Raw genomic sequence first — 55,999 nt, 5'->3', positions numbered from 1 at the left:
GGCCCTGAAAAATGTGCCGAAAAATTCGGCGAGGAAGCGGTCGAAGCGATCATCGCATCCGTCAAAGGGGACACAACAAATCTCACGGCAGAAGCCGCTGACGTTTTGTATCACTTGCTGGTTATGCTGCAGGCATCCGGTGTGAAATTCGAAAGCGTCCTGGCGGAACTTGATCGCCGTGAAGGCGTATCCGGCATCGCCGAAAAAGCCGCACGCACGAAATCTTAATCGCCCAGATTAAGCTGGTTGATCAACGGTCGACATTGGTCGGCTTTCCCGCCACAACAGTCTTCCAACAGATAACCTAACATCCCGGCAACACCGTCAAAATCCGCGAAATAACGTACGTTGCGGCCATCACGGGCATTGCGGATCAATCCCGCACGCAGCAAAATCGACAGGTTCACCGAGGCGGTGTTTTGTTTTTGATCCAATGCGGTCGCGATCTCGCCCGACAACATGCCTTCCTTGCCAGCTTGCACGAGGCGGCGGAATACATCAAGACGACTTTCTTGACTGAGGGCCCCAAAGGCCGTGATAGCGAGTTTCTTGTCCATGTCTTATACTTAGTGTGCTCGCCCGGCCTTGTCATCGACCTCGCGGTGTTTTCACAAGAAAATCATCTACTGTAACTTTCATGGACAATCGCCCACGCCCTGCCCATATTCCCTTCAACATCGAAAGGAACGCTATGACACGTTACCACAAAGACCCCGACGCCATCGCACGCCTCAGCGCAGAGGAATTCCGCGTAACGCAACAAAGCGGCACCGAACGCCCCCACACCGGTGTGTTGAACAACAATAAGGCCGCGGGTCTTTATGTTGATATCGTTTCGGGGGAACCCTTGTTCACATCAATGGACAAATTTGATTCCGGTTGCGGCTGGCCCAGCTTTACCAAGCCAGTGGATGACGCCCATGTTTCTGAGCTTCACGACGCGACCCACGGCATGGTGCGCACTGAGGTGCGGTCGACCCATGGCGACAGCCACCTTGGCCACGTCTTTCCCGATGGCCCCGCCGCAGAAGGTGGTTTGAGGTATTGCATCAACTCCGCGTCTCTGCGATTTATTCCAGTGGCGGATTTGGACGCTGAAGGCTATGGCAAATACGCAGCTTTGTTTGAGGGAGAAAACACATGAGCTTCGAGCGCGCAGTCCTTGCTGGGGGATGTTTTTGGGGTATGGAAGACCTGATCCGTAAGATGGATGGCGTGATCTCCACGCGTGTTGGATACACCGGTGGTGATGTGCCGAACGCGACCTATAAAAACCACGGAACCCATGCTGAGGGGATTGAGATCACATTCGATCCCAACCGCACCACCTATCGTAAGTTGTTGGAATTCTTCTTTCAAATCCATGACCCAACCACAGTGAACAGGCAGGGCAATGATTTGGGCATGTCCTATCGTTCCGCGATTTATTATGTGGATGACGCCCAGAAAGCCTGTGCAATTGACACGATTGCCGATGTTGACGCCTCAGGCCTTTGGCCAGGCAAAGTGGTCACGCAGGTAGAAGCTGTAAGTGAATTTTGGCAAGCTGAACCCGAGCACCAAGATTACATTGAACGCAACCCAAGTGGCTATACCTGCCATTTTGTGCGCCCAGACTGGGAACTCCCCAAACGCAATGACGCCTAAGCTAAAATTTGGGGCTGACCCTGCATATGGGTCAAACATGGGGGCACCCCCCCCATTGCCCTTGCGATAGTTAGGAACCAAATCGAGATGTTCAGCCTGTGCTGAAATCCCCAAAGCCGCCGTTGCAGAAAATCAATGGCGCCTTATCAGATGTCATTGCGCGCAGCACTTTTCCCACTTGAATAAGATGATCGCCTGCTTCGTGGATCTGGCGCGTTTCACACTCAAAGCGCGCTGCACAATTGGCGATCAAAGGCACGTCCCCTTCGCCATCTGTGATCTCGATCCCAGAAAAAGCGCGACCATCCTTGGCAAAATCTTTGGCGATTTGCGCTTGTTCATCGCAAAGAACATGGATTGCAAAATGGCTGGCCGCCGTGAAGTGAGGCGTGCGTGCTGATGTTTTACCCGGGCACCACAGAACCAGCGGAGGATCAAGAGACACCGAGGTAAAACTGTTTGCAGTCATACCAATCGGCCCAGATGGCGTGTGGGTTGTGACGATGCAAACCCCCGTCGCAAAGCGCCCATAGGCGTCACGCAACTGACGGGTCGTCTCGGGTGTTGGGGTAAATGCAGTCATCTCGGCCATCCGTTTCCTACGCCCCCAATACGCGGCCTGCCCCCTAAGACGCAAGCCGCATTTTATGCGCTAGCCAACAGCTTGCATTGGCAACCACAGCACGATCATCGGGAAGGCCACCAAAAGCGCGATAGTGATTGCATCGGCGATAAAGAACGGCGTCACACCTTTGAACACGTCTTGGACTGTCAAATCGTCACGAACCCCGGCAACGACAAAACAGTTCAACCCAATTGGCGGAGTGATCAGGCAGAACTCGGCCATTTTGACGACCAAGATCCCGAACCAAATCGCACACATCGGACCAGACATGCCGAATGCGCTGTCGGCGGCGGATACAAATTCGCCCCCGTTCAACGCCATGACAGCGGGATAAACCACCGGCAATGTCAACAATAGCATCCCGATTGCATCCATGAACATGCCCAACACCGCATAGGCCAGCAGGATGAAGACCAAAGTCAACATGGGGGATTGTTCCAGCCCTGTGATCCAATCTGAAAACGCGCCAGGCAGATCGGCAAATCCAAGGAAACGCACGTAAATCAGCACACCCCAGATGATGGTAAAGATCATCACCGACAGCTTTGCCGTTTCCAACAGCGCGTCTTTCAACTGCGGCCAGCGCATCCCACGCCACAGCGCAATAAGGAACACAACAAAAGCCCCAATCGCACCACCTTCCGTCGGCGTACCCCAAGCATCGCCTCCGAATGGGTTGTAAACAAACAAAATAATCGTTGCGACCACGAATAAGATTGGCAAGGCCGCAGGCAGGCATTCAAAGCGTTGCTTCCAGGTGAACCCTTTCACCGGTGGGCCAAACCCTTTGATCGTCACGGCCATGCCAATGATCAATGCAGCGTAAACCAATGCAGAGAACACCCCAGGCAAAAAGCCCGCAAGAAGCAGTTTTCCCACATCCTGTTCAACAATAATCGCGTAGATCACAAGAATGGCAGAAGGCGGTATTAAGCTGGCCAAAGTACCGCCCGCCGCAACAACACCCGCCGCGAACTTCTTGTCATAGCCAATTTTCAACATCTCAGGGATGGCAATGCGTGCAAACACAGCAGCTGTCGCAACAGATGCACCAGACACGGCCGCAAAGCCTGCGGTCGCAAAAATCGTGGACACAGCCAAACCGCCAGGCACCCAAGCGATCCAACGTTTTGCAGCCTCAAATAAGGCCTGCGTCAGCCCCGCGTAATAGGCAAGATAGCCAATTAGAATGAAGGTCGGGATCAGGGAAAGCGCCTGGGTCGTGACCTTGGAATGCGGCACCTGACCTGCGGTTTTTGTCGCCACAGTCAAGGCCCAACCAAAATCGTCAATGCCGTAATTTTTCTTTGCCCAGAAGATCCAGATCAACCCGATCATCCCCGCAAGCCCTGCCGCAAACGCAACCCGCATTCCGAGGACAACCATCACAAGCATGATGCCCGATACAATCAGGCCAATGGTAATTGGTTCCATGTTATTCTTTGCCTCCGCCGCTGACATGCAGGGCTTCTTCTTGGGCCTGTTCAGCGGCGCTCTGGATCAGAGGCACCGCGACAGGGCTGGGGTCATTTCGTACAAAAGCGCAACCATAGCCCCACAGTTGCAAAACAAGTCGCGTACACAGCACCGAAAATGCCAGCGGTGCCATCAGTTTCGCAGGCCAAAGTGGGATGCCAATGTCAATCGAACTGTCGCGACTCCACAAAGGGGCAGCAAAATCAAAAGCTCGGGCAAAATGCGCCCAACTGCCCCACACCAGCAGGATCGTCAGGACAAGCATGGCAAAAACAGTGATCATTTCTGCCAACCAAAGTGCACGGCCCTTCAAGGCACCAATCACAATATCCATTCGGATATGCCCGCCATTTCGTTGGGTATAACTGACCCCCATGAAGGCAATCAGCGGCAACACCTGCTCGATCCAGTCAACATATCCCGGCAAAGGTCTGTTGATCGCCGATCGCCCTGTCACTGAAACGACGGCAAAAACCATCAGGGAAAACACAGCAAAACCGCTGACCAAAGCCAGGACGGTTTCTAATTTCAATAGTTTGACATCCAAACGGCTTAGTAAGGAATCATCTTCACGCACAGCGCTACTGCCAGCCATAGCGGCCCCCTCAGAAGAAAAGCCCCCTGGAAATATCCAAGGGGCTGATTGTATGATTTAGCGTTGCGCTGCAAGCGTGGTTTGCACGAGGTCATATAGCTCTTGTGCAGGAATACCCTGTGCTGACATATCCGCGATCCATTTTTCGCGAATTGGGTCAGCTGCAATTGCGCGGAATTGGGCAAGTTCGTCTTCGGATAAAGTCACGCGTTCCACGCCTTTTTCCTCCAAGATGCCATCCCAACGAGTCAGCAATTCACCATAGTTTTCAAGGTAATGCGCAATGGCTTCATCCACTGAACTGTCCAGAGCTTCGCGTTCTCCATCAGACAGCGCATCATAGGCATCCGTGTTGACCACAACCGGGCAATTCACGGTCCCAGGGTTGAGGTTCTCAGTCCACCAATCGGCAATATCAATCGTGCGGAAGGCCAAATGCGCGTGTTGGGCGAAGGCGACCGTGTCCACAACACCACTTTCCATGGCGTTATAGGCTTCGGTTGCGGTCACCGAAGTTGGCACGCCACCGACAGCTTCAAAGGCCTTACCAATCCCACCGGTTGCACGCACACGCATGCCGTCAAACTCGCCCAGTTCGTCACGCGCCTCGCCAGTGCCAACAAGATTATATTGCGGCATGGGTGACGTCATCAAAAGCTTGGCATTCCAACGCGCGAGATCCGCTTGCACCGCAGGGTGTTGGTACACCGCATGAGAGACCGCAACCTCTTCCGCGAGGTTATTCACGCCCAAGAATGGCAGTTCAAGCACCGTGATGGTTGGGTTTTTGTCACGGTGATAGCCCGCACAAAATTGCGCCATTTCAAAGGCCCCAATTGAAATCCCATCAAGGTTTTCGCGGTTCTTCGACAAACCGCCGTAGCTGATGTTCAACGTAAATTCGCCGTTGGTTTTTTCGCTGACCAATTCGGCCAGACGCTCAACATGCTCTGTAAACGCACGACGTTTGCCCCAAACCGACACATTCCATTCCGTCGCAACAGCTTCCCCAGCAAACGCCAATGACAAAGCGGCAATTGCGGTTTTACCTAAAAATTTCTGCATTCTTCTCTCCCAAGATGTGGCAGCCACTTATGTAGCTTGCTCAATTTTCTAATTCATCTTAGCGACAGTTTTTTGCTTTGGCTACGCTTTGTGTCATCCGAATTACTTGAGGCCTTCCTCCATCCCCAATGCCTGGTTTTCAGAAAACCCAGCCCTCACCTACCGTCAAATTGCACAGCTCATATGAAGACACCGTGCCAATTGAGAGCGCCCAAGATATAACGAAAACGGACCTACCAATCTGGTGCTAAATTGGTAGGATCTCTCTCACCCCGGCTCGGGGCCATATTCCATGCACATCGCGATCCGAATAGCCCCCGCTTCACACGACCTTGTGCCCAAATGTCCGACAACCAGACGTGCATTACCTTCGTTGACCTTCGCTCAGTTCCATCATGCAAACCATAACCTCGGTAAGGGACACGATTGACTTTACATGCCGCGTTCAGCGTTAACGTGGTCATGTCTCCGGCAGCACGTTGATCGAAAAATGTATCCGCTGCCAGCGCTGGATTCTCACGGGTGAAACCATCGGTAACTGTCGACATGTGGAAACGGTGCCTGTCGGTCAACACATCAAAGGCTAAGCCCAACAGCCAGATCCCATCGAAATCATAACAATTGATCGTGTTCATCATCCTTATCCTCGGGAACTGACAAACACACCTTCTTCGTCACGCGCAAACGCGTCCTGTGCCTCTCCATGCTCCTCCCCGACTTCAAACCAACCATCACCTAAATCTTCAATATGTGTATTTGGCCGTTCCGAAAAATCCTTCACGTCGTCATTGGATGGAACAGGGGCGTTCGAAACTTGTTCAATATGAGTTTCATTGACCGAGGGCTCTGCTTGCGCTCCTCCGCCTTCGAACTTTGAAACGATTGTTGATAACACTTGTGCCTCTTGCTTTAATGAATGGCTGGCCGCAGTTGTTTCCTCAAACATCGCCGCATTTTGCTGCGCGAATCCTTCGAGTTTGGTCACAGCGACGTTCACTTCTCCGATCCCTTGGGCCTGCTCTTTTGTGGAAGTGGCGATGTCTGTCACGTGATGGGCAACCTCAACAACTGATTTTGAAATTCCCTCAAGCGCGCTGCCGGCCCGAGCAACCAATTGCACCCCCTTCTTCACCTGATCCCCACTTTTTGTGATCAGTTCTTCGATTTGATGGGCCGCGTCAGATGAACGCTGTGCCAACGCACGCACTTCGGATGCGACGACCGCAAATCCACGACCTGCTTCCCCAGCACGGGCTGCTTCAACACCCGCGTTCAAAGCCAGCAAATTGGTTTGAAACGCGATACCTTCAATGACCGAAATGATCTGGGAAATCGCGTCGGATGAATTTTCGATCTCGCCCATTGCAAGCGACGCTTCGCTGACAACCTCGCCACTTTTCTCCGCTTCACTGCGCGCTTCGCGCACTTTAACGTCGGCTTGTTCCGCACCGCTGGCTGCAGATTGCACCGAGATCGTCATTTGTTCGATCGCCGCAGACGTTTGCAACAGCATCTCAACAGAGTGTTCCGTTCTGGTCGACAATTCACTGGCCGCATTCGCGATTTCGGTACTATCCCCGGAAATCGTGCCAACTGAGTTGGAAATCGTTCCGATGATCTCGCCCAAAGCTTCCGCGGTGCGATTGAAATCTATGCGCAACTGTTCATAGGCTTCTGGGAATTCTTGGGTGATTTTTGCCTGCAAGTCGCCACTGGCAAGCTTCGTCAGGCCTTCCGCCAGATTTGATACAAGTAGGTTTTGTTCCTCGCGTTGGCGACGGTCTTCTTGCGCAGCAGCTTCTTTTGCAGCTTCCTCGCGAGCTTGTTCTGCATCCCGGCGGTCTTGTTCTCTCTTTTCTCGCGCGAGGATTTCTTGACGTTCTGCGTCTTCTCGGGCGCGCTTCTCTTCTTCGGCTTGTTGTTCTTCTTTAAGCCGGCGCGCCTGTTCCAGCTTTTCTTCTTCTTGAAGGCGGTTTTTTTCAATTATGTTGTCACGGAATACACGTAGTGCCCGTGTCATATCCCCCACTTCGCCTGTGCTATACTTCAACTGATCGCTGGCGTGCAAATCGCCATTGGCAAGGCCAAGCGTCGCAGCACTGACCCGGCGCATGGGGCGAATAATGGTAAGCCACGTCAAAAATTGAATCGGAACAATTGCAACCACAGCCAAGAGCGCAATCAATTGCAAGTTATTTTGAGCGTGCAGCAAGCGGCTTCCAAGTTCCTGTTTCGCTTCATCAATTCGCGAAAGCGCGCGCGTCCCGCCAGCCTGGGTCAAAGCCGAAATTTCACCGACGTCTGTTGCGACTTGGAATGCTGCATTGGCTGCATCCATACGCCAAGACAACACCCCTTGACGTAATTTCGGCAGGCCCGTTTCAGGGTTCGCAACTTCCAGTATACCTTGTAAAACCGGTTTCATCTCTGCCGGTGCTTGGTTTGACAACCTCTGTAATGTTGAAACTGCCGAAGCCAATCGGGCAGAGGCATCAGCCAATTGTTCGGGTGTGTTTGCCACGGCAACCTCAAAGGCAATTCCAACCAATCCAGTGACTTGTGCGTCCAACATCGCGAGTTCGCGTATCGCGCTGACTTGATTGGACATAAGATCTTGTACCGCAGCTCTATTCTCGACGGCCGCTTCTTCAACGCGCGCATTTAGGTTTGCCATCGATACGCCAATGATGATGCGTAATGTTCGGTCGATTTCTTCACGGCTATCATAAATTGTATCACTTAGATCCAAACCAAACCCGGCCACAGCATTCAACTGCGTACCGAAAAGCGCGGCGAGACGCTTAAGTTCGGGCAATATGTCAGCGAGGGCTTCGGACTCTTCGGCTTCCACAAGATGTTTTTGCAAATTTGAAAGTGCGGTGAGACCCATTTCCTTCAACGCCACGGTCATACCTGAGGTTTCTACATCAGGTAAAGCAAGGACAACACCCGAAATCTGATTGACTTCGCCATCGATTTCCAAGCCCAAACGAATGTCCCGAAAGTCTTTTTCAACAATACCATGAAGCGTTTCATTCACCGTGTCACTTGTGCGTCGACCACCGACGACCACTTGGAAGTACACCACATCTGACGCAGAGCTAAGCATCGAAGACACCTCAGCACTTAGGGTCCGCAAGCGAGACACGGTCGCGTCGATTGCTTCCAGATTTGCGAATTCTTGCCTCCGGATCGTTGCGAGGCTCCCCAAACGTTGCAATGTCGCATCGAAACGTTCGCCAAGCGCGTCATCAACGCTGGGCGTGGCCAGATCACCTGAGACCAACGTATTTGCCGCAGAAATTGGGCCAACCTCTGAAGGGGACTGTGGCGCAGCCGTCTCGTGTATTTCATCGCTGTGGCTGTCTTTAAGTTCTGCTTGAATGCGATCAACTTCGAGAACCGCTTGATCTAGCAGATCTCGGTTCTCGGAAACAAGGAGGGCGCCGAGTGCATGTTGTAATGCGCTGGTTGTCGCGATCAGTTCGACGGAATGTTCCAATTCGGGCAATTCGGTTTCACTGAGCTGATCCAGCCGCGTGCTGACGTTTTCAGATGCAAAATACCCGATGGAGATCGAGGCCGCGATCAATGCCGCCATGGTCAACATCGCGGCCGCAACTTTCCCGCCAATACCAGTAATAAAGGTTTTAAATCCACTGCTCATATTCGGTTACCCCAGTTATATCTAGCAATTACCCCCTAAAATGAAGGGGCCCGGCTGCCCGTATTTCGGAGGAGCCTGCAATATGCAGTTCGGCCGGGATTACTAATTACAGGGGCATTCTTCACACAGCCTATTAAGCAAGCCTTTATAAACAGCAGAAAACACCCTGCGCCCAAACAACGCAGTGTCTAAAATTTTATCCATACCTGTTAAGTGACTGTAATTTCACAATATCGCAGCCGCGTTCAAATCTTGGCCTTCATAAAAAATCGCGAACAACATGACCAAACCACCGCTAAAAACCTCGGGTCCGTGCCATGAAATGCGACGTCTACAGCAAATCCAGGTGTTTCAGCCGCACCTCAAGTGTCACTGGCCTTCCGCAGCGCGGGGACCAGATCAGGCTGGGGCGCGCAGCTGTCGCAACACATCCCCCAAGGCCCCGCCCTGTTGCAAGTCAAAAACTGAGGTTCGTATCTTGCTTGCGCGATCATGTCCTAAAACAGGGTCTGCATAGCTGTGGAATTTTTCGATCAAGCCTGCGCGTGAAATCGGTGCAGATGCCTCGCCCGGAGCCTGCGATATGCCGCTGTCAAAGCTGCGCCCATCCTTAAGGTGTAAGACAACCCGCCCCAAACGATCCGCTGGAAAATTCGCATTGCAATGATCGCATTCTGACACATCGGTCACGCCAACAAGCCGCGCGATTTCCGCGTCATCAAACAACGCCCCCGTAATTTCTGAAGGGCCAACGCGCCCCAGCTTCAAGGCGCAGGCCACGGGATAACACAGAGAATACTGTGCCTCGGCGATGCCCTTGGGCATGCTGTGGGACAAGCGCGTTGAATTATGAAAGGCGTGAATTTCAATCCGTTCGATGTCCGCGCTTTGGATCTCATGTTCAGATCGCAACTTCAGCGCGGCACCGATGGGCGCATGGACCCAACGACAAATTGGGAAAAGCTTGATGTTCTGTTCCATCACCAACCAACGCGTTCCCAGATCATTCCAATGATGGGCGACCTCGCCAGCTTCGACGGTGATGGCCGGTGCCCCGAGAAACCCGCCCATGGCCATATCCGCAGAAACAACCCCCGTCATCGCCCCCCAGCCAGATCCGTCGTGCAGCATGGTTGGGTTGTCGATCTCGCGCATCATCTGGCTGCGCGGGCCGTGATATTCCGCAATCCCAATGGCTTGGCGTAACGTTTCGGGTGATCCACCCTTTAAACGCACCGACATGGCAGCACAGGCAATCGCAACCCACGCGCCGGATGTGTGATAATCGCAAGCAGTCTCGTGTAAGGAAACCGCTGCGCGACAGGCGACTTCATATCCGATCGCAAGCGTGGTCAGGAATTCATCACCAGCAAGATCTTCCATCTCATCGACTTCGGCCAACAAAGCACCGATTAAACCACAACCAGCATGCCCTTTCGATGGGGAGTACCCATCATGTGCGTCCAATGCGTCGATCTGCGTTGCGGTCGCCAGCGCCGCCCCCGCCACGCTGACCTTGCGTGCATCAAACAACATATGCGCGTTGCCCCCCGTCCCGGGACCATACATGCGCGCCGTGCTTTCACGGATGATACGTGACGCGGGCATGTCCACGGCCCCTGCCGCCACCGCGATCAAATCCAACAGATAATCTGCCGTGCGCGCACGCACGTGATCCGGTACGTCTTGAGGTTTGGTGTTTAGAACGAAATCGGTGAAGGCTGACATGTGGTTCTCTCCCTTGATATCATCAGCTTTTACCTCTGATGCGTCCCATTCTGTCAGATTGCCGACATTTACGGGCCTCTTTGCGCCGGAACGCGGCGGCACACTGGTCATTTGCATGCATGCGTTGCTATGAAATGACATCAAGGGAGAACGCATATGACCGTTTCACAGGGCACATACGATTATATCATTGCCGGCGCTGGCACGGCCGGATGTGTGCTGGCGAACCGCCTGTCCGAAAACCCAAAGACGCGTGTGTTGCTTTTGGAAGCGGGCGGGCGTGACAACTGGCATTGGATCCACATTCCTGTTGGCTATCTCTATTGCATGGACAATCCACGTACGGATTGGATGATGAAAACCGCGCCTGAAGCTGGCCTTAATGGACGTTCACTGAACTATCCGCGTGGTAAGGTTTTGGGGGGCTGCACCTCGATCAACGGTATGATCTATATGCGCGGTCAAGCTGCGGATTATGACACCTGGGCCCAAATGGGGAACCGTGGATGGGGCTGGGATGATGTCTTGCCCTATTTCAAAAAATCAGAGGATCACCACGCGGGCGGATCAGATCAACATGGTGCGGGCGGCGAATGGAAAGTCACGACCCAACGCCTTGAATGGGAGATCCTGAAGGCGTTTCAACAAGGCGCTTCTGAATTTGGGATCCACCCACGGGCGGATTTCAACGATGGCAACAACGAGGGATCCGGTTTCTTTGAGGTGAACCAAAGCGGTGGTCAACGGTGGTCCGCCGCAAAAGCATTTCTACGCCCTGCGGAAGCCCGCCCCAACCTTCGGGTGATCACCGCCGCCCACACGGAAACCATCACACTTGAGGGGCGACGGGCCACCGGCGTGACATGGCGCGAGAACGGGGTGGTGAAATCCGCGCGCGCAACAGGTGAAGTTCTGCTGGCCGCTGGTGCAATCAATTCGCCCAAGATATTGGAACTGTCTGGCATTGGCCGCCCTGATGTATTGCAAGATTTGGGCATTGACGTGAAGCACGAAAGCGCCGGTGTTGGCGAAAACCTTCAAGATCACCTGCAAATTCGCACCGTGTTCAAAGTGCATAACACCAAGACCTTAAACGAGAAATCAAACAGCATCCTTGGGAAAATCGCAATGGGCGCACAATATGCGTTGAAACGATCCGGGCCCCTTTCCATGGCACCCAGCCAATTTGGAATGTTCACAAAATCCGATGAAACCGTCGCCACGCCCGACCTTGAATATCATGTGCAGCCCCTGTCTTGTGACAAGCTCGGCGACCCGTTGCATCCCTTCCCGGCTATCACTGTCTCCGTCTGCAATCTGCGCCCAGAAAGTGTTGGGTCAACCCATGCGACCAACCAAGACCACATGAAGCACCCTTCGATCAAGCTGAACTATCTGTCAGCGCAACGTGATAAACATGTGGCTGTGAAGGCCGTTCAGCAAGCCCGGAAGATCATGGGTGCACAGGCCTTAGAAGCTTTCAACCCAGAAGAAATTCTGCCCGGGCCAAATATCGCATCTGATGCGGATCTCTTGCGGGAAGCGGGTAACCTGGCCACGACAATATTTCATCCGGTGGGTACCTGTAAGATGGGTCGCGACCCCATGGCCGTGGTGGATGAGCAACTGCGTGTTCATGGGATTGATGGCCTGCGAGTGGTGGATGCATCAGTTATGCCTAAGATCGTATCCGGAAACACGGCATCCCCGGTGATTATGATCGCAGAAAAAGCCGCTGATTTGATCAAGACGGCAGCCATTCAATAGATATCAGCTGCGGAGCATAGCGGTACATTCGAAAAATCAGTTTTCTAGTTTTCTAGTTTTCTAGTTTTCTAGTTTTCTAGTTTTCTAGTTTTCTAGTTTTCTAGTTTTCTAGTTTTCTAGTTTTCTAGTTTTCTAGTTTTCTAGTTTTCTAGTTTTCTAGTTTTCTAGTTTTCTAGTTTTCTAGTGAAGTCCGTTTCTGATCCCCTTTATTGGTCAAGCCCCTTGTTCACAGGCCCCTCACACCCTATATCTAAAGACGGCGGGTTCTGCCCTTCTCGTTAATGAGTTCTATTCCAGTGGCCTTAAGCATTTTCGAGGGAGCTGGCTCTGTGCGGACCCTGGTCCACTTACCTGGCGCCCACCTGTACATACAGGTCCTCGGGAATTAAAACACTCAAACGGCTGCGTTTGCGGGCCCGCCACTTTCTTCCTGCAAAACCTTGTTCACCTTGCGTGCGACCTCTTTGAGACGGACAGGTTCATAAAGCGACGCGCGCCAAAGGGTCTCATGTTCCCGCAACCAAAGCGCAACTTTCTTAAGGTCCTTATCCGTCAGTGGATCAAGCATAAACCCGGCCTCTCCACGTAGAAAATGCCCACACACCCAATCCGTAAGCATATCCAGCTTGTACGGATCGACAGGTGTTTCTGCGTCCAAGACATGATCCATCACGCGGCATTGAAAAACCGGACTTAAACCTTCAATCCAAAAGTCTTCATTATGAAAACAGAAACAGACATCTTCATCCCTCATCAACCAATAGGTCAGAATATCTTCGTCTATATCCCAGCTGCCATTGACGGCACTGTCGACCTTTTCCATTCCATCACAATAGGCACAGGCCGCTTGGTTTAAAGGGCGTTCAGATGAAATGCTTGCGGCGTATTTATCGTAGAATATCTCGTTATAGCGGTGGCAATCAACGCAATTCCAACTCTGACGCCACCGGTAATCCGTGCCGCTCATGGGGGGCTGAGAAATCTTTCCATCCTGATTAACACTCAGTTGACGCGCATGACGCTGCTTTGCCGCCTTTTGCGCGCTGGAATATTCCCGCTCAAACCGGAAGTTATCCAAAATCTGCGCAAACTCTTCGCGTATAATCTTTAGAATCCCCAAAACACCTTCACCCATATGGCTTTCCGCGCCCCATATTGCTCTGAACAAAACAGGGAAGGCAAGTTGCGTGGGGTCTCACTTGCTTTTGAACTTCTTGACAGTCACCCTGTCGGCAGGGAGGAATTTATCATGGCAGGCACAGGCATTCAGTATCCGGATCATTTCATCACGCGGCTGCAGGCGATTTGGGGGCGCGGGTTCCTATCCCCTGGTGGGCCAGAAGAAGTGAAGCGGATCGTGCAAGGGCTGGGCCTGACCGGAAAGGCTTTGCTGGACATTGGCTTTGGCACCGGCGGGCCCGGAGCGGTTCTGGCCGGGCTTGGGGCGCAGGTGACTGGAACAGATATCGAGGCACAGCTTCTGCCCCATGCGCAAGCAACCCGCGCTGCCTCACCACATGCGGATCAGATTACATTGATCCTGACAAAGCCAGGCCCCCTGCCCTTTGACGACAACAGCTTTGATGTCGTCTTCTCAAAAGACAGCCTGATCCATGTGCCGGACAAAGGCGCGATGTTTGACGAAATCCTACGGGTGCTGAAACCAAGCGGCATTTTCGCCGCCAGCGATTGGTTGATGGGGGCTGGGGATGGTCCCGCCCAAGTCATGGCGGACTTTAACGCGCGGGGCTATCTTGATTTTCGCATGGCGACGGCAGATCAAACAAAACATCTGCTGACCAGTTGCGGGTTTCACGACGTGACCACATTGGATCGCAACGCTTGGTACGCTGATCTGGCCGCCCGTGAGGTCAAGAAGGTCGAGGAAGATCTCTATGATGATCTTGCGGCCATTGTCGGGGAAGAAATCATGCGCGAATGGCTTTCTGTGCGGCGTCACTTGGCTGAAGCCGCACGTCTGGGCGGGCTGTGTCCAACCCATCTACGCGCCATAAAACCCGCATCGGGACTTTAAAGCGCATGCATTTTGGCCGGTGCAAAGCCTATGGCCTGCCCGGGTGATGCCGTTTCTGTATATGGTGGAATGCCGGTGATAAATGGCGGCGCCGCCCATACGGAGAATGAGACCGGGCTGGAAAGGCCCGATGAGGAAGCTTATATTCGCCCATCTGTCACATGAGCCCCGTTCCGTTGGTGTTCCCAAACCTGTCCGGCCTGGGGTGATCGATCACGGGAAATATGCCCGGCACCTGTTAAAAAATCACAAGCCTTGCGTACGCAGGCCCACTGGTCTTGCCCCCAATCATGCCCGGATGAATATAACGGTTGAGAAAAACCTGCCTCAGCCTTTAAGAAGGGCACACAGGCCTATGCCTATATTGATCATCAAAGCAAATAAGGAAATAAAGTTGAAGTTTGTTACATTGTGCACTGCCGCCTTGGCAACAGTTGCTCTGACCGCATGTCAAAGCTCCTACGGAACGACCAGCATTCAGGACAACTATAATCGCGGTGAAAACGTCATTCGCGCCCATGTTGGTGTGGGGGCATGTTTGAACTGCTTCAATGCCTACCGTGGTTGGGCCGATGAAAAGGCCTTTGCATTGTCGCCCTCAGGAAGTTTTTCATATGCAAGAGGCATGAGCTCTCAACGCGAAGCAAACCAAACGGCACTGAAAAACTGCCAAAGCCGCAACGGGGCAGCAGAAGCAAACCAGCCTTGCAAATTACTGATGTCAGGACATCATTTCGTCTGGCGCTAACTGAAATATATCAAACGGTTGAAGCCCGCAAAGGCTTCAACCTATAGGGTTCACATAAGAACCTTATATTTAAACCCTGTCTTTTAGAACGCGTCGGGTTTTGCTTCGCGGGCCATGTGATCAAGTACAGCGTTCACGAATTTAAATTCGCGGCCGTCATCGTGGAAGGCTTTGGCCACGTCAACAAATTCGGTGATCACAACTTTTGGTGGGGCTTTGCCGAAGATCAGTTCAGCGGCGGCCGCACGGAAAAGCGCACGCAAGGTTGTGTCGATCCGCCCCAAAGGCCATTTCTCGACCAAGGCGCGATCTGTCAAACGGTCAACTTCGGACTGGTTATCAACCGCATCTGCGATCAGTTTGCGAAACAGACCAGTGTCGCCTTCCGCCATATCATATTCGCCGAAGTCTTCGCCAAAGCGATGTTCTTCGAATTCACGGCGCACAGATTCAACGTTTTGGTCAGATACTTCCATCTGATACAACGCCTGCACCGCAAAGAAGCGTGAAGCAGACCGCATCTTGCGCAGCTGGTTGCCTGACGGTTCAGGCTTTTTTTCGGGTGTCTCAGATGGCGTATCGGTCATGCTTTTGCGGGTCCGTTGTTAGTGTCACCAGACGCGATGCGAAATTCTTCCGAGGCCGGTTTGAAACCGATACCTTTGGTCTGGCTGCTCCATTTGCGCGAAAGTGCGATCAAATGCAAGGCCGCAGCCGCTGCTCCACCACCTTTATTTTGATCGGCAGGGTCTGCGCGCACCTCAGCTTGGGGGCGATTTTCAACGGTCAAGATACCATTGCCAATGCAAAGCCCTTGCAAGCCAAGCATTTGCAAGGCCCGAGATGAATCATTGCAGACGGTTTCGTAATGGGTGGTTTCACCACGCACGACACAGCCCAGCGCCACATACCCATCAAAGCTTGCCTGACGTTCAGCGATCACTATCGCCGTCGGAATTTCCAACGCGCCTGGCACTTCGATCAGATCATATGTGCCACCGGATGCTTCGATTTCAGCAATCGCGCCAGCGACCATATTGTCGGCGATGTCTTTGTAATATGGCGATACAACGATCAGGATTTTGACCGGTTTATCGAATTCTGCACGCGGCATGATATAGTGAGATGGACCAGCCATGTTTATGCCTCCTCGCGGATCGGACGGGTGCCCGTGATTTCAAGATCATAGGCCTCAAGACCCAAATACGTCGTATCCGGCGAATTGGTCAAAAGTTCCAGTTTATGCAAGCCCAACTTGGACATGATCTGGGCACCAATGCCGGTTTGTTTGATGGTGCGCGGCGTGTCATCATCGTCGCCAAACGCCAGTTTCGGGCGCGGTTCACGGAACAAGACAACAAGGCCCCGCCCCTCATCTGCGATGATCTTCATCGCTTGGCCAAGTTTATTGGATGTCCCAGCCCCAATCGCCAGCACGTCTTCCACAGGGTTGATGGCATGGGCGCGGGTCAGAACCGGCGTATCAGTGGTGATGTCACCTTTGATCAAAGCAACATGTTCCGTGCCGGTCAGTTGATCGGTGAACAGGCGCATGTCCCAATCCCCACCATGTTCAGAGGTCACCACGCGCTGCGATGTTTCATCCACCAGGTTGTCATGGCGCTGACGCCAAGCGATCAGGTCAGAAATCGTGCCGATCTTCAGGTCATGTTTCGCCGCATAGGACACAAGATCCGGCAGACGTGCCATGGTGCCATCATCATTCATAATCTCACAGATCACGCCAGATGGGTTCAACCCGGCAAGACGCGACACATCCACGGCGGCCTCGGTGTGGCCAGCACGCACCAAAACGCCACCGTTGCGCGCACGCAGCGGGAAGACATGGCCCGGGGTCGCGATATCTGCAGAAGTCATATCAGGGTTGATCGCCGCAGCCACGGTCAAGGCACGATCCCCCGCAGAGATCCCCGTGGACACGCCTTCGCGGGCTTCAATCGACACGGTAAAGGCAGTTTCATGACGGGAGGAATTGTTCACAGCCATCATCGGCAAGCCCAATGTATCAACGCGATCTTCTGTCATTGGCAGACAGATCAGACCACGACCATGGGTCGCCATGAAGTTGATCGCAGCCGCATCGGCGAATTCAGATGCGATGACCAGATCCCCTTCGTTTTCACGATCTTCATGATCCACAAGGATAAACATACGTCCCTGACGCGCATCCTCAATAATGTCTTGGATCGGGCTGATTGCGGCGGTGATTTCGTCTTGTGTTGGGACAGTCATGGTCTGGCAGCTTTCGGTGTAATGATCCCAATTGGTGGGGATATCTTCAGATATACGCTGAGCATAGAAAGGGAAAGAGGATTCCCTTTGCGCTACACGCGACGAAACGGCACCACCACACCCGTGCAAACCCGGCGGCGAATGCGATGATATCAGTCGATCAGCGCTGGCAGAACGTTGGTTTTCTTAACAACGCCATACACGAAACTGCTGTCCAGTGATGCAATCCCCCCGATCGGGTGCAACTTGCGGCGTACGAATTTCTCGTAATCCGCAAGGTCAGCCACGACCACACGCAACAGGTAATCTGAGGCACCGGTCATAACATAGCATTCCATCACCTGATCCACGCGTTCGATGTCTTTCTCGAATTGCTTCACAGTTGAATCCGTGTGATCCGCAAGGCTGACGCGCACAAAAACCGTGACCCCCAACCCATAAGCTTCCGTGTCAATATCGACGCTATAGCCCTTAATTATACCGCTTTGTTCTAACATTTTCACCCGTCTTAGACAGGGCGATGGCGACAGGTTCACCTTTGCGGCCAGATCCTGATTTGTCATGCGTCCATCACGCTGAAGCGCACGGATGATCCGTTGGTCTTTACCGTCCATTTTTAGCAATTCCTTGGCAGATTATGCCAAATTATTACACTTGAATGCCAAATTTCGCAATATTTTTGTCAAATCCCCATCCTAAAGTTCTAATAACGAACAACGGAGTCATCACATGCGCAATCACCCAGGAAGCTTTTCCACCCGAGCCATCCACCATGGATATGATCCGATGGACAATGAGGGCGCATTGACCCCGCCCCTGCATCTGACATCAACCTTTGCATTCGAAACCGCAGAGGCCGGTGGCGAAATGTTTGCAGGCGAACGCGCAGGTCACATTTACTCGCGCATTTCCAACCCGACCTGTGATCTTCTGGAAAAACGCATCGCAGTTCTCGAAGGCGCGGAAGCTGGATTGGCGCTTGCCTCTGGCATGGGGGCGATTACCGCAACGATGTGGACATTGCTGGCGCCTGGGGATGAGGTCATTCTTGACAAAACCCTATACGGTTGCACCTTCTCATTCATGCAGCATGGCTTGGCCAAATTCGGCATCACCGTGACCCATGTAGACCTGACCCGTCCCGAAAACCTAACCCAAGCGATCAACGACAAAACAAAAGTCGTCTATTTTGAAACCCCCGCAAATCCCAACATGCGCTTGGTTGATATTCAGGCGATCTCTGACATTGCACATGCAAATGACGCCTATGTCGTTGTCGATAACACATATGCCACCCCCTATCTGACCCGCCCCATCGAGCACGGTGCCGACATCGTCGTGCATTCGGCCACAAAATATCTGGGCGGCCACGGTGATGTGGTTGCTGGACTTTTGGTGGGATCCGAGGAACTGGTCACAGAAATCCGCCTATACGGTATGAAAGACATGACCGGCGCTGTCATGGCGCCGTTTAACGCGATGCTTATCCTGCGTGGTCTAAAAACATTGGAACTGCGCATGGATCGTCACTGCTCAAGTGCGGCAACCGTGGCGAAGATGTTGGAACAATCCCACGGCGTTCAAAAAGTGTTTTATCCTGGCCTGGATAGCTTTGAACAAGCTGAGGTGGCCAAGCGCCAGATGTCTCAGTTCGGTGGGATGATCGCGTTTGAACTTGACGGTGGCTATGACGCGGGTTGCGCCATGATGAACCAACTTAAACTGATCACGCGCGCTGTGTCTTTGGGTGATGCCGAAACCCTTGTGCAACATCCAGCCAGCATGACCCATTCAACCTATACGCCAGAAGAACGCGCATTGCATGGCATCAGCGAAGGGCTTGTGCGCCTTTCTATTGGGCTTGAGGGGGTGGATGACGTGATACAAGATCTTGAACAGGCCCTACCCAAGCCTTCTACGCGTAAAGCCGCATAAGGATCACACCATGCATGAAGATCTGAAGGCAATCGAGCAACGTCTGCTGTGGCTGTCCCATTGGATGATCCACAACGCCAACCACATCCGCCCCAAAGTGGACGGGATCAAGATCGGTGGGCATCAGGCCTCATCCGCGTCGATGGTGTCGATCATGACCGCATTGTATTTTCATGCATTGCGCCCGGAAGATCGCGTTGCAGTCAAACCCCATGCGTCTCCGGTCTTTCATGCGATACAATACCTTATGGGAAACCAGACCCGTGAAAAAATGGAAAACTTTCGCGGGTTTGGCGGGGTTCAAAGCTACCCCTCGCGCACCAAAGACATTGATGACGTGGATTTCTCAACCGGTTCCGTTGGCCTTGGCGTGGCCATCACATCATTTGCCTCAATCGTCCAAGATTATATTCAAGCAAAGACATGGGGCGACGGCCTGAACTTGGGCCGAATGATCGCATTGGTTGGCGACGCGGAACTGGATGAGGGCAACATCTATGAGGCCTTGCAAGAAGGCTGGAAGAACGATCTGCGCAATTGTTGGTGGATTATCGATTACAACCGTCAGTCCTTAGACGGGGTTGTGCGCGAAGGCCTGTTTCAGCGTGTCGAAAAGATCTTCGACGCCTTTGGTTGGGATGTGGTGCGGGTCAAATATGGCGCATTGCAACGCGCGGCCTTTGACGAACCAGGCGGCGAGAAACTGCGCCAATGGATCGATGACTGCCCCAATCAATTGTATTCTGCCCTGACCTTCATGGGGGGCGCTGTCTGGCGTGAACGCTTGATGGATACGCTCGGGGATCAGGGCGATGTCACCGCCCTCATCGCAAAGCGCAGCGATGACGAACTGGCGGCGCTCATGGAAAATCTTGGGGGCAATTGTGTCAACACGATGGCCGATACCTTCGCCGCGATTGATCATGATCGGCCTGTTTGCTTTCTGGCCTATACGATCAAAGGCTGGGGCACGCCAATCGCTGGGCATAAGGACAATCACGGCGGTTTGATGAACAAAACCCAGATGGCCGCCTGGCAAAAACATATGGGCGTGCCTGAGGGACAGGAGTGGGATAAATTCGCAACGATCCTTGACCCCGATGCATTTGAACAAACGCTGCAAAACGCCCCGTTCTTCGCCAAAGGCACCCGCCGCTATTCGGACGATGTCATTGATGTCCCTGCGATCACGCAATCATCTGATCGTGAAATATCGACACAAATGGCCTTTGGCAAAATTCTGGATGATCTGTCCAAAGGGGACAGCCTGTTGGCCGAACGGATCGTGACCACGTCGCCGGATGTCACGGGCACGACCAATCTTGGTCCATGGGTGAATCGCCGCAAACTGTTTGCCCGCGCACATCAAGCCGATACCTTTAAGGCCGAGAATATCCCGTCCACAGCCAAATGGGAATTTGCCCCAGAAGGTCAGCATATCGAATTGGGCATCGCCGAGATGAACCTATTCTTGCTGCTCGCCGCCGCTGGCCTGTCACATTCGGTGTTTGGAAAACGTCTCATCCCGATCGGAACTGTTTATGATCCATTTGTCGCGCGGGGCCTGGATGCCCTGAACTACGCCTGTTATCAGGACGCGCGTTTTATGATTGTCGGCACACCCTCTGGTGTCACCCTGGCCCCAGAAGGCGGCGCGCATCAATCCATTAACGCACCATTGATCGGCATGGCCCAAGATGGGCTGGCGTCTTTCGAACCTGCCTTTGTGGATGAGCTGGCGGTCATCATGGAATGGGCCTTCAAACACATGCAAAAAGACGGTGAAGGTGACCCGGATGAACGCACCTGGCTGCGCGACGAAACCGGTGGTTCCGTTTATCTGCGCCTGACCACCAATCCGATTGAACAGCCCGGAAAACGCGTTGATGATGCTTTCCGCCAAGGGGCCATTGATGGGGGCTATTGGCTGCGCAAGCCCGGCCCAAATTGCGAAGTCGTGATTGCATACCAAGGGGCTGTTGGCCCCGAGGCGATCAAGGCCGCCGGTGCAATCTCGCAAGGGCGCCGCGATGTCGGTGTCTTGGCGGTGACCTCGGCTGATCGTTTAAACGCAGGTTGGACCGCCGCGCAACGTGCCAGAGCCAACGGTATACATGACGCCACGGCCCATGTTGAAACCTTGCTGGCAGATATCCCACGCCATTGCACGCTGATCACCGTGATTGACGGCCATCCCGCAACCTTGTCATGGCTTGGATCGGTCAAAGGACATCAAACCGTGTCGCATGGCGTTGAGCATTTCGGCCAAACCGGGACAATCGCAGACCTATACCGCCACTTCCGCATTGATGCAGAAGCTTTGATCCAATCGGCAAGCGAACTGTCTCTTGGCCGTAAATTTTCCCGCGCGGCACCAATCGCCGTTTAAACAGCAACCTTTGCATAAAACCACCTCCCCTTCGCACCACAGCTTCTTGTGTGAAGGGGAGTTTCCGTGGTCCGAAACTCACGTGCCACTTGGTCCTGCGGCTCTTCGAATGAAAAACGCTGAGATTTCAAGTGAAGAAAACAGAGCTCATAAAAAAGCTTCTACAGACCTGATAGGACGCCAGTGGTGAATTTGCGAACGGATCACAGATGAAGATGCCAATCACCTGATCGCCTTGAAGGACAAAAAGAGAAGCTTCCGCGCAACATTTAGGCAAAAGAGGAGCATATGCTCCTCCTCCGAATACGACTTCACCAAGTAACTGGCGCTATCAGAAATAAATTTGCATTTTCAGGGGCCTGACGCGTTGTCAGCCTTTGTACTTCGGACAAGGGTACATCTAAAAATGTGCACCCTTTCGATCTTGCAGTTACTTGCGCCAGTTGGACACGAACTTCCAAAGGGCGTTCAATGGTGGGTGTGAAGGAGAAAAAAGTCTCTACAGCGCCTTGATACGGAACGTTAGTCTGTACCATGGTTACACTCACTCCATCAATCACAGGTGTGGTGGAAGTTCCCGAAGACACGCAAGCCGTTAGCAGTGTTACCAAACAGCCAGTGACGAACGCCGGTTTAAAATTATACATATTTTCACCTTCTAAATATTCACATAAAGAACAAACAGCCGAGTGCACTACGATCACGCAACTTCGCTGACATTTCAACATCAATTATGATCTGATACGCCCATTGCATCAAGTCATTCACGCATTTGACCGGGTGACCTAGAAAGCGCTCCAACATCCAAGCAAGCCATGCCTCCGAACTTGACCGCAGCCATCAACTTGAATGCAATCACATAGTGAGAATTGAAACTCGAACTGCATACATGCGCGAATGGGTGCTTCAAAGTAGAGATATGTGAGCTGAGCTTTGTTCCAAATCATTCTAGAGTATTTAAAGAATGGAAAACAACAAACTTAAGTATGTGATTGTTTTTAGACAATATACATAAGTGAAATGGTGCGGTCGAGAGGACTCGAACCTCCACGGGTGTTACCCCACAGCGACCTCAACGCTGCGCGTCTACCAATTCCGCCACGACCGCACGTGATCAGGTAGTCTGTGCGCGCTTCATAGCGAGGCGGATGGTAGAAGGAAAGAGGAAAAACACAGAATTTCGAAAATTTGCTCGGCCCATGCAATTGCACCTGTGGTGGCATCTCTTTGCTTTCTATGCATGGTCATTCATATCTTCAGGGGGTAAAACGCAGAAACTGCATTTGGGGCATATTCACAAAGGGCGATAACATGGTGGACTGGATTATCTCTTCGGGTTTGGTGGACTACGAAACGGCATGTCGGGAAATGGAAAATCGCGTTGCCGCAATCGCAGCTGGAACCGCCGACGAAGCAATTTGGTTGCTGGAACATCCCCCGCTTTACACCGCCGGCACCTCTGCCAATGTTAAAGACCTGACCGATCCGGATCGCTTTCCGGTCTACGACAGCCCTCGCGGTGGGCAATATACTTATCATGGGCCGGGGCAGCGTGTGGCTTATGTTATGCTTGATCTGACAAAACGTGGGCGCGATGTTCGTAAATTTGTCCAACAGCTTGAAGATTGGGTCATCGCCACCCTTGCCGAATTCAATGTCAAAGGTGAACAACGCGATGGGCGCGTTGGGGTTTGGGTGCAACGTGATGACAAGCCGCTGACAATAACCGGGCAGCCGCAGGAAGATAAGATCGCCGCGATTGGCGTGCGCCTGCGCAAATGGGTTAGCTTTCACGGGATTTCGATCAATGTAGAGCCCGATCTAGAGCATTTCAGCGGCATCGTGCCTTGTGGCATCACAGAGCACGGCGTCACCAGCTTGGTTGATCTCGGTCTGCCTGTCACGATGGATGATGTCGATGTCGCTTTGAAACGTTGCTTTATGGACCTGTTTGAGACACGCGCCGATTAAGCCGTCTGCCCCGTTGGATCAGTTGCCATATCCAGGCATGCTTCCATTGGTAGTGCGGTGATTGAAGCTGACATCAATGCCAAATTCATAGCCAACCCGCAGCCCTGCGACAATTGCTCGGTAACACTTCGGCAAAAGCTGTCATATAGTGTCGATGAACGCGCATATTGTATTACTGATGAGGCAAACATGAACCGCACTATTTTCCTAACCGCCGTCCTTGCACTGGCCCCTTTTTCTGCGATGGCGGAAGGCGATGTCGAAGCTGGCGCAAAAGCCTTTAACCGCTGCAAATCCTGCCATGCCATTGCCAATGGCGATGATGTGATTGTGCGCGGCGGTCGTACAGGGCCTAATCTATATGGTGTGATGGGCAGTCCTGCGGCATCTGTTGAAGGGTTTCGCTATTCCGCCGGAATTAAAGCCGCAGCAGAAAACGGGCTTGTTTGGGATGAAGAAAACATCCTTACCTACGCCGAGCACCCGACAAACTTCCTGCGTGAGCTCAACTCAGATGACAGCCTGCGATCCCCCATGGCGCCGCAACGCTTTGGCGATGCCGGTGCTGATCTCGCCGCATTCTTGGCCAGCCACGGCGACGCCCCTGCGGAATAATTCGCACTGAAAACAACAAACGGTCTGCAGAAGTTCACGCGTTCTGGCAGGCCGTTTTTCGTTTAATTCCCATCATATGTATTTTCCATTTCTCCCAAACCACTCTGCGTGCTTTAATCAACCTAGATTAATCGTCACATATTTTCAGGCTCCGATGTTTCGAAACCTCATTCTTGCCCTGCCCTTTCTTGCAGCGACACATGCCAGCGCTGAAATCTGCAATGGTGCCTATACAGATACAGCGGCGCTTTTGGATCACACATATCAACAATACGGCACCCTATATTCCGGGGGGTTCAACAATCGCGGCGTCGGTGGCACGTTGGAAGTTTACCGGCTTTTGTCAGGGTTGCCTGACGCTGGAATGACTGGGGAACGGCCTTGGAACAGCGGGCTTGATTACGTTGATCCCGGATATCTGCGCCGACACGACACCTCAGCGGCTGATCGTATTGGCCTTGCATTGATACGCAATTTACCACGGATCAGTGACCCGCAGTTTCAGCGCGACACAGCCACCACCACAACAGATCCCGAAGTCATCCTGAACCAGGTGCTCTCCGTTGGGCCTTGGCCAGGTTGGTGGTTAACGCCGAATTCGCGTTCCTTGCCAGAGGCGCAACATACCGTGGCGCAGTTTGCCTATGACGATGGTCTGGATTGGCTTCTGTCCGTGCAGGCCGCTTCGGCCTATTCAGAAGCCTCGTGGCAATTGGCACGCTATCGCGAACCGGCCCCTATGAAACGCAACCATATGGTCTATGTGCATGGTTTGGACAGGTTCGCTGAGACCGGTGGTCTTACATGGCTCGTTGCGGCGGTTGCCAACGATTCCAGGTCGGGGTATTGGGGATCGCCCACCAAACTATCCCCCCATCATCGCGCCATCGCTGATCGCATCAGGCAGCGCATTGATGGGCTGTCTGATCTGGTCGAGGACTGTCGTGCAAGTGACGCGCAATATGCAGCTTTCGCAATTGCGCAACTGGAACGGCTGCGCGTTTTTTCGGGGTATTCAGGAAAGGCTGAACTGCTGGCATCTTTGCAAAAACTTCCCAATGTGATGCGTGACATCGCGGCGATCAGGCTGGCCAAAAGCCACGTCGCTTATACCGATGATTACAGCTCGCCCTGGAAACGCATAAGCCTGTCCGAGATCGAAAGTTTGGCTGTCGGTACATCACTTGAACAGTATTACAATCCCGTTGAGAACGCCTTTCAAAGCTGGATGAATGTTGGCCGCAGTCTGCGCACGCATTCCCTGCAAGAATTGATAGACCTCAACACTGGCGTTATTCTGCATTCATCCACCCGCATTCTGCTGAACCTTTTGTCCGCCCAGGACTTGATCACATTCGCGAGGTCACGCGATGGATTTCCATCAGACGAACGTATGCTGTTCACACGCGGGTTCTTACGCCTCTATGCGTTAGGTCGAGACAATGAAGCCGCAGTATTGATACCGGAATTGGCCAAGATTTGGCCCCAACACGCGGATGACATCATGGAAATCTGGCAAGGTTCTGGGTCGCAGGCTTGGAGATTGACCCAGATCGCTGGCAGCCTGCCCATGGCCGAACTTGGCATGGAAATAGGGCTGGCACGCTGGTCTGGGTCAATGGGTTGGTATGTGCAAAGCGGCGCTCAAGACAGCACCACCCCATTTTCCATGCAGAACTGGGCGCAGCGACGTGAAACACCGGACCTGCCCCGCAATATTCGATCTGCTGCGGTTGCGGAACGGCTGTTGGACAATTGGCTGAAAGCCGTGCCCGCATCCCCCTATGGCCCACAAGACCGCGCCAAAAACAGAAATATTGAATTCACCTACCCCCATGATCCGGTTTTCCCACAGACCGTTGATTGGACCTATTCTGACAGTGGCGGGCTGGTTGATTATATCGCTTGGGAAGAACTGGCACAGCTTGGCCCTGAAACAGGTCTTGCCAATCGCATCGGCCGTGAGATCATTCAAAGGGTGCGCCGGGAAACCTCTAACCCGATAAAACGCCTCTGGGCGGATGAGGATGCCTTGGCAGGGCAATTGCGCGATGTGATTTTCCAAGCGAGATATATGGAGACCGGAAAAATGAATGGCGAACCATTGGGCCAGGTGGCCTTTCGCCTGCTTCACAACCGTTTTGGTGACACGGACGCCGCCCGGCAAACACCCTATTGGTTTGTCTGCCAGGACCGTTGTGTGCGCTAGCTCAGTTCAGATATCAGGCGGTCAAATTCAGCTTTCCATCCTTCTCGGTCGATCTTGATCTCGGGCCTTAAGGGGCCATGCATAAAGAACCCTCCCGCCAGAACTGCTCTCTTGCAGGAATCACTCTGCCCGGTGGCTTGGGCGAGACAGGCCTTGGCCACGGCCAGAAACTGCATCCCCAATGTCATTTCAAGGCCCACTTAGAAAAATACCCCGCTTGGACGCATATTTTTGCATTTAATTTGCCGTTGCGGCACTCTGTATCGTTGCCCCTGCTGGCGTTTATCTCTAAGAAAGTTCCAAATGCACGGGGGAACTCTGTCTGCTTTTGGGCAGGGTTTGCGTGTTGAAACGAAGAAATTGGGGAGACTCCGCATGGCAGACGCAGCCATTCACGGCGACGAGCACCATGACGAGCGTGATTTTATCACCCGTTGGTTCATGTCAACAAATCACAAAGATATCGGCATTCTATACCTGTTCGCAGCTGCGCTCGTTGGTCTGATTTCCGTTATGTTCACCGTTTATATGCGGATGGAACTGCAAGAACCTGGCGTTCAATACATGTGTCTTGAAGGCGCACGTTTCTTCGCGTCTGGCGAAGTTTGTACGCCAAATGGGCACCTCTGGAACGTGATGATCACCTATCATGGTGTTCTGATGATGTTCTTCGTGGTTATTCCGGCGCTGTTTGGCGGCTTTGGTAACTACTTTATGCCATTGCAAATCGGCGCGCCTGATATGGCGTTCCCGCGCATGAACAACCTGTCCTTCTGGCTGTATATTGCGGGTGTTTCCCTTGGTGTGGCATCTCTGCTGTCCCCTGGTGGCAACAATCAGTTGGGTTCTGGTGTGGGTTGGGTTCTGTACCCGCCACTGTCCACCAGTGAGGGTGGTTATTCCATGGACCTCGCGATTTTCGCGGTTCACGTTTCTGGTGCGTCTTCCATCCTTGGTGCGATCAACATGATCACAACCTTCCTGAACATGCGTGCCCCTGGCATGACAATGTTCAAGGTTCCACTGTTTGCATGGTCTATCTTTGTCACAGCTTGGTTGATCCTTCTGTCCCTGCCTGTTCTGGCTGGCGCGATCACCATGCTTTTGATGGACCGCAACTTCGGAACATCCTTCTTCCAGCCTGGCGGCGGTGGTGATCCGATCTTGTACCAACACATCCTGTGGTTCTTCGGTCACCCAGAAGTGTACATCATCATTCTGCCTGGCTTTGGTATCATCTCACACGTGATTGCGACGTTTGCACGTAAGCCTGTGTTTGGGTATCTGCCAATGGTTTGGGCGTTGATCGCGATTGGTGTTCTGGGCTTCGTTGTCTGGGCACACCACATGTATACTGTTGGTATGTCGCTGTCGCAGCAGTCCTACTTCATGATGGCCACCATGGTGATCGCGGTGCCCACGGGTGTTAAGATCTTCTCTTGGATCGCGACCATGTGGGGCGGCTCGATTGAGTTCAAAACACCTATGCTTTGGGCTTTTGGTTTCCTCTTCCTGTTCACCGTTGGTGGTGTAACCGGTGTGGTTCTGTCCCAAGCAGGCATCGACCGTATCTATCACGACACATACTACGTGGTTGCACACTTCCACTATGTTATGTCCTTGGGTGCGATCTTCTGTATCTTCGCAGGCATCTATTTCTACTTCGGTAAAATGTCCGGCAAGAAATACCCTGAATGGGCTGGTAAACTGCACTTCTGGATGATGTTCATCGGCGCCAACTTGACCTTCTTCCCACAGCACTTCTTGGGTCGTCAGGGCATGCCGCGTCGTTATATCGACTATCCAGAAGCCTTCGCTTACTGGAACGAGATCTCATCTTATGGTGCATATCTGTCCTTCGCTTCTTTCGTCTTTTTCATCGGCGTGATGTTCTATTCACTGATCTGGGGTAAGAAAGAAACCGAAGCGAACTATTGGAACGAATATGCGGATACGCTGGAATGGACATTGCCATCCCCGCCGCCCGAGCACACATTCGAAATCCTGCCAAAGCAGGAAGAATGGGATCGCAGTCACTCCCACTAGTTGGGACACTGATCTGAGGGAAACTTCCACAGATGCCATATGTTTGGTCTGATACAAATACAGGGGCTCCGGTTAAATCCGGGGCCCCTTTTCATGCGCATATAGATGCGGGCAAGCCGATTACGCTCACGGCCTGGCCCTATCGTTCGTTGAAAAAGAAAGACTTCGTGCGTTTCATGGGCGCGACATGTGCACTGCTGTTCCTGCCCCTGATCGCATTATTGGGCAAAGACCCGCTTTGGGTGATGTTGCCGTTTCTGCTGGGAACAATCGGTCTGATTTGGTGGTTCATTGCGCGCAGCTATCAAAGCGGCACCCTCACCGAGGTCCTGACGATCACGCCAGACATGGCCACCCTCACCCGCCGTGATCCCAAAGGCCGCGAGCAAACCTGGCAGGCCAATCCGTATTGGATCACCGTCACCCTGCACAAAACAGGCCCCGTCCCCCAATATCTCACCCTACGTGGTGATGGGGAACGAGAGGTCGAGTTGGGGGCGTTTTTAGCGGAAGCGGAACGGGTTGAGTTGGCCGAGGCATTGCGTAAGGCATTTCAATCACTCGGTCTAAACACTGTTTTCAGGTGAACCAAAAAGATTGAACCCCAAATTGGACCAATGCAATGACCACTCCGAATGCGAAAAACCCTTGCGCCCACAGTTTAAGTTTTTTGATTTTGTCACTCTGCTCCGGCGTAAGAGGCTGCGGTTTATTCTGTTTTTGAGAAGACAGCACCTTCCCTAACAGCCGAAATGGAGAGCCTAGCACCGCTTCGAAGCCGCTCTCGATGACGCGGAGTACAGACAATATGACGATTAGCCCAATCAGAGCCTTCCAACCAAACACCAAGGTAATTGTCGTAAAAAACAAACCTAGGCCAACGATGCAAATCGCACAGATCGCAAGTACTATAATACCCGCAAGATCCAATACCGCGTTAAAAACTTTCCTCAAATGTCACCCACTCAAAAATTGGCTTTTAACATAATTGTCTTACATTGGTTCAACGCAAATCTGACAATTTGCTGATCTGGCATCCAACGGTTTCACATTCCGTGATCCGATTGCCAAGGAAATCCGCACGCTCACGCGTTGTTTCCTTAGCACAACGTGCATAAACGACCTCGCCCCAACGTTCGCTGGTCCCTGTGCATTCATCATTGCGATATTCGATCCAATTGCGTTGCCCTGTCCGCAAAGCGTTGCGTCCATTCGCGGACAACAACCCACGCAAAATCCCATAATTTTCGTTAAGACGTACATCTTCGGCGATGAAAACTTTGTTTTGGCAATACACTGCGTCAAATGTGTTTAACTCAGATCGCGCTACATCACAGTCATCGGCATATGCAGATGTACTGAAAACGGCCAAAACAATCGCTAGTGAAAATTTCATTTTATTCTCCAAACAACAAACCAATTACGATCCGTTATCTACGATTTCTGCCGAATGCATACAAGTAGAGAGAGAGAAGTATATAGACGCAAAAACCCGCCAGAAAACTGGCGGGTTTGATAACATTCAAAAGAGAGCGGATGCTTAACCCAGCTTGTCTTTCACCATTGGGCCAACAGCACCGAAATCCATCTGGCCGGTGTATTTTCTTTTCAGAACGCCCATGACCTTACCCATGTCACGGATCGATTCTGCCCCGGCTTCTGCAATCGCGGCTTCAATCGCGGCGCTCGCTTCGTCAGCGTCCAATTGCTTGGGCAAGAAAACCTCAATGACTGAGATCTCCGACAGTTCTTTCTCAGCAAGCTCAAGACGCCCGCCTTCTTCAAAGGCCCGCGCGCTTTCCTGGCGCTGCTTCACCATTTTCCCCAGAATGCCAAGGATATCGCCTTCACTGACGGTTTCATCTTCACCCTTGCCACGCAAAGAGATCTCGCGATCTTTGATAGCAGCGTTAATCAAACGCAATGTCGACAAACGCAAAGCGTCTTTACTTTTCATCGCTTCTTTCAAAGCGGTATTAATTTTTGTGCGCATCTAATTCGTGTCCTCATCCCTAAGGGGCACGCGGTCGCGTGCAGATTTGCGAACCCGGACCCTAGCGAAACTCACGCAAGGTTTCAACCATGTTACATCAATCACGCCACGGGCCCAGTTCAGTGCAAAAAACATATATTAATTCCCATTCTGCGACGCAGCAGCCCTTGACCGCAAACCGCCCTCCCCCTAGGTTCCGGCAAGTTTGAGCTGGAGAGTCGCACATGTCCGCCGGAACCCCCGTTACCGCACCCGTTAAAGCCGCCACCAAAACCACCGTCAAAGCCACTGCATGTCTTGCACTGGCGGATGGCACCCTCTTTTATGGCCACGGATTTGGCGCAACCGGGGACTGCGTTGCAGAGCTTTGCTTCAACACCGCCATGACCGGTTACCAGGAAATCATGACTGACCCTTCCTATGCAGGCCAGATCGTGACCTTCACCTTCCCCCACATCGGCAATACCGGCGTGACAGCGGAAGATGACGAAACCGCCGATCCCGTCGCCGCAGGCATGGTTGTGAAATGGGATCCAACACAATCGTCCAACTGGCGCGCTGAAGCCGAGCTGACAGAATGGCTGCAGGCCCGTGGCCGTATTGGCATCGGGGGGCTTGATACACGTCGCCTGACCCGCGCCATTCGCCAGCAAGGTGCCCCACATGCGGCCCTCGCCCATGATCCAAACGGCAACTTCGACACGGATGCTTTGGTGGCGAAAGCCAAAGCTTTCTCTGGCCTCGAAGGCCTTGATCTGGCGAAAGAAGTGACCTGTGCCCAAAGTTATAGCTGGGATGAGAAACGTTGGGCTTGGCCCGAAGGTTTCACCCGTCAAGAAGCCCCCAAGCACAAAGTTGTTGCATTGGATTACGGCGCGAAACGCAACATCCTGCGCTGCCTTGCGTCTGCGGGTTGTGATGTGACCGTATTGCCTGCGACCGCAACTGCTGCTGAGGTCCTCGCACATAATCCTGACGGTGTTTTCTTGTCAAATGGCCCAGGCGACCCCGCCGCGACAGGTGAATATGCTGTGCCTATGATCCGCGAGATCTTGGACACCACCGACTTGCCTGTTTTCGGGATTTGCTTGGGACATCAGATGCTTGCCCTCGCCCTTGGCGCAAACACCATCAAGATGAACCACGGTCACCATGGCGCGAACCATCCGGTGAAGGACCTTGATACGGGTAAGGTCGAGATCACCTCAATGAACCACGGTTTTGCTGTCGACAGTCAGACATTGCCTGAGGGTGTGATCGAAACCCATGTGTCCCTGTTTGACGCCTCCAACTGCGGAATTCGCATGGCAGATCGCCCGGTTTATTCTGTGCAATATCACCCAGAAGCAAGCCCTGGTCCGATGGATTCAATGCATCTGTTTGATCGTTTCGCTGCTGCCATGGCTGCGCGCGCGTAAAACTGCGACACCCCAAAAGTTACCCACAATCGGCCTTTTGGCCTGTGGGTAACTCTGTGAATATCCGGCTGAACACCGATAAAAAGCGTCTGTTAACATTCTGTTAACCAATATCCTGCATCTGTGGATGAGGGGACGCATTTAGATGAATTCACCATTACCGAAGTTCGCCCAAAGAGGCGAAGCAAAACATCCAACTCAGAACGTCGATTTGCACCGATCAGACGGCGTCATTTCGTTGCCTGTCGTTGAGAAACGGGTAGACCACACGCCTGAGGTCCACGACCACAAGAAGCACGCGCAACGGACGCCGTTGGAACAGATATTGCGCGATCAAGAAACTGTTGATCCGAAACACTTACTTGATGCGATCACGATGCACGCGCGGCAAGATTGCAGCCTTGGCGAGATCCTTTTGGCCCAGAAGTGGATTACGCCACAGAACCTAATTGTAGCGGAAGAAACGCGATGGGCCTGCCGCCATATTGACCCGACCACCTTGCCACCAGATCCACGACTTGTGTCAGAACTTGGAGCCGATTTTTGCCTGAAACATGACATCCTTCCATGGCGAAAACTTGGTGAAAATACGGTCGTTTTGACCTGCAACCCCGAACAGTTTCAACAAATTAAGCAGGATCTTCCGGCAAAATTCGGCACTGTGACGATGGCATTGTCTTCACGTTCCATCATGATGGATGCCCTGCTGGCCATGAACCAAAACGCATTGATGATAGCCGCAGAAACATGTGTGCCCGACGCGGAAAGTTGCCGCCGTTGGGAGGGGGGATTGTTTGGATGGCGCACCGCAGTGTTGACGATATGCTTCGCGCTGGTTGGCTACGCCTTCCCAAGTTTCGTTTTCGCAGCACTGCTGTTTTGGGCCATCATCACTTTGGCCTGCTTCACCGGGCTGAAAGTTGCGGCCGCATGGGCACAGTACAGACACCACACCGCCCAAGCAGCACAGGATCCGCTGATCAGACGCAAAAACAGCCCCATTCGTTTGCCCCGCGTCTCGATATTGGTCCCGCTGTTTCGCGAGGCGCAGGTTGCAGAAAAGTTAATTCAACGCCTGTCGCGCCTTCAATATCCACGAGAGCTCCTAGAAATCTGCTTGATTGCAGAAGCCGACGACATCACGACACGAGATGCCATCGCCAAGGCCACCCTTCCCCATTGGATCCGTCCGGTTGTTGTCCCCGCTGGCGAATTGCGGACAAAACCACGCGCCTTAAACTTCGCCATGGATTTTTCCACTGGATCCATCGTTGGCGTCTATGATGCGGAAGATAAGCCTGACCCAGACCAAATTCACAAAATTGTACGCCGCTTCGATGATCGCGCGCCAGAAGTCGTGTGTTTGCAAGGTGTATTGGACTATTATAATGCGCGCACAAACTGGCTTTCGCGGTGTTTCACCATTGAATATGCCACCTGGTTTCGCGTGGTTCTGCCGGGGATCATGCGCCTTGGTTTTGCAATTCCATTGGGCGGAACGACTTTGTTTTTCCGTCGTGAGGCGCTTGAAAAGTTAGGGCGTTGGGATGCGCATAATGTAACTGAAGATGCCGACCTTGGCATACGTCTGGCCCGTCACGGGTATCGCGCTGAAATTGTAGAAACCGTCACACGCGAAGAAGCAAACTGCCGCGTGCTGCCTTGGATCAAACAACGGTCGCGTTGGCTAAAGGGGTTTGCAGCCACTTGGGCCGTACATATGCGCGATCCGGTATTGCTTTGGCGTCAGCTGGGCCCAAAAAAATTCTTGGGCTTTCAGATCATGTTCTTTTGCACGCTCAGCCAATTCGCGCTTGCGCCTCTGCTTTGGTCATTCTGGTTGGTGCCCCTAGGTGTGGGACACCCGTTGAATGCAATCCTACCCGACAGTATCTTCTTTGGCATCGCGGCCTTGTTCCTGATCACCGAAATTTTGACAATGGGCGTCGCAGTCTTTTCAGTATCTGCCAAGGAACATAGGCATTTGCGCTGGTGGGTTCCAACCCTGCCCTTGTATTTTCCGCTGGGGGCACTAGCATCCTACAAGGGCTTGTGGGAACTCGCGGTTTCGCCATTCTACTGGGACAAAACCAGCCACGGGCATTTCCCGCCTTCGGAAACCCAAACAAAATCAAAGTGATCAGTTTGAGTTGTCTTCCTCGGCGTTCAAACGCAATCTCGTTTCAAAAGCCTTGGAGATATGCGTTTTCAACGCATGTGCCGCTGTTTCCGGGTCGCGCGCTTCAATGGCGCGTACCACGGCGTCATGCTCATCCAATGCGGCGTGATCGCGCCCTTCAACAGCCAATGATGTGGTGGTTAACAGCGCCATAGACCGGTGGACAAGATCCAACTGCTGCACCAGATACCGATTGCGGGACGCTTTGTGAATTTGGTGGTGAAACCGACGGTTCGCCCGCGACAGCGCATCCGGGTCGCCCAAACGTGTGCGATCTTCTTCCAACATTTCACGTAAAACACGGATTTCCTCATCCGCGGCTTGTCGCGCGGCAAGCCCCGCCGCAAGCCCTTCCAATTCAGCCCGCACAACATAAAGTTCCGCCAGTTGATTGTGATCCAAAGACGCAACAATCAAACTGCGCCCATCTCGGGTCAACAAAGACTGCGTTTCAAGCCGTTGTAATGCTTCACGAATTGGGGTTCTCGACATATCAAAACGTTTCGCCAACTCGCTTTCAACCAAACGATCACCAGGGCGATAAATGCCGTGATTGATCGCCTCCAGCAATTGGGCGTAAGCATCACGGTTCGGGCTGAGCGCGTCGGTCATGGCATCTCTCGTTGCAATATTCACGCGACACTAACGTTGCTATCCCCAAGGGACAAGCGACCATTGCACATGAGATTAAGAACGAGATTGATGATTGCCGTTGCCCCGCGAAACACAGTAAACACATCACAGATCAGGATGGAAAAACTATGCCCCAGAATACATGCCCGCGTGACGATTTTCACCATGTAACCCAGTGGGTTTTTGACTTGGACAATACGCTTTATCCACCTGAAATGGCCCTGTTCGACCAGATTGAGGTCCGCATGACCGCATGGGTCATGGATGCGCTCAAGGTTGGCAAGGCCGAGGCCGACCATCTGCGGCAACATTATTGGGCCAAATATGGGACCACGCTGGCTGGTTTGATGCGCGAACATAACATCGATCCAGATCCGTATTTGCACGCAGTGCATGACATTTCCTTTGACCACCTTCAGGTCGACCATGATCTTATCCGTCATATAAACACCCTACCTGGGAAACGCATTGTGTACACCAACGGGTCGGAACCCTATGCGCGCAATGTGCTGGCCGCACGGGGATTGGAAGGCTGTTTTGATGCGGTTTATGGCGTTGAACATGCGGATTTCAACCCCAAACCGGAACGCCAAGCCTTTGATATGGTATTTGCTAAGGCGGGCATCGATGGAGCGAAGGCTGCGATGTTTGAAGACGATGCCCGCAACCTTGCTGCCCCGCATGATCTTGGGATGCGTTGCGTTCATGTCGCCCCTCAGCGTGAAACCGGCGATCACATTCATCACCACACCACAGATTTGACTGCTTTTCTGTCGCAGCTGACGGCTTAGGCCTTTCACGCCCCGCATTGCAGGCATAGGGTCATCCCATGGAACGGATTCAGACTGATATTCTTATTTCTGGTGGCGGGATCGCCGGAATGTGTGCCGCCGCCGCATTTGGCAGCAAGGGCTATAACGTAATTTGCGTTGATCCAATGCCTGATAATGCAGCCGCAAAGCCTGATCTGCGCACCACTGCATTTTTGCAGCCCTCAAAATTGGTGCTTGAGGCAGCTGGTTTATGGGACAGGCTTGGCCCAATCGCAGCGCCCCTTCAGGTCATGCGGATCGTCGATGCAGGTGGTGAAAATCCAGAACCGCGCGTGATCAAAGATTTTGACGCCGCAGATCTGTCAGACGCCCCATTTGGCTGGAATTTCACCAATATGGCGATCCGTGATGTGGCCTTGGCCCGGATCAAATCTTTGCCCAATGTCGATTTTCGCGCAGGCACATCCACCCAACGTATCACCACCCGTGAAAGCGAAGCCCTCGTGGCGCTGTCCGATGGCACGAAAGTTTCCGCGAAACTGCAGATTGGCGCGGACGGGCGAAATTCCCCCACCCGAAACGCCGTGGGAATCTCTGTTAAAACAACTCGTTACGGGCAGAAAGCCATTGTATTTTGCGTCAGCCATGCGGCGCCACATAACAACATCTCAACCGAGGTTCATCGCTCGGGGGGGCCTTTCACCTTGGTTCCTCTTCCAGACCGAGATGGGAAATTTATGTCTGCGATCGTGTGGATGGACCATGGCCCCGCCTGTGCAGAGCGCATGCGTTTGCCCGATGATGAATTCGCCGCGGCGGCAACCGAACGTTCAGCGCGGATCAACGGTGAATTGACAATTGAAGGCCCCCGCGCGATTTGGCCGATCATCACCCAGGTTGCAGAACACATGAGCTATGAACGCACGGCCTTGATTGCGGAAGCGGCCCATGTGGTGCCCCCAATCGGGGCCCAAGGCCTGAACATGAGCTTGGGTGACCTACGTGTTTTGTTAGAAATGGCTGAAAAGCACCCATTGGGCAGCCGCGAAATGCTCGACGCCTATGAGAAAGCCCGCCATCCAGAAGTGCGCCTTCGGGCCACCGGCATTGATATGTTGAACCGGGCCAGCATGGCCGGGGCGCAAGGCTTGCGCGATATGCGCAGTGGCCTTCTGAACACTTTCTATGCAATTGGGCCCATTCGTAAAACCTTGATGAAAGCCGGTTTGGGGATCAAATAAATCAGCTGTCATGGCAGGATATCTGAATATTTCCGCCTTGATAGGGCCCGTTTCCATGGTCTATAATCCGTTATTATGGAAACACCCAACGCAATATTGTCCCGCCTACCCGCCCGTCTAAAAGAAGCACGCAACGCAAAAGGCCTGTCCCTTGACGCGGTTGCGAAACTGTCAGGCGTGTCACGCAGCATGGTCAGTCAAATCGAACGTGCGGAATCTTCCCCAACAATTTCAACACTTTGGAATCTAACCAAGGCCCTGCAAGTTGATTTCGCGGGGCTTCTTGAGGACAGTCAAGAAAGCCGCATTGAGGTTCTCAGAAATGCCGAAGTTCCGGCGATCGACAATCACGGCAATGGCTGTACGATCCGCATTCTGTCCCCCCCCGAAGAAGCAGGCCGCCATGAGGTCTATGAGCTGCAATTCATCCAAGGCGGAACGCTTGACAGTGCCCCACATGCACAGGGTGCACGCGAACATCTGACAGTGATTGCTGGCAGCCTAAGCATCACCAGCGGCGAAGCCACCGATCAGCTGCAAGAAGGTGACACCGCCAGATATGCCGCCGATGTTCCGCATAAAATCTGCGCCAATGGCCCTGCCCGCGCCTTTCTTGTGGTGCACAATGCATAGAGGTAATCCTAAATAACGGATATAAATCCACTTTAAAGTAAATCCACTATTGCGGAAATAAATCCGTCATGCCATCATTTTGAAAATGGAGGATCCAATGACGCACGCATTTCTAACGCATTTGACCGATGCCCTTGCACAAATAGATGCTCAGCAACTGACCAAAACCGAACGCTTAATCTCATCCCCTCAAGGCGGGAATATCACCGCGAACGGCAAAGACGTTATCAACCTTTGTGCCAACAACTACCTTGGGCTGGCCGACCTTCCTGATTTGATCTCTGCCGCTCAAAAAGCGATGGATCAAAATGGGTACGGCATGGCATCTGTGCGGTTCATCTGTGGCACGCAAGACCTTCATCGCGACCTTGAAACACGTTTGGCACGCTTCCTAGGCAAGGACGATTCCATCCTATTCGCCGCCTGTTTTGATGCCAATGGAGGCCTGTTCGAGCCACTGCTTGGCCCAGAAGATGCAATCATTTCAGACGCGCTTAACCACGCATCCATCATCGATGGCATTCGCTTGTGCAAAGCCAAACGATACAGATATGCGAACTCAGACATGGCGGACCTCGAAGCCAAACTTCAAGCCGCCAAGGCCGAAGGCGCACGGTTCATCATGATCGCGACAGACGGTGTATTTAGCATGGATGGCTATCTTGCAAAACTGCCTGAAATCACCGCTTTGGCCGAGAAATATAACGCATTGGTCATGGTCGATGATTGTCACGCCACGGGGTTCATGGGCCCAAAAGGCCAAGGCACCCCCGCACATTTTGGCGTAAGCGTTGATATTATGACAGGCACATTGGGCAAGGCGCTTGGCGGTGCAATTGGCGGATATATTGCGGGGCCACAACCCGTCATCGACATGCTCCGCCAGCGCGCCCGCCCCTATCTGTTCTCCAACTCATTGCCCCCCGCAATTGTTGCCGCCGGCATTGAGGCCATTCAACTGGCCGAGGCGGGACAGGACCTACGCAAAGCATTGTTCGACAATGCCGCTTATTGGAGAGCGGGCCTGACCCGTTTAGGATTTGATCTGCTGCCAGGCGAACACCCGATCATTCCTGTAATGCTGGGGGAAGCCAAGCTTGCGCAAGACATGGCAGCGCGCCTGTTTGATCTGGGTGTCTATGTCAGTGGCTTCTTCTTTCCGGTGGTTCCACATGGGCAAGCCCGCATTCGCACCCAGATGAACGCCACTCTCACGCGGGACGACCTCAACGCCGCATTGACCGCATTTGAAACCGCTGGAAAAGAATTGGGCATCATCAAATGATCAATGAAATGAAAGCATTGGTCAAATCAGAACCTCGTGAAGGGCTGTGGTTGAAAACGGCCCCTGTCCCCGAGATTGGCCCTGACGATGTCCTCATCCGTATCAACAAAACTGGAATTTGCGGCACTGATATTCATATCTGGAACTGGGATGCCTGGGCGCAAAAAACCGTTCCCGTCCCCTTGATCACCGGGCATGAATTTTCCGGTGAAATCGTTGAAATGGGCCGTAACGTGGAAGGGCTATCACTGGGACAGCGTTGCAGCGGCGAAGGGCACCTCATTGGTAAACAATCCCGTCAAAGCCGGGCGGGAAAATTCCATTTGGATCCCGAAACACGTGGCATCGGCGTCAATGAACAAGGGGCATTCGCCCAATATTTGCGCTTGCCCGCGTTCAATGTCGTGCCCCTCCCCGATGACATAAGCGACGACATCGGGGCCATTCTGGACCCCCTCGGAAACGCGGTACACACAGCTCTGTCCTTCGATCTAATCGGCGAGGATGTGCTGATCACAGGTGCCGGCCCCATCGGTATCATGGCCGCCGCCGTAGCCCGCCACGCCGGAGCACGACATGTTGTGATCACGGACATTAACCAAGATCGCCTTGAACTGGCCACACGTGTTGCCGACGTCATCCCCGTCAATGTGACCCGTGATGATTTGAACGATGTCAAAGCCCAATTGGGGATCATGCAGGGTTTTGATGTCGGCTTGGAAATGTCTGGAAACCAAGTCGCACTAGACCAGATGGTCGAAGCGATGGTGATGGGCGGGCGAATTGCGCTGCTTGGCATCCCCCCAGGAAAAAGCCCCGTCGATTGGAGCCGCATCGTCTTCAAAGCGATCACCTTGAAAGGCATCTATGGCCGCGAAATATTTGAAACTTGGTACAAAATGATCGCTATGCTTCAAAATGGATTGGACGTATCAAATATTCTCACACACCAGTTTGCGGCACACGATTACACCCAAGGCTTTGCAACGATGAAGTCAGGCCTGTCCGGCAAAGTCCTCTTGGATTGGAACGAAATTTAACTTGGTCCTGTCCGGCCAATAGATAGGCAACGTCAAAACCAATTTCTCCTCAAACAGCCCTTGCACATCTGTCGGCCACGTCCTAAAAGCGCAACACCACAAAGCAAGAGGCGAGTTGGCGGAGTGGTGACGCAGCGGATTGCAAATCCGTGTACACCGGTTCGATTCCGGTACTCGCCTCCATTTAAAAACAACCACTTACATCGCTCCTTGCCGTGTTTGAGGCCCCGCGTTTACAGGGCCGTTTACATTTTTGTGTCTTGAGACAGTGATTTTTCTCGATTGAGCTTGTGCAAAACCGCATCGCTTTCGTCCGGGCTAACCTGCGCATAATGCTCGATAACTTGTGCCGCGTAGCGAACCGACCACCCCATCAGCACCGCAATCTGGCGCAAAGACAGATCGGCATTTAGCAATCTTGTCGCCGCCGTCCCGCGCGTATCAGACAGAGTCTTCTCCCTGCCGTCGATCCAAGGGGGGATCTGAGCTTCGCGCCGCCACTTGGTGATCTGGTTCGATGCCCAACGGGCCGTCAAAGGCCTGCCAAGCTCTGACACAAGCAACACCTCTTGGTCTTCCGGCGTCTCTGCGATCAATTTCTCAAGGGCCGGTGTGACAGGGATATATGCAATCTGGCCGCGCTTACTGGTCCTGAAACGGAGACGCTTGCCGTGCGGCGTATCTTCGAATTGGTCCATTTTGACCTGAACCAGATCAGCCGCTCGCAAGCCTGTTTCGCATCCTGCGGTTAGAATCCTCTGCACCCATTTCGGCGCATGCTTGTTGAACTGGGCGATATCGCCGCTCGTCCAGATGATCTCTGTCCGGTTCGATTGGTAGAGCTTCTTGAGCTTGTGGCAGTGGTGCTCTTTCAGTTTGCCCTCTTCGACCGCCCAATTCAAAAGCCGTGTCGCATGAGTGCCTGCCATGTCGTGCTGCTTCGGGGAATGAAGCCACTTCTTTCGCCAATTATTGACCTCGCCGCGCGATGCCCTTTCTTCGAACATCGCAACAGGATCCGCGCCAAACTCTTCGCGAAACAGCTCTAGCCACTTGCGAATATCTACTTTTGATCGTTGCGCTTTGGGCAATGACGCGCTTGAAAGAAAATCATCGACCAACTGCGAGGTCAGACATTCAGACGGTTTCGCAGGTTTTCCGCACTCAGTAAACGCATGGAAAAACTCAGGTTCCTTTGGATTGGGGATGGTTCCTTCCCAGAACTTTGGCCCACCCCGCCATGCATAAAAATGGTAACGCACGCCGCTAACAATTTTGCGCCGAACCCGATGCACACCTTTTGGTAGGTTACTCTTGGGCACGTCGGGCTCTGCGTTGTGAAACAAGGCTAGGTTTGGACACCGCATCTCGCATGGCTTCTGTCATACCCTGCACAGCATCCAATCTTGCGCGCACCAGCTTTGGATCATACCAACCCCGTCTCCCCGGCACAGGCGCTATACCTGTGCGGCGGCAAAAATCGTAGAATGATGCAGAGGCCTCATCGTAGCCAAATAAAGAAGCAAGCTCGGGCGTTGGGATCAGCTGAATTTCATTTTGCATTATTCACCAGACCTTTCACCTACATTTTCTCTTTGAGACATCGCGGCACGTAAACAAGTAACGACTTGGGCTCCTTGCGAGCGCAAGTTCCGAACCGCCTCTTCTTCGAGCCATAATTTAACATCAGATGGCAAGTTAAGCTTGAACTGGATTGTTTTCATATCAGCACCTCAATTGTCGCCCAATTCAGGACATAAAATGTCCATAGCATCAAGGACAAATATTGTCCATCATGCATTTATGAAAGATGAAGCCTTGATCCAATTTAAACTCATGCTCCCTGCCGCCCTAAAAAAGCGGCTGGAAACGCATGCCTCATTGAACCGGCGAAGCCTATCGCAAGAGATTGTCGTGGCGCTGGAAGAAAAATACCCAACAACCGGCCCAGAGACGACGGTAGATCCCGCCGCGCGGCTGTTGTTATGGCTGGCCGCAAGGATCCGTCGCAGAGAACCAAAGCCAGGATCTGCCCGAGATAAGCAAGCCGCACTTTATGAGCGGATCGCCGGTGATATTTCTGATCGTATGAAAGATATCGGAACCGACGATCAATAGGCCACCCACTCATACCCGTGGTTGCCCTGGTGATCTTCCCACTCGACACCAACACCGCGCCGCGTGCTGGAGGATGAGCACCTGCGCGAGGGGATGACCCATGTGGGGGCTGAGGCAGGTGTTGTTCTTTGCCAGTTAAAATCGCCCTGAATACCATAGGTGCCTAAGTTCATGCTGTAGCGTTCTGAGCAATCATCGTCGCGGCCTCGTTCGCGGTGGCTGTAGTAACGTACATCCCAAACACGGATTGAGCGCACAAAATCAAATTCAAACCCGCTGATGTCGATGTCCGCACCACCACCCTCGGCGAGCTGCGCCAAAATAATCTGCGCTGGATTTGCGCGGTCTTGCAGCGGTGTATTCATGGATACCCCCATAGGGCAGCGCCAGATCTGTAGGGGCGGCTCAATGGGCCAAGGCGTGATCCGCCGGATAAACACTGCACGCGCATGGGCGCATTCTGCTGAAGCTGGCCACCCACCAGCAAGGCAAAGCAGAATGGCGCAATCGACCTGATAAGCCTTGGCGGGCTGCGGCGACACCATCGAGAGGAGAGCCGCTAGCATCACCCCGAGTAGCTGTTTCGAAAACAATGAGCTCATCTAATATCCTCCACATGGCCGCCCAAGTCATAAAAATGACCCGCTTTTGCTCAGCATTTCTTGAGGCGGCGCGCGCAATCAAGCCCATTCTCACACTGCGTTCGCTTTGTGGAATATATCCCGTAGAGATGACCGGGCTTATTGGCCGAAGTCAGGCCATGTATTTTAAAGAGCGTATAGGGCTAAATATCCAGAATCTAAGATATTCCAACGGATTGAGCCAAGAACAGTTAGCGTTAGCTGCACAAATTGACCGCAGCTACATCAGTGAAATTGAACATGCCAAATCGTCGGTTACCGCCGACAAAATGGAGCAGATTGCCCGTGCCTTGGGCGTTGATCCCAGCGAACTAACCCTGCCGAGACACTGTTCCGTGGCGTTAATCGAGAAAAACCGCCTGAGCGCCAAGCCAGTGGCAAAAATAAATTGCATCGAGACCGGTATGGAACTTGGCCTGTTATACCAATGGGAGAACGGCGAAACGCAGGTGGCATTGTATGAGGTTTAAGGCCAAGCGAAATCTATTCCGACATCACTTCTGAAATTTGGCCCACCTTCATTTGGTATCGCAATATTCCATAATGGATTTAGCTAACTTTTCAATTAAAGTAGCAAATCTCAAAACCTCAGCTTGCCGAATAACAAGGCGCTGCCCAATCTCATACTGAGTATCTTGACTTCGCGTTAAGTAGTCAGCATCGACGATCCCTTGCTGGTGCGCCAAAAGATGCCGTTGCTGAAAGTAAATCGTTAGTTGCGTCAAAGCTTCTTCGTCAAGTATATCTGTATAAGTCACACCCAACTCGGCCTCCCACAACTCAGAGCCTGTGCCGAGACGTTGAAATGCGTTACGTTTGGCGACGCGACCTGTCCGATGCTCGTAAAGCTGTTCAGAGACCCTTTGAAAAGACATAACGGTATCTTGCATGGCTTTTTCAAGCAGCGTTTGCGCTATCACTTCCGCCTCATCTCGTCCCAAGGTTTCTCGAAGTTTCGAACCAAGTCCAGCGGCCGTACGAATGGTTTCTAGCGTTTGCAAAAATGTATGACTGGCAGAATTTTTTCCGCAGCTTGGGCAAAAGTATGCAGCACCTACGTAAGAATAGCGACACTCACATTCCTCGCAGGACGTTTTCAGTCTCATTGGGTGCGCTGCTGCCACAGGCAGCAAAACAGCATCGCGACCGCCCTTAGCCTCCAAAGTTATACTAATAAACGAATTTCGCTTCGCACGGCGTTTAGATGCTTCTGCATCTGCCCGCATCGCGGCATTGATCCCGTTAGTAATTTGATCAAGCGCATACTCTTTGGCGGCATCTATCTGCTCTTTGGTAAACCAAGATTGCGCAGGAGCAGTATGCCCGCACGAAGGGCAGAAAACCTCCTCGTCACGTACGATATTCTTCCAATCCTCTTCAGCTATCTTGAACTGAAACAAGCAAGTTTCAGATGGGCACTCTTTATCAAGAAACCCTTCCGCATCGGCCTCAAGAGGTACAGATATTTCTGTCGTTTTTGATAGTGTGCGTAATTGTTCCTGCAGGTGCTCAAACATATTTTTGAACTTTCAAAGTTGAATCATCAAAATTAAGTATAAAAATCTAATGTGAACAGTAGTCATTATTGCCCAACAATCAACGGTACCGTTTATTCAACTAGCGCCGCATCTGTTCTCCCTTTGATCTCGCTATCACACGCCCATACTCTTCTCCAACTTGCCGAACTTGCTCAAACACCTCACGGCGCAGCTGATCTTGGCAACGGAAATAGAGCTCCGCATCATCGAAGTAGTTTTCCACATCCCTCTTCACCAGATCGGCATAGATGCGGATCGCTTCATTGTCCTCCGGCACATATGGCGGGATCGGCGGCAGGCAGCTTTGCGCCAAGACCAATTGTCCGGTGCAAATCAAACTCGCTGAGATCCCCACCACTCTCTTAATATTCATCGCAAGCACCTTGGTTTGTGGAATATTTTCCGATAAATGTCTTTTGAAGCATTCATAGCGCATCAAATCATAACCTAGCTATTGATTGCAATATTATAGCACTGCAAGGGTTTAGCAGTCCATGAGGGACTGCCGGGCTCTGCATCATTTCGCGAGGCTTGGATCTTTTGAACTTAATGCAAGACGCCCCCAATGTTGTTAGCGAAGAAGGGCTGCGCACGCTGCTCGCTGAGGATCACTCAGTGGATGTGGTCTGCCGCGCAACGCCCACAAAAACCTCTGCCCAATGGTCCGGTGTCTGGACCGTGCATTGCGTATCACCCGATGGGGAGATACGCCGCCTGTTGGTCACGTCGCGCAACAATATGGTGGCGCGGGAATTCAAGACAATCAACGGGTTGGTTAGCTTCCTTGCGGGCGTTGGCCTCACAACCGCGTCGATTCCAATGTGTGAAGGCAAGGTCGCCTCGCACAGGCTGGACGACGCCAGCTAAAGCGGCCTTTCTTTTCGCTTTATTCGGAGCGAATACTGCGCTGGCTGAAGGTTTTGTCCTGTCCTTTCAGTCGGATGGCCGCCTGACCTCAACGACACCACAATCGGGATTTGCTCAAACATATGTGGATGGGATAGGCCAAGGCAGGCCGGAACCGGTTGTCTATTCAGCACCCGTTGAGCCGACTCCGCCATCACGCGCGCAACCAAGTCGCGCTATTCCTCGCCCAGAAATCCTCACAGCCATTCAAGAAACCGCTCAACGATACGGTGGGCACAACGCCCTGCGCCGTGCGGGCCTGTCTGTTTCCGATTGGCAGATCCTGTTTCAGGCCAACATCGAGATTGAAAGCGCATATCGTCCCTATGCGCGCAGCTCAGTCGGGGCGATCGGCCTCGGTCAATTAATGCCCGCCACAGCCGCTCAGCTTGGTGTGGATCCCCATGATTGGCAGGCCAATTTGGACGGATCCGCGCGCTACCTTCTGATGATGCTTGCGCAGTTCGGCACGCCTGAACTTGCCCTTGCCGCCTATAACGCGGGCCCCGATGCGGTCGCGCGCTATGGCGGCATCCCCCCTTACCGAGAAACCCAAAATCACGTCCGCCGTGTCATGGCGGTCGCACAACGATTGACTGGAGCGTCCTGATGCATACCCAAATCCGCATGATACTGGGGCTGGCCGTTGCCAGTCTGATGATTGCCAACCCAGCCCTGGCTCAGAGCATTGATCTCTCGCCAGTCCAGAACCTCCTGCAAGGTATTGTCGATACGATCACTGGCCCCTTGGGCATTGTCATTGGCACGCTCGCCCTGATCGGCGTGTTCCTGTCCTGGCTCTTTGGGATCTTGGATTTCCGCCAAGCACTTTGGGTGCTCGTGGCGATCGCAGGTATTGCGGCTGCACCGACCATCGTCACCGCCATCTGGGGCGCTTAAATCCATGGCCGCACAAACCCGCCTTTTCCTTGGCCTGATCCGCCCGCCAAAACTGATCGGCCTGCCGATCATGTATGCCATGGTTTGGCTGTTCGGGTTTGTGCTGGTGTTTCTATGGGTGCAAAGCTGGCCTGTCATCATTCTTGCGGGCCTTGCCTATCCTGCATTGTGGAAGGCGGCAGATTGGGATCCAGCATTTCTTGAAGTGGTGGTGACCGCCCTGCAAGAAACACCGCCAACGCCCAACCGCAAGGTCCATGCGGGGGACAGCTATGCCCCATGATGACAACAGCCCGCCGGATTGGGCCGATCGTGAACGGCCCATGGCCAGCATGTTGCCCTATGTGTCGCTGGTCGATGACGTGACAATCCGCACGCGCGGCAATGCGCTGTTTCAATGTATACGGCTGGAAGGCGTCAACAGCATGACCAGCGATGACGCCCATCTGGAAAAGATACGTGCAGTTTTTGCAGCGATCATTTCCCAAATCGGGCCGGACTATGGTTTTTACGTACACAAGGTCTCGAAGGCAATTGAGACCGAGTTGCCGCCTGTGCCCAGTGATGATGGTGGTGATAGCTTCGCCTCTGCCGTGGATCAACGCTGGCAAAGCGCAATGCTGGATGCCGGGCTGCGCGACAAAACTCTGACATTGACGGTCCTAAAACGCCCGCCAGCTGGTGCCCGATTGCGTTTACGGCGCTCAGATTCCATCACCCACCTCAAAACCAAAACCGCCAAGCAAATGCGCAAGCTCGAAGAAGTGGTCGGGTTCCTGATGTCTTCATTCGCCGAAATGAAACCGCGTCTGTTATCCGCAAAATCTGGTGAGTTTCTGGGTTTCCTCGGCGCGCTCAACACCGGCCAAGAAACCCCACTATTTCCCAAATCCCGCCTTGGCATCATCGCACAAGATGTGGCCAACACACGGGTCACGTTCGCAGGGCAGAGCTTCACCCTCAGCGACGGGGCGACTGGTCAGCGGTTTGGCACCAGTTTTGCGATCAAGAACTATCCCGCCAAAACCTCCTGCACGATGTTTGATGAGTTGAACCTGCCGGTCGATATGGTGATCACGCATTCCTTCACGCCAATCAACAGCAATATCATGGCCGGGCGGATCAAACGCCAGCAACGCCTGATGAAAGCCAGTGATGATGGCGCGATTTCTCTGGCTGAAGAGCTGGTTGATGCACTGGACGATCTTGAATCGAAACGTCTCAGCTTTGGCGACCATCATATGACGGTGACGGTCTTTGCCGACAGCGAAGAGAGGCTTGAGAACATCGCGTCTGAAGTGCGCAATATCGCCGCCACCGAGGGCGTCAATCTGGTGAATGAGAGCTTTGCCGCACGCAGCCACTACTTTGCGCAGCATCCGGGTAATGGTCAGATGCGCAGCCGCAAGGCTGCGATCACCAATATGAACTTTGCGGATCTCGCCGCCCTGCATCGCAGTCAGCTCGGCAAAACAGGTAATCAGGTGCCATGGGGTAAGCCGATCACGCTATTCCCCACGCCGGAACGCTCTGGCTTTCTGTTTAATTACCATGAGGTCGGCCAACCCGACAAAGAACCTACGGGCGGGCATACTCTGATCCTTGGTCGCCCCGGTTCCGGAAAATCCGTCCTGTCGGCTTTCCTCATGACGCAAGCTCGCCGCTGCGGCGCACGGGTGTTCGTGTTCGATTATCGTCTCGGCATGGAAATGGCCGTTCGTGCCAATGGCGGGCGTTACAGCGCCATCAAGGCTGGTGAGGTCACCGGTCTGAACCCGCTTTGCACAGAAATCGACCGGCGCGGGCAAGCATGGCTTTCCGATTGGCTGGCAACGCTCCTCCATCGTGCTGACAAGCCCCTCAGCCCTGTTCAGATCAACCGCATCCAAGAAGTCGTACGCCAGAACGCCGATGCCAATGATGCCGACTTGCGCAATTGGCAGGATCTAGCCTCGCTCTTTGTTGCCGGTGCCGACGAAGGCGATCTCTTTGAGCGCTTTCGGGAATGGACCGCTGAAGGCCGCTATGGCTGGATCTTTGGCCAAAGTGCGAAAGATACGTTTTCTCTCGAGGGCGACGTGGTTGGCTTTGACCTCACCGGTATTCTGGACAGCGAAAGCGAAAAAGAACGCATGGCGGTTCTGTCCTATCTCTTCCGCCGCGTTGAACGTGTCATTGAGGACCGCAAACCCACCATAATCATCATCGATGAGGCGTGGAAAGCGCTGGACAACCCGTATTTTGCCGACCGGCTCAGCAACTGGCTGGTCACGGCGCGCAAACAAAATGCGGTCGTGGTGATGATGACCCAATATGCCAGCCAGCTTGAGAAAACCCGTATCGGCAAGACGATTGTCGAGGCCGTGCCCACTCAGCTTCTGCTGCCCAACATTCGCGCTTCAGCCAATGATTACACCATGCTGGGGCTTTCAGAAAAGGAACTCGGCGTTCTCCTTGGCACAGGAAGCAATTCCCGTCTCGCATTGGTGCGCGATGATCAAGGTGCGGTGGTCATCGACGCTGATCTGAGCGCCCTCGGCCCATATCTCACCATCCTTGGCGGTATGGAAAAAGGCGAAGCGCTGGTGGGTGCTGATTATCGTAAAAAACCTGATTTTTGGAGAAATGTCTGATGTGTAGATCTATATTCATCCTCGCTGGCCTGTTGGCCCTGTCTGCCTGTGCTCAGTATCAGCCCTCTGAAGCTGAGTGCTTCTCATCCTTTGCTGAGGTTTCCCGCAGCAATTGCAACTTTGAGCTTCTGGGGCCAATTGGCTCACCGGCAGGCGCATCTCATGGTTAGGGTGCTGATCCTCATTTTGATCTGCCTGCATGGGCCTGTCTTTGCGCAGGGTGTGCCAACCTTTGATGCGGGGGCGTTTCTGCAACGGCAACGGATCCTTGCTCAAGGGGATCGCGATCTGACCCTGCAGCGTGAACGCTTGAGCCAGGAAGAGGTCTTGGCTGAAATCGAAGAACAGCAACTGCAGGCACTGGCAGATATTTTGGAAGCGTCCAGCACCTCGGGCGCGGGTACGATTGCGGCTCTGGAACAAGGCAGCACAGCAGAAAGTGCAGCCTCATATCTGTACGGCACGACTGATCCCAATCCAGGAGCTGCGCAACTCTTTGGCGATGCCGCTGGGAACATTGAAGCGTTGATCATTCGCGGCGCGCAAGACACCTATCAAATGTCCGGCGTGCGCGCAGCTGGCCTGTCACCCAAGCAATGGCGATGCTTGCTGCAAGCGTTAATCTGGCAAGAAAGCCGGTTCACCATCGGGGCGCGCTCTCCGGTTGGGGCGTTTGGCCTGACCCAAATCATGCCGGGAACCGCGCAGGATCTGGGGATTTATCCGAGCTATTACGAAAGCCCGTATGTGCAGGTTACGGGTGGCGCTCGCTATCTGGCGCAAATGCTCGCCATGTTCGACGGCAACATCATCCATTCCCTCGCCGCCTATAACGCCGGGCCCGGCAATGTGCGGCGCTACAGCGGTGTGCCGCCTTTCGCGGAGACCCAACATTACGTGCAGGTCATACCGGAACGCTACAATCTCTATCTGGCCCGCGTCGGCGGTGTCGATGCGCTTGGCACAATAGATCCGGTTCTCTTGGCCAATTCCAGCATGAGCCTCACCTCCCATGGTGCTGGCATCTATGGTGATTATTCCATGGTCTCGATCCGCGCCGCCGCGTTGCGCGTGCAAGACATCATCACGCGCGTAGGTGAAACCGATGACATTCACGCGGCTATGTCGCTCAACACTTACGCGCGCGCTGAACTCACCCGCCTGATGGCAATCCGCACGCGCCTTAAGGCAGCCCACACCCGTCCGCTCTCGAGCGCAGAGTTAGCCATGGCCGCAGCGCAAGCCCGCGAGCAAGACTTTATGCAATTCGATCTGGAGGCATTGCCATGATCCGTTTTCTCTCAGCCCTATGTTTTTGGGCTTCACTGACCTTCAGCTTGGCCCTCACTCCGGCTGTTGCCCAGGGCGTGCCCACGATCGACACCCGCAATATCGCGCAAGAAATTCGCCAACTGCAGCAAATGTTGGAAGATTTCGGGATCCAAACGGATCAACTTGATACGTTGCTAGAACAGCTGGATCTGGTGCAACAACAACTGGATACCCTGAATGAAACCTACGCGGCCCTGACCGGTGCCACAGATATCATTGAAATGGCTATGGGCGGTGATCTGGATGGGCTGCTGGATCAGGAATTCGGCGACCTTCTTGGCACAATCAGGCGTATCCAAAACGGCGACTTCAGCGGGTTGATTGGCAATGCCGCCCCCGAAATGGAAGGGCGCATGACCCAAGCGCTGGAGGACGCGGGCTTTTATCAGAACGATCTGGCGCAAATGTCGAGCAGCGGCAATCCGGGGGCTGAGCGTATCGCCAGTCAGGCGGGCACCGGCGCGGTGATGTCTGCCGCCGCTGAAAACAGCTATGCGGAAGCCGCCCAATCTCTGGAACGCGTAGAACGGTTGGTGGGCATGATCCCAGATATGGAGACGCTCAAAGAAGCGGTCGATCACAACACACGTGTGACTGCTGAGCTGGCCATCGCCATGACCCGGATGTGGGAACTGGAAGCAATCCAGACGGTTGGCGCAGGTCAGTCTGGCGTGGCCGATGCGGCAACACTGGCTGAGGAACGTCGCTATATGGACTTCACCCTACCAGATCTGCGTGCGGAGTGATTGGCCATGGTGAGTGAAGCGGAAATCATTGAGGAAGAGCTGGTTTATGGTGCCCGTCGCCGCGAAGTCATGTGGCAAAAGCTAGGGTTATCGGGGCTCGGTTTTGGCGTCATTGGCTGCTTGGCCGCTGCCAGCGTTGCGATCCTAGACGTGGATCCGCCGCCCATGATTGTGCCCTTTGATACTGAAACCGGCATGGCGCTTCCCAATGCAATTGTGCAGGCCGTCTCACTCACGGAACGCCCTGCGATCATTGAGGCGCAGGTCTATCGCTATGTCATCGATCGCGAGACATACAACCAGCTCGACAATGACGTGCGTGTCCGGCGCGTGTTGGATCAATCCGACAGGGCCGCAGCCACAGGATTGCGCGCGCTTTGGACCAGCGGTCATGAGGCTTATCCACCAGACAGCTATGGCACGGATGCACGGTTGGATGTTGAGGTCTTATCAATCACACATATCAGCGCCAATCGTGCCCAAGTGCGTCTTCGCAAACAGCTAGACACACCGCGCGGCAATCAAAACGGTCTGTTCACGGCGACATTGCTGTTTGAATTTCGACCGGAGAACAGCCGCTCGATCGATGATGTTTGGCAGAACCCCTTTGGCTTTACCGTCACCGAATATGCGATCCGTTCGGATCGGTTGGAGTAAGATATGCAGCGATTTCTGATCTTTCTCACATTCATTCTCAGCATCGCCTGTCAAAGTGCCCTTGCTGAAACCCAACCGCGCCAAGGTCAACATGACACCCGCGTACGGCAGGCCACCTATCAGGATGGGCAAGTTTACCGCATCCGCACCAGCTTAACCCATGTGACCAGCATCGAGTTTGGCCGAGGTGAGGTCATTCGCTCAATCATTGCGGGCGACACCGAGGGCTTTCTGCTCGATGGTGTGCCCGGTGGGCAGGCTTTTGCCATCAAGCCAGTGACGCGCGGCGCACATACCAATATCACGGTCTACACCAATCAGCGGGCCTATTACTTCAATGTGACCGAAGCCTCATCACCAACCTTCTATGTGATCCGGTTCACCTATCCAGAGAACGCGCGCCCGACGCGGCAGGCCATTGCACGCAGCGCGCCAAACCACGCTTACGGTGTCAGTGAACGATCCGAGATCACACCCCGAGAAATCTGGGACGATGGCACCTTCACCTATTTCCGATTTGAGCGGAATGCGCCTGTGCCTGCGATCTTTCGCTGGTCCAATGGCACTGAACGCAGTGTGAATGCGCTGGCACAACCCGACGGCGTGATCCGTGTCTCTGGCGTGAATGCTCGTTGGGTATTGCGTCTGGGAGAACAAGAAACCTGCGTGCAAGAAATGAGCGAGGGCGCGCAAGATGAGTGAGGCTACTGAACTTAAGAAGCGGCTAGAAGCTCTTGAAGGCAATGATAAAACATCGATTTCCAGGCGTTTCCCTATTTTACCAGTCGTCACTATCGGCGGCCTAACGGCGCTCGCTGTGTTCCTGTTTGTATCACAGAATGACCCTGCTCCAGAGCAGTTACCAACCGGCATTCCAGAAGAATTCCAGACCGTTGGATCAGGGTTTGGACGGATTTCACCAAATGAACCCGCGCCTGAACCGGCACAACCAATAACCCCGCCAGAGACTGATACTGCCAATGCCGAACTGATGGCCCAGCTTGACGCCATGCGCTCGGAAATCACCGCTCTCCGCAATGCACCGCCTGCTGCGCCGGTGCTGGATGATGAGCAACTGACCGCCCTCAGAGAGGAAATGGAACGCCTGCGCCAAGACGCTGCGAACGCCCAAACCGCACTACAAGACCAACTGGAAGAGCGTGACCGCGAACTTCAACGCCTTCAGACGGATTTGGAATTGGCACAGCTGAACGTGCCGCGTGCTGTGTCTCCATCTGGCCCCACATCTGAAGACCTGCGTCTGCAGGAATTGGAACGCCGCCGACACGCTGAGCAAGAAGAACTTCAGGCCCGCATCACCAGCCCCATCATTGCCTTTGGTGGATCTGGCGGGGCCAATGACGCAACCGCATCTGAGCAACGCCGCCTTGATGGCAGCACAGATTTTGTGCGCAATGGCGCGGCCCCCGCCGAGGTAACGCAGGCCCAGTTGATCGTGAACCCCTCCAATACCGTCATCCAAGGCACGATGATTCAAGCCGTGTTGGAGACCGCGATTGATAGTTCACTGGCGGGGCAAGTGCGCGCCATCATCTCGGAAGATGTGCATGCCTATGACGGATCCCGCATTTTGATTGCCCGAGGCTCCCGTCTGATCGGGCGCTACCAATCCGGCGTTGATATCGCGCAACAGCGCATCACCATCGCTTGGGACCATATCATTTTGCCTGACAATCAAACCGTTGAGATCAGCGCCTTTGGTGGCGATCGTCTTGGTCGATCCGGCACCACCGGTTTTGTCGACAGCCGCTTTGGCGCGCGGTTCGGATCCGCTGCTTTGATATCCTTGATCGGAGCTTTGCCTACAGTTGCGGCAAGTAGCTCCGAGAATGAAACCACCTCGGATGTCTTGGAAAACATTGGCGAAGACCTGCAGGACAGCGCTCAAAGCGTCATCGGTGAATATCTTTCGATTGCACCCGTGATCTATGTCGATCAGGGTAGCCGCGTCACCGTCATGGTAGACCGTGATCTGGAGATTTTCTGATCATGGTCGCCAGCTATCTGCAAAACTCACTCGACAAACTTCCCGAAGCGCGTGACCCAAAGCTGATTGAGCTTTGCATCAACCCAGACGGCACCCTTTGGGGTGAATTCCAGGGGGATCATTTCATGGGGGCTATCGATCGGATACTCACCCCAAATGAAATCAAGGATCTGGGCAATCAGATTGCATCAGCCGCGAACACGACTCTGAGCCAGACCAAGCCCATTGTATCCGTCAGCCTCACCTATCGCGACCGCGCAATTCGCGCGCAGGTTATTCAGCCACCCGCAGTGGATGGAGGTTTTGCCATTTCTCTGCGGTTTTTCGCGGACTTGCCGCTCGATCAGATCAAGCTGTCTTATTTGTTCGGATCTGAGCGCAGTCTTGAGGGGGTGCGGCGCAAACGAAACTCGGAGCTGCGGGATGTGGTAGCAGCAGGCGACATCGATGCAGCGATTGCCTTTTGCGTTGAGCACAAACTCAACATGATCGTTGCGGGCGGCACGTCCACCGGCAAGACTGTGATAGCACGTAAAATTCTGTCATTTGTACCGCCTCCGGAGCGCATCATCACCATTGAGGAAGCCGCTGAATTGCATCCCGAGCAGCCCAATGTGGTCACGCTGATTTCCAACCGTGACGAGGTCATGCGCAGCGCTGATGTGCTTTTAACGTCAACCCTGCGCATGCGACCGGACCGTATTGTTCTGGGCGAAGTGCGTGGCAAGGAAGCAATGACATTTCTTGAGGCTATCAACACCGGCCATGGCGGATCGCTCACCACCCTTCATGCAGAAACGCCGCAATTGGCGGTGCAACGTCTGGCCATCGCGGCGCTCAAGACCGATGTTCCAATGACATATCAAGACATGACCGATTACATCACCCGCTCCATCGACGTGATCATTCAGGCGGGCCGTCATAAAGGGGCGCGTGGGATCACCGAATTTTACCTGCCGGGGGAGCCGGCCCAATCCAAGGAACTCCAGAATGTTTGAGTACAAGATCGAGCAGATCAACACTGCCAATTCCAAGCCCCCCAAGATTGAGGCGCGGCTGACCGCCCTTGGCCAGGACGGCTGGGAGCTGGTGTCAGTTGTGCCGGACTTCGACGGCGAACACATTCTGAAAGCATTCCTGAAACGCGACATCTGGCGCGCAAATCCAGAACCAAAAGCCTAGGAGGCTCCCATGGGCGTCGTCAGCTGGATGGTGGAAACAACCGATAATTTTCTCGATGACGCAGCCCAAACCACCTTTGGGAGTGTCGCTGGGCAAATCGGCGGGATTGTTGCGCTTGGCTCAACGTTGGCAGTCATTGCTGTCTTCATCAACATGGCATTTCAATACAAATCCATGGATGGACGCACGGCCTTCTGGTTCGCCTTTAAGCTCATGCTCATATCGATGTTTTCCCTCAACTGGGTGCAGTTTAATTCTGTCGCCAGCGCCATTATCGACGGGCTGGATCATCTTGCTGGCGGCATGGTGGCAAGCCTTGGCGGCGGCGGTGCTGGTGCCGGATATTTTGCGAATGCGTTTGATGATCTGATCGAGGAGTTCGGCAACTACCTGAACGCTGCCGGAGACAATATGCACTGGATGGCGGGGGCGATGATTGGCGCGCTCGGGGCGTTCTTGCTTGGCGTGATCGGCGCGTTGTGCGGTATGGTTCTGATCTTTGCGAAAATCATGATGGCATTCATGATCGGCATTGCCCCCATCATGATTGCACTGTCTCTCTTTGATATCACCAAGGATTATTTCCACCGCTGGCTGTCCAGCACCATCTCCTACGCGCTTTACCCGGTTGTGATCGCAGGCGTATTTTCCACAGTCATCGGCATGTCACGATCCTTGATGGTTGAGCTCGGCGATCCATCCGGCGCAAGTAATATCGGCGCGCTAGTGCCATTCTTTATGATGATGTTCCTTGCAGGCGGCATGATCATCGCCACGCCCCTCATCGTGCGCACGATCTCAGGGAATTTCCTGATGGCAGGTCCACCCAGCATGACGGGACCGGTGGGCTTTGCGAAGGGATTGGTTGGGGCGAAAGGCTCCAAGGCGCGTGCACGGTTTGGGACAAGGACGAATGCCGAGTTGGCCGGGGCTGGGATCCGAAAAGCCGGAACTGGGGCAGCTGTACTGAACCGCCCCGGTTTTACCGGAGAGTAAAACACTCCAAAGGTGAGCCCTATGACAAAGAAGAAACATACCCCCGCCTATCCGACTGAGCTGCGTGAACGTGGCGTTCGGCTTTTTCGAGAAAACCGTGTCAATTATTCCAGCGATTCAGCCGCACACAAAGCGATCGCGCCCAAGCTTGGCTGTTCCCCTGACAGCCTGCGTATCTGGTGCCAACAAGCGGAACGTGATGAGGGTCAGCGCGCAGGCCTGACAACCGAAGAAAGGGACCGCATCAAAGAATTGGAACGAGAGAACAAGGAACTTCGCCAGGCCAATGAGATCCTGAAGAAGGCGTCGGCATATTTTGCCCAGGCGGAGCTCGACCGCCCGTTCCGCAAATGATTTCCTTCATTGAGGATCATAG

56 protein-coding genes, 2 tRNA genes, 1 pseudogene and 1 other annotated feature (1 of these 60 cut by a window edge) are annotated in these 55,999 nt (G+C 53.4%); of the genes and pseudogenes, 37 read left to right on the top strand and 22 right to left on the bottom strand.

Going from position 1 to position 55,999, the window contains the following annotated elements:
• Window positions 1–228, top strand: partial view of a phosphoribosyl-ATP diphosphatase gene (locus RJ38_RS07690; protein WP_039018277.1) — the 3' portion only. It extends 90 nt beyond the left edge of the window; 228 of the gene's 318 nt are visible here — the last part of the coding sequence; the start codon falls outside the window, past its left edge; the stop codon is at window positions 226–228.
• On the opposite strand, the gene RJ38_RS07685 is transcribed toward RJ38_RS07690, so the two are convergent.
• Window positions 225–557, bottom strand: coding sequence for an ArsR/SmtB family transcription factor (locus tag RJ38_RS07685; protein WP_039018276.1), 333 nt, complete (start codon window positions 555–557; stop codon window positions 225–227). The genes RJ38_RS07690 and RJ38_RS07685 overlap by 4 nt on opposite strands.
• Window positions 558–691: 134 nt before the next feature.
• On the opposite strand from RJ38_RS07685, the gene msrB reads away from it, so the two are divergent.
• Window positions 692–1,144, top strand: coding sequence for a peptide-methionine (R)-S-oxide reductase MsrB (msrB, locus tag RJ38_RS07680; RefSeq protein WP_039018308.1), 453 nt, complete (start codon window positions 692–694; stop codon window positions 1,142–1,144).
• On the top strand, window positions 1,141–1,647 hold the full coding sequence (gene msrA, locus RJ38_RS07675; RefSeq protein ID WP_039018275.1) for a peptide-methionine (S)-S-oxide reductase MsrA: 507 nt from the start codon (window positions 1,141–1,143) through the stop codon (window positions 1,645–1,647). Before msrB ends, msrA begins: the two co-directional genes overlap by 4 nt.
• Window positions 1,648–1,738: 91 nt before the next feature.
• On the opposite strand, the gene RJ38_RS07670 is transcribed toward msrA, so the two are convergent.
• The 7 genes from RJ38_RS07670 to RJ38_RS07640 form a co-directional block, all read right to left on the bottom strand.
• Complete coding sequence (locus RJ38_RS07670) at window positions 1,739–2,230, bottom strand: flavin reductase family protein (protein WP_039018307.1); 492 nt, start codon at window positions 2,228–2,230, stop codon at window positions 1,739–1,741.
• Window positions 2,231–2,299: 69 nt separating this feature from the next.
• Window positions 2,300–3,706 (bottom strand): TRAP transporter large permease, encoded by a 1,407-nt coding sequence (locus RJ38_RS07665; protein WP_039018274.1) that lies wholly within the window; start codon window positions 3,704–3,706, stop codon window positions 2,300–2,302.
• Window position 3,707: 1 nt separating this feature from the next.
• The gene (locus RJ38_RS07660) at window positions 3,708–4,343 is read right to left on the bottom strand and encodes a TRAP transporter small permease subunit (protein WP_039018273.1); all 636 of its coding nucleotides are present in this window, start codon (window positions 4,341–4,343) and stop codon (window positions 3,708–3,710) included.
• 57 nt (window positions 4,344–4,400) lie between these two features.
• The gene (locus RJ38_RS07655) at window positions 4,401–5,408 is read right to left on the bottom strand and encodes a C4-dicarboxylate TRAP transporter substrate-binding protein (protein ID WP_039018272.1); all 1,008 of its coding nucleotides are present in this window, start codon (window positions 5,406–5,408) and stop codon (window positions 4,401–4,403) included.
• A 233-nt stretch (window positions 5,409–5,641) separates the two neighbouring features.
• Entirely contained in the window at window positions 5,642–6,043 is a 402-nt protein-coding gene (locus RJ38_RS07650; RefSeq protein WP_156121802.1) for a hypothetical protein, read from the bottom strand.
• Between the two features lie 5 nt (window positions 6,044–6,048).
• Window positions 6,049–9,075 (bottom strand): methyl-accepting chemotaxis protein, encoded by a 3,027-nt coding sequence (locus RJ38_RS18085; RefSeq protein ID WP_052245278.1) that lies wholly within the window; start codon window positions 9,073–9,075, stop codon window positions 6,049–6,051.
• Window positions 9,076–9,474: 399 nt separating this feature from the next.
• On the bottom strand, window positions 9,475–10,920 hold the full coding sequence (locus tag RJ38_RS07640; protein WP_162183559.1) for an MmgE/PrpD family protein: 1,446 nt from the start codon (window positions 10,918–10,920) through the stop codon (window positions 9,475–9,477).
• A gap of 39 nt (window positions 10,921–10,959) precedes the next feature.
• Here RJ38_RS07640 and RJ38_RS07635 point away from each other — a divergent pair, with 39 nt between their 5' ends.
• Window positions 10,960–12,570: a GMC family oxidoreductase gene (locus tag RJ38_RS07635; RefSeq protein ID WP_039018270.1), complete on the top strand. Its 1,611-nt coding sequence runs from the start codon at window positions 10,960–10,962 to the stop codon at window positions 12,568–12,570.
• A 394-nt stretch (window positions 12,571–12,964) separates the two neighbouring features.
• On the opposite strand, the gene RJ38_RS07630 is transcribed toward RJ38_RS07635, so the two are convergent.
• Window positions 12,965–13,705, bottom strand: a complete 741-nt coding sequence (locus RJ38_RS07630; protein ID WP_039018269.1) for a hypothetical protein — start codon at window positions 13,703–13,705, stop codon at window positions 12,965–12,967.
• A 114-nt stretch (window positions 13,706–13,819) separates the two neighbouring features.
• Here RJ38_RS07630 and RJ38_RS07625 point away from each other — a divergent pair, with 114 nt between their 5' ends.
• A complete protein-coding gene (locus RJ38_RS07625) occupies window positions 13,820–14,605 on the top strand; it encodes a class I SAM-dependent methyltransferase (protein WP_039018304.1) in 786 nt (261 codons plus the stop codon).
• A gap of 130 nt (window positions 14,606–14,735) precedes the next feature.
• A complete protein-coding gene (locus RJ38_RS18865) occupies window positions 14,736–15,353 on the top strand; it encodes a hypothetical protein (protein WP_156121801.1) in 618 nt (205 codons plus the stop codon).
• 83 nt (window positions 15,354–15,436) lie between these two features.
• Here the strand turns inward: RJ38_RS18865 and nusB are convergent, their stop codons facing one another.
• The 4 genes from nusB to RJ38_RS07600 all read right to left on the bottom strand — a co-directional run bounded on the left by nusB (window position 15,437) and on the right by RJ38_RS07600 (window position 18,220).
• Entirely contained in the window at window positions 15,437–15,940 is a 504-nt protein-coding gene (gene nusB, locus RJ38_RS07615; protein ID WP_039018267.1) for a transcription antitermination factor NusB, read from the bottom strand.
• Window positions 15,937–16,491, bottom strand: coding sequence for a 6,7-dimethyl-8-ribityllumazine synthase (locus RJ38_RS07610; protein ID WP_039018266.1), 555 nt, complete (start codon window positions 16,489–16,491; stop codon window positions 15,937–15,939). The genes nusB and RJ38_RS07610 overlap by 4 nt, the downstream gene beginning before the upstream one ends.
• 2 nt (window positions 16,492–16,493) lie before the next feature.
• Window positions 16,494–17,606, bottom strand: a complete 1,113-nt coding sequence (ribB, locus tag RJ38_RS07605; protein WP_039018265.1) for a 3,4-dihydroxy-2-butanone-4-phosphate synthase — start codon at window positions 17,604–17,606, stop codon at window positions 16,494–16,496.
• Between the two features lie 152 nt (window positions 17,607–17,758).
• A complete protein-coding gene (locus RJ38_RS07600; RefSeq protein WP_039018264.1) occupies window positions 17,759–18,220 on the bottom strand; it encodes an Lrp/AsnC family transcriptional regulator in 462 nt (153 codons plus the stop codon).
• A 115-nt stretch (window positions 18,221–18,335) separates the two neighbouring features.
• Between RJ38_RS07600 and RJ38_RS07595 the strand changes: the two genes are divergently transcribed.
• Complete coding sequence (locus RJ38_RS07595; RefSeq protein WP_039018263.1) at window positions 18,336–19,541, top strand: methionine gamma-lyase; 1,206 nt, start codon at window positions 18,336–18,338, stop codon at window positions 19,539–19,541.
• Window positions 19,542–19,551: 10 nt separating this feature from the next.
• Window positions 19,552–21,930, top strand: coding sequence for a 1-deoxy-D-xylulose-5-phosphate synthase N-terminal domain-containing protein (locus RJ38_RS07590; protein WP_039018262.1), 2,379 nt, complete (start codon window positions 19,552–19,554; stop codon window positions 21,928–21,930).
• Between the two features lie 1,021 nt (window positions 21,931–22,951).
• Here RJ38_RS07590 and RJ38_RS07585 read toward each other — a convergent pair.
• Window positions 22,952–23,038 (bottom strand) — tRNA-Leu (locus tag RJ38_RS07585).
• A gap of 203 nt (window positions 23,039–23,241) precedes the next feature.
• Between RJ38_RS07585 and lipB the strand changes: the two genes are divergently transcribed.
• From lipB to RJ38_RS07550, 5 genes are all read left to right on the top strand, one after another.
• The gene (gene lipB / locus RJ38_RS07580; protein ID WP_052245281.1) at window positions 23,242–23,901 is read left to right on the top strand and encodes a lipoyl(octanoyl) transferase LipB; all 660 of its coding nucleotides are present in this window, start codon (window positions 23,242–23,244) and stop codon (window positions 23,899–23,901) included.
• A gap of 189 nt (window positions 23,902–24,090) precedes the next feature.
• Window positions 24,091–24,516: a c-type cytochrome gene (locus RJ38_RS07570; protein WP_039018260.1), complete on the top strand. Its 426-nt coding sequence runs from the start codon at window positions 24,091–24,093 to the stop codon at window positions 24,514–24,516.
• 154 nt (window positions 24,517–24,670) lie between these two features.
• Window positions 24,671–26,725, top strand: coding sequence for a hypothetical protein (locus tag RJ38_RS07565; protein ID WP_039018259.1), 2,055 nt, complete (start codon window positions 24,671–24,673; stop codon window positions 26,723–26,725).
• A 375-nt stretch (window positions 26,726–27,100) separates the two neighbouring features.
• The gene (locus RJ38_RS07555) at window positions 27,101–28,771 is read left to right on the top strand and encodes a cytochrome c oxidase subunit I (protein WP_039018302.1); all 1,671 of its coding nucleotides are present in this window, start codon (window positions 27,101–27,103) and stop codon (window positions 28,769–28,771) included.
• Window positions 28,772–28,803: 32 nt separating this feature from the next.
• Window positions 28,804–29,358, top strand: coding sequence for a DUF2244 domain-containing protein (locus RJ38_RS07550; protein WP_039018257.1), 555 nt, complete (start codon window positions 28,804–28,806; stop codon window positions 29,356–29,358).
• A gap of 416 nt (window positions 29,359–29,774) precedes the next feature.
• Here RJ38_RS07550 and RJ38_RS07540 read toward each other — a convergent pair whose 3' ends face one another.
• A complete protein-coding gene (locus RJ38_RS07540; protein WP_039018255.1) occupies window positions 29,775–30,167 on the bottom strand; it encodes a lysozyme inhibitor LprI family protein in 393 nt (130 codons plus the stop codon).
• A 144-nt stretch (window positions 30,168–30,311) separates the two neighbouring features.
• A complete protein-coding gene (locus RJ38_RS07535; RefSeq protein WP_039018254.1) occupies window positions 30,312–30,764 on the bottom strand; it encodes a GatB/YqeY domain-containing protein in 453 nt (150 codons plus the stop codon).
• A 224-nt stretch (window positions 30,765–30,988) separates the two neighbouring features.
• Here RJ38_RS07535 and carA point away from each other — a divergent pair, with 224 nt between their 5' ends.
• A complete protein-coding gene (gene carA / locus RJ38_RS07530) occupies window positions 30,989–32,182 on the top strand; it encodes a glutamine-hydrolyzing carbamoyl-phosphate synthase small subunit (protein WP_052245275.1) in 1,194 nt (397 codons plus the stop codon).
• A 145-nt stretch (window positions 32,183–32,327) separates the two neighbouring features.
• Window positions 32,328–34,322, top strand: coding sequence for a glycosyltransferase family 2 protein (locus RJ38_RS07525; RefSeq protein WP_052245274.1), 1,995 nt, complete (start codon window positions 32,328–32,330; stop codon window positions 34,320–34,322).
• Here RJ38_RS07525 and RJ38_RS07520 read toward each other — a convergent pair whose 3' ends face one another.
• Entirely contained in the window at window positions 34,323–34,973 is a 651-nt protein-coding gene (locus tag RJ38_RS07520) for a GntR family transcriptional regulator (RefSeq protein ID WP_039018253.1), read from the bottom strand.
• Between the two features lie 149 nt (window positions 34,974–35,122).
• Here RJ38_RS07520 and RJ38_RS07515 point away from each other — a divergent pair, with 149 nt between their 5' ends.
• The 6 genes from RJ38_RS07515 to RJ38_RS07490 all read left to right on the top strand — a co-directional run bounded on the left by RJ38_RS07515 (window position 35,123) and on the right by RJ38_RS07490 (window position 40,149).
• Entirely contained in the window at window positions 35,123–35,785 is a 663-nt protein-coding gene (locus RJ38_RS07515; protein ID WP_039018299.1) for a pyrimidine 5'-nucleotidase, read from the top strand.
• 38 nt (window positions 35,786–35,823) lie between these two features.
• Window positions 35,824–37,008 carry a UbiH/UbiF family hydroxylase gene (locus RJ38_RS07510; protein WP_039018252.1) on the top strand — a complete coding sequence of 395 codons (1,185 nt, stop codon included), beginning with the start codon at window positions 35,824–35,826 and terminating at the stop codon, window positions 37,006–37,008.
• A 75-nt stretch (window positions 37,009–37,083) separates the two neighbouring features.
• Complete coding sequence (locus RJ38_RS07505) at window positions 37,084–37,641, top strand: helix-turn-helix domain-containing protein (protein ID WP_156121800.1); 558 nt, start codon at window positions 37,084–37,086, stop codon at window positions 37,639–37,641.
• 97 nt (window positions 37,642–37,738) lie between these two features.
• Window positions 37,739–38,926: a glycine C-acetyltransferase gene (locus RJ38_RS07500; RefSeq protein WP_039018298.1), complete on the top strand. Its 1,188-nt coding sequence runs from the start codon at window positions 37,739–37,741 to the stop codon at window positions 38,924–38,926.
• Window positions 38,923–39,966: an L-threonine 3-dehydrogenase gene (tdh, locus tag RJ38_RS07495; RefSeq protein ID WP_039018250.1), complete on the top strand. Its 1,044-nt coding sequence runs from the start codon at window positions 38,923–38,925 to the stop codon at window positions 39,964–39,966. The genes RJ38_RS07500 and tdh overlap by 4 nt, the downstream gene beginning before the upstream one ends.
• A 109-nt stretch (window positions 39,967–40,075) precedes the next feature.
• Window positions 40,076–40,149: transfer RNA gene (locus RJ38_RS07490), tRNA-Cys, on the top strand.
• A gap of 62 nt (window positions 40,150–40,211) precedes the next feature.
• Here RJ38_RS07490 and RJ38_RS07485 read toward each other — a convergent pair.
• On the bottom strand, window positions 40,212–41,087 hold the full coding sequence (locus RJ38_RS07485; RefSeq protein WP_238321663.1) for a tyrosine-type recombinase/integrase: 876 nt from the start codon (window positions 41,085–41,087) through the stop codon (window positions 40,212–40,214).
• Between the two features lie 187 nt (window positions 41,088–41,274).
• On the bottom strand, window positions 41,275–41,529 hold the full coding sequence (locus RJ38_RS07480) for a hypothetical protein (protein ID WP_039018249.1): 255 nt from the start codon (window positions 41,527–41,529) through the stop codon (window positions 41,275–41,277).
• A gap of 141 nt (window positions 41,530–41,670) precedes the next feature.
• Between RJ38_RS07480 and RJ38_RS07475 the strand changes: the two genes are divergently transcribed.
• Window positions 41,671–42,084, top strand: coding sequence for a hypothetical protein (locus RJ38_RS07475; protein WP_156121799.1), 414 nt, complete (start codon window positions 41,671–41,673; stop codon window positions 42,082–42,084).
• Here RJ38_RS07475 and RJ38_RS07470 read toward each other — a convergent pair.
• Complete coding sequence (locus RJ38_RS07470) at window positions 42,078–42,686, bottom strand: hypothetical protein (protein ID WP_039018247.1); 609 nt, start codon at window positions 42,684–42,686, stop codon at window positions 42,078–42,080. The genes RJ38_RS07475 and RJ38_RS07470 overlap by 7 nt on opposite strands.
• A 35-nt stretch (window positions 42,687–42,721) precedes the next feature.
• Here RJ38_RS07470 and RJ38_RS18480 point away from each other — a divergent pair, with 35 nt between their 5' ends.
• Window positions 42,722–43,195 (top strand): helix-turn-helix domain-containing protein, encoded by a 474-nt coding sequence (locus tag RJ38_RS18480; RefSeq protein WP_202903875.1) that lies wholly within the window; start codon window positions 42,722–42,724, stop codon window positions 43,193–43,195.
• Window positions 43,196–43,243: 48 nt separating this feature from the next.
• Here the strand turns inward: RJ38_RS18480 and RJ38_RS07460 are convergent, their stop codons facing one another.
• Window positions 43,244–44,242, bottom strand: coding sequence for a hypothetical protein (locus RJ38_RS07460; protein ID WP_039018246.1), 999 nt, complete (start codon window positions 44,240–44,242; stop codon window positions 43,244–43,246).
• A gap of 100 nt (window positions 44,243–44,342) precedes the next feature.
• Complete coding sequence (locus tag RJ38_RS07455) at window positions 44,343–44,699, bottom strand: hypothetical protein (protein ID WP_156121798.1); 357 nt, start codon at window positions 44,697–44,699, stop codon at window positions 44,343–44,345.
• A gap of 113 nt (window positions 44,700–44,812) precedes the next feature.
• On the opposite strand from RJ38_RS07455, the gene RJ38_RS07450 reads away from it, so the two are divergent.
• From RJ38_RS07450 to RJ38_RS07385, 14 genes and pseudogenes are all read left to right on the top strand, one after another.
• Window positions 44,813–45,130 carry a hypothetical protein gene (locus RJ38_RS07450; RefSeq protein ID WP_039018294.1) on the top strand — a complete coding sequence of 106 codons (318 nt, stop codon included), beginning with the start codon at window positions 44,813–44,815 and terminating at the stop codon, window positions 45,128–45,130.
• A gap of 40 nt (window positions 45,131–45,170) precedes the next feature.
• Window positions 45,171–45,779: a lytic transglycosylase domain-containing protein gene (locus RJ38_RS07445; protein ID WP_039018293.1), complete on the top strand. Its 609-nt coding sequence runs from the start codon at window positions 45,171–45,173 to the stop codon at window positions 45,777–45,779.
• Window positions 45,779–46,069: a TrbC/VirB2 family type IV secretion system protein gene (locus RJ38_RS07440; protein WP_156121797.1), complete on the top strand. Its 291-nt coding sequence runs from the start codon at window positions 45,779–45,781 to the stop codon at window positions 46,067–46,069. Before RJ38_RS07445 ends, RJ38_RS07440 begins: the two co-directional genes overlap by 1 nt.
• Before the next feature lie 4 nt (window positions 46,070–46,073).
• The gene (locus RJ38_RS07435) at window positions 46,074–46,352 is read left to right on the top strand and encodes a VirB3 family type IV secretion system protein (protein WP_039018245.1); all 279 of its coding nucleotides are present in this window, start codon (window positions 46,074–46,076) and stop codon (window positions 46,350–46,352) included.
• Window positions 46,342–48,702, top strand: a complete 2,361-nt coding sequence (locus RJ38_RS07430; protein ID WP_039018244.1) for a VirB4 family type IV secretion/conjugal transfer ATPase — start codon at window positions 46,342–46,344, stop codon at window positions 48,700–48,702. The genes RJ38_RS07435 and RJ38_RS07430 overlap by 11 nt, the downstream gene beginning before the upstream one ends.
• A gap of 162 nt (window positions 48,703–48,864) precedes the next feature.
• A complete protein-coding gene (locus RJ38_RS07425) occupies window positions 48,865–49,992 on the top strand; it encodes a lytic transglycosylase domain-containing protein (protein ID WP_052245270.1) in 1,128 nt (375 codons plus the stop codon).
• Complete coding sequence (locus tag RJ38_RS07420; RefSeq protein ID WP_052245269.1) at window positions 49,989–50,780, top strand: type IV secretion system protein; 792 nt, start codon at window positions 49,989–49,991, stop codon at window positions 50,778–50,780. Before RJ38_RS07425 ends, RJ38_RS07420 begins: the two co-directional genes overlap by 4 nt.
• A gap of 6 nt (window positions 50,781–50,786) precedes the next feature.
• Complete coding sequence (locus tag RJ38_RS07415) at window positions 50,787–51,437, top strand: VirB8 family type IV secretion system protein (RefSeq protein WP_039018243.1); 651 nt, start codon at window positions 50,787–50,789, stop codon at window positions 51,435–51,437.
• Window positions 51,438–51,440: 3 nt separating this feature from the next.
• Complete coding sequence (locus RJ38_RS07410; protein ID WP_039018242.1) at window positions 51,441–52,139, top strand: TrbG/VirB9 family P-type conjugative transfer protein; 699 nt, start codon at window positions 51,441–51,443, stop codon at window positions 52,137–52,139.
• The gene (locus tag RJ38_RS07405) at window positions 52,132–53,445 is read left to right on the top strand and encodes a TraB/TrbI/VirB10 family type IV secretion system protein (RefSeq protein WP_039018241.1); all 1,314 of its coding nucleotides are present in this window, start codon (window positions 52,132–52,134) and stop codon (window positions 53,443–53,445) included. The genes RJ38_RS07410 and RJ38_RS07405 overlap by 8 nt, the downstream gene beginning before the upstream one ends.
• Window positions 53,446–53,447: 2 nt before the next feature.
• Entirely contained in the window at window positions 53,448–54,443 is a 996-nt protein-coding gene (locus RJ38_RS07400; protein WP_039018240.1) for an ATPase, T2SS/T4P/T4SS family, read from the top strand.
• Entirely contained in the window at window positions 54,436–54,627 is a 192-nt protein-coding gene (locus RJ38_RS07395; RefSeq protein WP_039018239.1) for a DUF4177 domain-containing protein, read from the top strand. The genes RJ38_RS07400 and RJ38_RS07395 overlap by 8 nt, the downstream gene beginning before the upstream one ends.
• Before the next feature lie 9 nt (window positions 54,628–54,636).
• Window positions 54,637–55,623 carry a TrbL/VirB6 family protein gene (locus RJ38_RS07390; RefSeq protein ID WP_039018238.1) on the top strand — a complete coding sequence of 329 codons (987 nt, stop codon included), beginning with the start codon at window positions 54,637–54,639 and terminating at the stop codon, window positions 55,621–55,623.
• 21 nt (window positions 55,624–55,644) lie between these two features.
• Window positions 55,645–55,999 (top strand): annotated as a pseudogene (locus tag RJ38_RS07385) (transposase); the annotation flags it as partial.
• Window positions 55,932–55,999, top strand: a sequence feature (AL1L pseudoknot). This feature is flagged as partial in the annotation. (Overlaps the previous pseudogene by 68 nt.)

The sequence above is a fragment of the Halocynthiibacter namhaensis genome (genome assembly GCF_000812685.1).
Classification (GTDB): domain Bacteria; phylum Pseudomonadota; class Alphaproteobacteria; order Rhodobacterales; family Rhodobacteraceae; genus Halocynthiibacter; species Halocynthiibacter namhaensis.
This window is presented reverse-complemented; position numbering and strand designations above follow the sequence as displayed.

What these genes read in the sequence shown, in the direction of transcription:
- RJ38_RS07685 (WP_039018276.1), bottom strand. Translation starts at nt 557, where the DNA reads ATGGACAAGAAACTCGCTATCACGGCCTTTGGGGCCCTCAGTCAAGAA.
- msrB (WP_039018308.1), top strand. Translation starts at nt 692, where the DNA reads ATGACACGTTACCACAAAGACCCCGACGCCATCGCACGCCTCAGCGCA.
- msrA (WP_039018275.1), top strand. Translation starts at nt 1,141, where the DNA reads ATGAGCTTCGAGCGCGCAGTCCTTGCTGGGGGATGTTTTTGGGGTATG.
- RJ38_RS07670 (WP_039018307.1), bottom strand. Translation starts at nt 2,230, where the DNA reads ATGACTGCATTTACCCCAACACCCGAGACGACCCGTCAGTTGCGTGAC.
- RJ38_RS07665 (WP_039018274.1), bottom strand. Translation starts at nt 3,706, where the DNA reads ATGGAACCAATTACCATTGGCCTGATTGTATCGGGCATCATGCTTGTG.
- RJ38_RS07660 (WP_039018273.1), bottom strand. Translation starts at nt 4,343, where the DNA reads ATGGCTGGCAGTAGCGCTGTGCGTGAAGATGATTCCTTACTAAGCCGT.
- RJ38_RS07655 (WP_039018272.1), bottom strand. Translation starts at nt 5,408, where the DNA reads ATGCAGAAATTTTTAGGTAAAACCGCAATTGCCGCTTTGTCATTGGCG.
- RJ38_RS07650 (WP_156121802.1), bottom strand. Translation starts at nt 6,043, where the DNA reads ATGAACACGATCAATTGTTATGATTTCGATGGGATCTGGCTGTTGGGC.
- RJ38_RS18085 (WP_052245278.1), bottom strand. Translation starts at nt 9,075, where the DNA reads ATGAGCAGTGGATTTAAAACCTTTATTACTGGTATTGGCGGGAAAGTT.
- RJ38_RS07640 (WP_162183559.1), bottom strand. Translation starts at nt 10,920, where the DNA reads ATGCAAATGACCAGTGTGCCGCCGCGTTCCGGCGCAAAGAGGCCCGTA.
- RJ38_RS07635 (WP_039018270.1), top strand. Translation starts at nt 10,960, where the DNA reads ATGACCGTTTCACAGGGCACATACGATTATATCATTGCCGGCGCTGGC.
- RJ38_RS07630 (WP_039018269.1), bottom strand. Translation starts at nt 13,705, where the DNA reads ATGGGTGAAGGTGTTTTGGGGATTCTAAAGATTATACGCGAAGAGTTT.
- RJ38_RS07625 (WP_039018304.1), top strand. Translation starts at nt 13,820, where the DNA reads ATGGCAGGCACAGGCATTCAGTATCCGGATCATTTCATCACGCGGCTG.
- RJ38_RS18865 (WP_156121801.1), top strand. Translation starts at nt 14,736, where the DNA reads ATGAGGAAGCTTATATTCGCCCATCTGTCACATGAGCCCCGTTCCGTT.
- nusB (WP_039018267.1), bottom strand. Translation starts at nt 15,940, where the DNA reads ATGACCGATACGCCATCTGAGACACCCGAAAAAAAGCCTGAACCGTCA.
- RJ38_RS07610 (WP_039018266.1), bottom strand. Translation starts at nt 16,491, where the DNA reads ATGGCTGGTCCATCTCACTATATCATGCCGCGTGCAGAATTCGATAAA.
- ribB (WP_039018265.1), bottom strand. Translation starts at nt 17,606, where the DNA reads ATGACTGTCCCAACACAAGACGAAATCACCGCCGCAATCAGCCCGATC.
- RJ38_RS07600 (WP_039018264.1), bottom strand. Translation starts at nt 18,220, where the DNA reads ATGGACGGTAAAGACCAACGGATCATCCGTGCGCTTCAGCGTGATGGA.
- RJ38_RS07595 (WP_039018263.1), top strand. Translation starts at nt 18,336, where the DNA reads ATGCGCAATCACCCAGGAAGCTTTTCCACCCGAGCCATCCACCATGGA.
- RJ38_RS07590 (WP_039018262.1), top strand. Translation starts at nt 19,552, where the DNA reads ATGCATGAAGATCTGAAGGCAATCGAGCAACGTCTGCTGTGGCTGTCC.
- lipB (WP_052245281.1), top strand. Translation starts at nt 23,242, where the DNA reads ATGGTGGACTGGATTATCTCTTCGGGTTTGGTGGACTACGAAACGGCA.
- RJ38_RS07570 (WP_039018260.1), top strand. Translation starts at nt 24,091, where the DNA reads ATGAACCGCACTATTTTCCTAACCGCCGTCCTTGCACTGGCCCCTTTT.
- RJ38_RS07565 (WP_039018259.1), top strand. Translation starts at nt 24,671, where the DNA reads ATGTTTCGAAACCTCATTCTTGCCCTGCCCTTTCTTGCAGCGACACAT.
- RJ38_RS07555 (WP_039018302.1), top strand. Translation starts at nt 27,101, where the DNA reads ATGGCAGACGCAGCCATTCACGGCGACGAGCACCATGACGAGCGTGAT.
- RJ38_RS07550 (WP_039018257.1), top strand. Translation starts at nt 28,804, where the DNA reads ATGCCATATGTTTGGTCTGATACAAATACAGGGGCTCCGGTTAAATCC.
- RJ38_RS07540 (WP_039018255.1), bottom strand. Translation starts at nt 30,167, where the DNA reads ATGAAATTTTCACTAGCGATTGTTTTGGCCGTTTTCAGTACATCTGCA.
- RJ38_RS07535 (WP_039018254.1), bottom strand. Translation starts at nt 30,764, where the DNA reads ATGCGCACAAAAATTAATACCGCTTTGAAAGAAGCGATGAAAAGTAAA.
- carA (WP_052245275.1), top strand. Translation starts at nt 30,989, where the DNA reads ATGTCCGCCGGAACCCCCGTTACCGCACCCGTTAAAGCCGCCACCAAA.
- RJ38_RS07525 (WP_052245274.1), top strand. Translation starts at nt 32,328, where the DNA reads ATGAATTCACCATTACCGAAGTTCGCCCAAAGAGGCGAAGCAAAACAT.
- RJ38_RS07520 (WP_039018253.1), bottom strand. Translation starts at nt 34,973, where the DNA reads ATGACCGACGCGCTCAGCCCGAACCGTGATGCTTACGCCCAATTGCTG.
- RJ38_RS07515 (WP_039018299.1), top strand. Translation starts at nt 35,123, where the DNA reads ATGCCCCAGAATACATGCCCGCGTGACGATTTTCACCATGTAACCCAG.
- RJ38_RS07510 (WP_039018252.1), top strand. Translation starts at nt 35,824, where the DNA reads ATGGAACGGATTCAGACTGATATTCTTATTTCTGGTGGCGGGATCGCC.
- RJ38_RS07505 (WP_156121800.1), top strand. Translation starts at nt 37,084, where the DNA reads ATGGAAACACCCAACGCAATATTGTCCCGCCTACCCGCCCGTCTAAAA.
- RJ38_RS07500 (WP_039018298.1), top strand. Translation starts at nt 37,739, where the DNA reads ATGACGCACGCATTTCTAACGCATTTGACCGATGCCCTTGCACAAATA.
- tdh (WP_039018250.1), top strand. Translation starts at nt 38,923, where the DNA reads ATGATCAATGAAATGAAAGCATTGGTCAAATCAGAACCTCGTGAAGGG.
- RJ38_RS07480 (WP_039018249.1), bottom strand. Translation starts at nt 41,529, where the DNA reads ATGCAAAATGAAATTCAGCTGATCCCAACGCCCGAGCTTGCTTCTTTA.
- RJ38_RS07470 (WP_039018247.1), bottom strand. Translation starts at nt 42,686, where the DNA reads ATGAGCTCATTGTTTTCGAAACAGCTACTCGGGGTGATGCTAGCGGCT.
- RJ38_RS18480 (WP_202903875.1), top strand. Translation starts at nt 42,722, where the DNA reads ATGACCCGCTTTTGCTCAGCATTTCTTGAGGCGGCGCGCGCAATCAAG.
- RJ38_RS07460 (WP_039018246.1), bottom strand. Translation starts at nt 44,242, where the DNA reads ATGTTTGAGCACCTGCAGGAACAATTACGCACACTATCAAAAACGACA.
- RJ38_RS07455 (WP_156121798.1), bottom strand. Translation starts at nt 44,699, where the DNA reads ATGCGCTATGAATGCTTCAAAAGACATTTATCGGAAAATATTCCACAA.
- RJ38_RS07450 (WP_039018294.1), top strand. Translation starts at nt 44,813, where the DNA reads ATGCAAGACGCCCCCAATGTTGTTAGCGAAGAAGGGCTGCGCACGCTG.
- RJ38_RS07440 (WP_156121797.1), top strand. Translation starts at nt 45,779, where the DNA reads ATGCATACCCAAATCCGCATGATACTGGGGCTGGCCGTTGCCAGTCTG.
- RJ38_RS07435 (WP_039018245.1), top strand. Translation starts at nt 46,074, where the DNA reads ATGGCCGCACAAACCCGCCTTTTCCTTGGCCTGATCCGCCCGCCAAAA.
- RJ38_RS07430 (WP_039018244.1), top strand. Translation starts at nt 46,342, where the DNA reads ATGCCCCATGATGACAACAGCCCGCCGGATTGGGCCGATCGTGAACGG.
- RJ38_RS07425 (WP_052245270.1), top strand. Translation starts at nt 48,865, where the DNA reads ATGGTTAGGGTGCTGATCCTCATTTTGATCTGCCTGCATGGGCCTGTC.
- RJ38_RS07420 (WP_052245269.1), top strand. Translation starts at nt 49,989, where the DNA reads ATGATCCGTTTTCTCTCAGCCCTATGTTTTTGGGCTTCACTGACCTTC.
- RJ38_RS07415 (WP_039018243.1), top strand. Translation starts at nt 50,787, where the DNA reads ATGGTGAGTGAAGCGGAAATCATTGAGGAAGAGCTGGTTTATGGTGCC.
- RJ38_RS07410 (WP_039018242.1), top strand. Translation starts at nt 51,441, where the DNA reads ATGCAGCGATTTCTGATCTTTCTCACATTCATTCTCAGCATCGCCTGT.
- RJ38_RS07405 (WP_039018241.1), top strand. Translation starts at nt 52,132, where the DNA reads ATGAGTGAGGCTACTGAACTTAAGAAGCGGCTAGAAGCTCTTGAAGGC.
- RJ38_RS07400 (WP_039018240.1), top strand. Translation starts at nt 53,448, where the DNA reads ATGGTCGCCAGCTATCTGCAAAACTCACTCGACAAACTTCCCGAAGCG.
- RJ38_RS07395 (WP_039018239.1), top strand. Translation starts at nt 54,436, where the DNA reads ATGTTTGAGTACAAGATCGAGCAGATCAACACTGCCAATTCCAAGCCC.
- RJ38_RS07390 (WP_039018238.1), top strand. Translation starts at nt 54,637, where the DNA reads ATGGGCGTCGTCAGCTGGATGGTGGAAACAACCGATAATTTTCTCGAT.